The sequence below is a fragment of the Niveispirillum sp. GW835-FHT14G11 genome, from assembly GCF_058793615.1.
The window spans coordinates 1-57,671 of record NZ_JBXAFZ010000028.1 but is presented as its reverse complement, the minus strand read 5'-3'; the positions used below and the strand labels follow the sequence as shown (position 1 = coordinate 57,671).

Below are 57,671 nucleotides of genomic sequence, written 5' to 3'. Positions count from 1 at the left end.
CAGAACCGGTACCGGGGTGTCATCGCCATGGAGACGATCAGCCGCCAGAACATGGGATCTTATCGCCGCCACCAACGGGACCAGGGTTGCCGCCGCTGCGCCGACCCAGTCGGCCAGGGTGGAGACGTTCAGGTCGATCCCTTCACGGGCATGGGCGGCACTCTGCCGGTGGAGCGGCAGATGCTGGGCATATTTCCCAGCCAGCACCATGGCCAGGAGGTTGAGTCCGGCCCGCCCCCGCCGGATCGGATGGCAGCGCGGCGCCCGCTGTCCACCTCGGACTTCTTGACCCAATCGTTCAGGGGCAGCGCTGAACAGCCGATTTTTGCCGCGATCGACAGGATGGCCTGCCAACGCGAGCCGTGCTGGCCCTCATTGACCAACACTAGCCGCACCGCGCGCTCGCGCACCTCAGGCGAAAACTTGTTCGTTGTCTTGCTCATGATGCTCCATCCTAATCAAGAGGTGGAGCCTCCGGCAAACCCGGCGCGGTTCATCCCTCAACTGAGCCCACGCCGACCTGAGAAGGAGGCCAACCGCACTAAAAGCAAGGTGCCGGATACTCGATCTGTTAGCCAGGCGCTAACCAGCGCGACCTGTTTGCGCCCCAAGCACGAACCCGCTTCGCGGGATAGGTGCCGAACTGCGCTGTCGCGAGGAGCAGGGAGGCGTTGAGACAGGCCGAGCCGCGGTCTGACCATAGAGGTTCCTTCAATGCGAGAGGAACCTTGTGATGGTCAATGTTTCGCCTTCCACGCCAGTCAGCCCGCTCCGCCAGCGCATGCTCGACGACATGCTCATCCGGGGGCTGGGAGAGCATACAAGGCAGGATTACGTGCGCCATGTCCGCACCTTCGCGGCTTTCCTCGGACGCTCGCCCGACACCGCGACCAGCGAGGAACTACGCCGTTTTCAACTTCATCAGCACGAGAATGGCGTCGGTGTGGCGTCCATCAATGGCGCCGTCTCGGCGCTGCGTTTCCTGTTCGGCGTGACCCTGGGTCGCCCCGATCTGGCCCGGAGCCTGGTCGTCACCCGCTACAATCGCAAGCTGCCGGATGTGCTCAGCGTCGAGGCGGCCGCCCGATTGCTGGAGGCCGCACCGGGGACCAAATACAAGGCCGCGCTCGGCGTCGCCTATGGCGCGGGTCTGCGGGTCTCGGAGGTGGCCTATCTCAAGGTCGACGATATCGACAGCACGCGCATGCTGATCCGCGTCGAGTAGGGCACCCCCGTCAGCATCCTCACCCCCGCCGCCCTGACCCTCCGGCATACGCCGGCAGCCGATTGCGGGCGGTATGACAGCCTGCGGAGAACGGTCAATGGAGCGTCATGAAATCCTGGAGATCATGGGCACGCTGAAACTCACCGGCATGCGCGCCGCCTTTGACGAGGTGATCGCCGACGGGCTCAAGCTGCAATATCCCATGCCCCGTATCTACAAGCAGACCGGCAACCTGTGGGCCGTGCAGATCCTGCTGGGTTACACCAAGATCGGGACGACGGTCCGCTACCTGGGCGTCGACTTGGAAGACGCCCTGCAACTGGCGGAGACGACGGAGATATAGCGGGTGTGGAGAAGGTGACGGCGGCGGGGCGGGCGGGAATGTCCGCAATCCATATTCCGAGCGCGAAAACCCGCCCATCCGCTTCCGGCCCCATCTCACTCGCTCACCTCACCGCCCACGGCTCCCGCCCCACGGGATCCATAGGCCAGCGCGGGCGCAGGACGAAGCGATAGGGGTAGGCGACGAGGTCGGTCTGCAGGCTGCCGGGCCCGTCCAGATACAGGACCCGGCGGGCCAGCGGGGCGAAGCCGGCGTGGAAATGCTGGCTGGACTTGACGATGGTCAGGTCCTTGTCGGCCAGCGTCACGCCCAGGCGCGTAAACAGGTCGGGGCCACGCGCCTGATCGCGTTCGCTGACCAGGACGATGTCGATGCCCCGGCCGCGTACGGCCACCGCCGCACCCAGGGGGAAGGCCTCGCCCGCGAAATCCTGGGTGGCGGCCGGGTCCAGCCCCAGCACCTGCACCATCAGGTCCACGGGCATGCCCGACAGCGGCCCCGTCTTGCCGCCGATGCGCAGGGCCAGGTGGGCGCCGATGCCGGCTTCCACGGCGATGGCGACGGCTTGCGGGTCCCAGATCGGACCGATGCAGGCCCTTTCCACCCCGCGCGCCAGCAGGTCGGCCAGCACGAAGGTGCTGTCACCGGCCGCCCCGCCGCCGGGATTGTCGGCGCTGTCGGCCAGCACATAGGGGCCGGCGCCGGGATCGTCGGCGCGCAGGGCCAGCGCCTGGTCCAGCGTGACCGCGCCGGTCACCGTTTGCAGGGCGAGGGTTCGGGCCTGGGTCGCCAGCGCCTGCGCCAACCGGGCCGCCGCCGCGCGGTCGCCGTCGCAGGTCACCAGGGCGCGGGTGCCGAAATCGACCCCGTCGCCCCAGGGGAAGCTGTGGATCAGCGAGACGCTGAGCGCGCGCCCATCCTGCTCCATGGCCCGCATTTCATCCACCAAGGCCCGGACTTCCGGCCGGGAGGTGTGGAAAATGCCGATGGTGCCGCTGTCCCACAGGGCGGTGACGGGGCGGATGGTGTCGGCATGCGTGGCCAGCAGCAGGTCCCACACCTCCTCCGCCCGCTCCCGGAAATCGGTATGGGGATATTCCTTGTAGGCGACCAGGATGTCGGCCGCCCGCACCATGGCGGGGGAGACATGCGCGTGCGGATCGATCATGGCGCCGATGGCGCAATCCGGCCCCGCCAACTCCCGGATACGGACCAGCAAATCGCCTTCGCAATCATCACAGCCGTCGGCCATCATCGCCCCGTGCAGATGCACGGCGACGATATCCACGGGCAGTGCGGCCGACAGGGCGGACAGGATGGCGTCGCGTAACGCCTCATACGCCACACGGGTGACCAGCCCGCCCGGATGCGCCCCGGCCGTCGGTCCCTCCACCAGCTCCACTAGGCCGTCAACCGCCCGCTTTCGTCCGCCCAGCAGCAGCGATTCCGGGAAGGGCGGGGCGGTGTCGTCGCTGCGCCCCTGCACTGAAAACCGCCCGGTGAAACTGCGCAGCCCCGTGGGCAGTGGCCCGAACACGTTGGTTTCCTGGGCCAGGCCGGTGACGAAAGCCCTGGGTGCCATGATTGTTCCCCTTGTCAATTTATAAAAATGAGATCAGTCTCATTTATGGTAGGGGCCGTGACGAGAAATGTCAAAGCGGCACCCCTGTATGAATGATCGAAGCCAAGGGAACAGGGATATGAGGCGATGGGCGTCACCGGCAGGCTGCGGCGCGGTAAGATGGCGGCGGGTCGTGGGGGGCATGGCGCTGACGGCGGCGTTGCTGACCGCGACAGCGATGGTACCGGCACGAGCGGACGGGCCCGTGGCGGCTGAACGGCCGGCCGGCCTGTCCGACCGTGCCTATTATCTGGCCATGCCGGACGGGGTGGAACTGGCCGTGGGCCTGTGGTTCCCCAAGGCGATGGCCGCCGGCAGCCGTCATCCAGTGGTGCTGATCCAGACCCGCTATGGCCGCGCCGGCCTGTTCATCTATGGCGAGGGCGGGCGCTATGCGCGGCTGTTGGAGGAGGGCTATGTGGTGGCCGTCGTCGATACGCGCGGCTCCACCGCCTCCTTCGGTGATCGTCTGGTCGAGCTGGGGCCCGACGAGGTGCGCGACATGGACAGCCTGATCGCGCATCTGCGGGCCCAGCCATGGTCGGACGGGCAGGTCTTCGCCACGGGTGTTTCCTATATGGCTGACACGGCCGATCTGGCGACGGCGTCGCCCGCCGGCCTGAACGGGGCCGTCATCCGGCAAAGCGATTTCGATGCCTATCTCAACCTGTTCATGCCGGGCGGAGTGTCCAACGATTTCATGATGGAATTGTGGGGCGGCGACACGCTGCTGCGCGATTATGGCAAGTCGCTGGACCCCAAGGCGCCGCTGGACTGTATGGCGCGGGCGGGGGATTGCGCCAAACTGTGGCCCCGCCTGCAGCCCACCGACGATGACAAGGATTTCAGCCGCATGCGCGCGGCCATGGCGGCGCGGCGCCACTGGAAGCCCGATGATTACCGTCAGGCGGAGTTCCGCGATGACAAGGGGGCCAACGGCTATTCCATGTTCGCCAGCAGCCCCGCGTCGCGCCTGTCCGCCATCGCGCGGCAGAAGGTGCCCGTGCAATATTGGGCCAGCTGGATGGATGCCGGCACGGCCGAGGGGACGCTGGCCCGCTATCGCTCCCTGCCCGATGTGCCCATGCAGGTCTGGATCAGCGCCAACAGCCATACTGGCGACCGGCTGAGCGACCCGTTCCGGCCCGATGATGCCGTACCGCGCCCCGGCGCCGATGCGCAATGGCAGATGATGACCGGCTTTCTGGCCGATGTGCGGGCAGGTCTGCCGGTGGCGCGCGCGATCCATTATTATGTGCTGGGGGCAGGCACCTATCGCACCACGGCCGACTGGCCGCCCGCCGGCGTGAAGCGCGTCCCTTTCCATTTCGCCCCCGGCAATGCCCTGACCCCGGCCGCGCCGGACGCCGCCGGCAGCGATACCTACACGGTCGATGAAACGGCCACGACGGGGCAGACCACGCGCTGGACAACGCAGATCGGGGCGCCCGCCGCCTATGGCGACCGCGCGGCGGCGGATGCCAAACTGCTGACCTATACCAGCGCCCCGTTCGAGGCGGACATGGAACTGGTCGGCACGCCGTCCGTCCGCCTGTTCGTGGCCAGCCGCACGGGTGACCCGGCCTTCTTCGCCTATCTCAGCGACGTGGCCCCGAACGGGCGCGTCACCTATCTGACGGAGGGGCTGTTCCGCGCCCTGCATCGCAAGCCAGCCCCCACGGGCGGTCTGCCTTATGCCCAGGCAGAGCCGGCCGTGACCTATAACCGGGCGGACGCGACGCCGCTGCCGCCGGGGCAGGTGGTGGAGGTGGCCTTCCCCACGTTTCCCGTGGCGGCCCTGATCGCCAAGGGCCACCGGCTGCGGATCAGCCTGGCCGGCGCCGATGTCGGCACCTTCCGCCAATATGGCAAGGGCGATGTCTGGACCATCGCCCGTTCGCCGGCCCAGCCCAGCAGCCTGTCCGTCGACCTGCGCCCCTGGAGTGAGCGTTGATGAGTGCCGTGACCGCAAACGACCGGGCGCCGGATAGCCCCTGGCCGTCCCCGCTGCTGGCCTGGTGGAGCCTTCTGGTCTTCTTCATCGTGGCTGTGCTGTCCTATTCCGACCGGCTGGTGCTGTCGCTGCTGGTCGATCCCATCCGGGCCGATCTGAAGCTGCTGGATACGCAGGTGGCGCTGGTCCAGGGGCTGGCCTTCGCCCTGATCTATTCCGTGGCGGGCCTGCCCTTCGGCCGGCTGGCCGATATGATGGCGCGGCGGCTGGTGATCGTGGCGGGCGTGGTGATGTGGAGTCTGTGCACGGCCGCCTGCGCCTATGCCGACGAGTTTGCCACCCTGTTCGCCGCGCGCATCGGCGTGGGCATCGGGGAGGCGGCCTTCGCGCCCGCCGCCGTTTCCATGATCGCCGACCTGTTTCCGCCACACCGGCGCGGGCTGGCCATCGGCTGCCTGCTGACGGGCATGGCCGTGGGCAGCGGGGCCGCCATCGTCATCGGCGGGGGCCTGCTGGAATATGCCAATGGTGGCGGGTTGGCGGCGCTGCCGCTAGTCGGCCCGCTGCTGGACGGGCTGGCGCCGTGGCGGTCGGTGCTGCTGGTGCTGGGCATGGCGGGCGTGGTGCCGGTGATCCTGCTGCTGTTGCTGCGCGAACCCGAACGCCGCGTGCATGCGGACGAGCCCGCCCATATCCCGGACCTGAGGTCGGTGCTGGGGGAATTCCGCCGCCGGGCCGGCGTGCTGCTGCCCCTCTATCTGGCCGTGTCGCTGATCTCGGCGGGGGATTTCGCCATCCAGAACTGGCTTCCGGCCCTGCTGAGCCGCCGGTTCGGCTATTCGCCGGGGGACATCGCGGGGTCGCTGGGGGTGGCGTCGATCATCATCGGCGGGGCGGGCACGATCGCCGGCGGCTTGCTGAGCGACAGGTCCGCGGGACGGGGCGGCGACAGGGGGCGCATGAGGGTGGCCATGCTGGCCGTGGCCGTCGGGCTGATCGGCGGCTGCACCGGGCTGGCCGGCAGCGGCGGGATCGCCATTGCGCTGTTCGGTCTGTGGATATTCAACTCCTCGATCAGCGGCACGGTCGGCATCACGGTGCTGCAGAATGTCGTGCCGAACCAGATGCGCGGCGTCGGTACGGCGCTGGTTTCCTTCTGCAATGTCATCATGGGGCTGGCCGTGGGCACGGCGATGACGGCATTGCTGACGGATTATCTGTTCCGTGACCCGCAGAAGGTGGGCTGGTCCATGTCCATCGTGGCCTTGTCGTCGGGCATTGCCGCCCTGCTGATGCTTCGCCGGGTCCGGGCTGCGATGCTGCGGGAGGGGCGCTGACGACATCGCCCAAGCCACCTGCTGCCGGATCAGCAGGTCGCGGGGAAAGGGGCTGTCCATACCATCTGCTCTCAGGCTGCCCGCCATGGCCGCCTGACCAGGCCAGAACCCTCCAGTCTGGCGGTGCCTTTGCCGGCAACCAGCCCGAATTCGTCCCCCTTAAGGATCTCGGAGATTCGCGCGGCCACGCTCCTGACCGGCAGCGAGCACACCCGTCGGATCGCTATCTTCTGGGCTCGGTTCCGTATTGGTTGATTTGGGATTACCCTCAGGGGGCGTGAGCTTCTGTTTTCCCACTGGGTGCCACACCGGATCGGCGGACCGTTGAGCCGCCTTCCGTCCATTCAAACTGACTGACGGTCGGAATCAATAGACGCTTGCTCCACTCCCGGCAGATGGAATTTTGTCTCGAAACCCGGCAAGCAGGTTATCGCTGGCCTTTACCAGCAGGCCGACATCGCTACCCACCGCAACGAAGGAAAACCCCATCTCGATATAGCGGGTTGCCAGGGTCTGATCGGCCATCAAGATGCCGGCTGCCTTGCGCGCTGCCCGGATGGTGGTCAGGCTCTCCGCGATCACCGCCTGCACCTCTGGATGGCCGGGCCTGCCGCGATGCCCCAAGGCCGCCGACAGGTCGGCGGGGCCGATGAAGACCCCGTCCACGCCCGGCGTGCCGGCGATGGCTTTCAGATTCTCCACGCCCAGAGCCGTTTCCACCTGCACCAGCAGGCAGATCTGTGCATCCGCATCGGCCAGATAGGCGGCGGTGCGGTTATAGGCCGAGGCCCGGACGATGCCGCTTCCCACGCCGCGCATGCCGTCGGGCGGATAGCGGCAGGCGCGGACCAGCGCAGCCGCCTGTTCGGCTGTTTCCACCATGGGCACCAGCAGGGTCTGAAAGCCGATATCCAGATATTGCTTGATGATCCGCGTCTCTCCCGCGGGCACGCGGCCGACCGGGTGCGTAGCCGGAAAGGCGGCGACGGCCTGCAATTGCGCCAGCAGCGACGGGATATCGTTGGGTCCGTGTTCGCCGTCCAGCAGCAGCCAGTCGAACCCGGCCCCGGCGCAAAGCTCCGCCGTCACCGGGCTGGCCAGCGCCTGCCACAAGCCCAGCTGCAGGCGGCTTTCGGCCAGGGCCTGCTTGAATCGGTTGGATGCCACGCCGCCCATCACACGAACCTTATTGCGACATTGCCCAGCGGGCCGTAATCGATATGGAATGTGTCGCCGGCCCGGGCCGGGATGGGGGTGGTGAAGGAACCGCCCAGGATCACCTGGCCCGGTTCCAGCGCCACGCCATGGGCGTGCAGCTTGTTCGCCAGCCAGGCCGGGCCGTTCAGCGGGTTGTTCAGCACGGCCACCGCCACGCCCGACTCCTCCACCACCCCGTTGCGGTAAAGCGCGGCCGACACGCGCGACAGGTCCACATCCATGGGCCGCACGGCGCGCCCGCCCAGAACCACCCCGGCATTGGCGGCATTGTCGGAAATGGTGTCGAACACCTTGCGCGTGACCTTGGTGTCCGGGTCCACCTGCTGGATACGGGCATCGATGATCTCGATCGCCGGCACGACATAATCGGTGGCGGCGATCACGTCGAAGATGGTGCAGTCAGGGCCTTGCAGCTGGTCCTTCAGGATGAAGGCCAGTTCCACCTCCACCCTGGGCACGATGAAACGCGACAGGGGAATATCGGTGCCGTCGCCAAAGAACATATCATCCAGCAGCACGCCGTAATCCGGTTCCGTGATGTTGGACGACCGTTGCATCGCCTTGGATGTCAGGCCGATCTTGTGTCCCCTGACCTTGCGGCCCGACGCCAGTTTCTGGTCCACCCAGGCTTTCTGGATGGCGTAGGCGTCGTCGATCGTGATGCCGGGATGATCCAGCGAGAATTGCCGGACCTGTACGCCGGTACGTTCCGCGACGTCCAGGCGGGCGGCCAGTTCCTTGATCAGGTGCTTGTCGAGCATGGTGTGCATCACCCCAGTCCGCCGATGCAGACATATTTGATGGATTGATAGTCATCCAGCCCGTGGGACGACCCCTCGCGGCCGTACCCGGACTGCTTGATGCCGCCAAACGGGGCGGATTCGGTGGAGATGCTGCCATCATTGATGCCGACCATGCCGACATCCAGGTGGCTGGCCAGACGCCAGATGCGTTTATGGTCCGATGTGCAGGCATAGGCGGCGAGCCCGTAGGGTGTGGCGTTGGCCCGCGCGATGGCCTCATCCTCCGTCGCGAAGCGCTGTATGGCGACGACCGGGCCGAAAATCTCCTCGCAGGACAGGGCCATGCCGTCGGCCACGCCGGTCAGCAGCGTTGGCTGGAAAAAGAAACCCGCACGGTCGATGCGGGCGCCGCCGGCCAGAACCGTGGCCCCCTTGGCCACGGCATCGGCGACCAGCCGTTCCACCTTGTCCAGCGCCCGGTCATTGATCAGGGGGCCGATATCGGCATGACCATCGGTCGCAGCACCGACTGTCTGGGCCTTTACTGCGGCTTGCAGGCGGGCGACGAAGGCATCGTGGATGCCGGCCTGCACCATGACCCGGTTGGCAGCGATACAGGCCTGGCCGCCATTGCGGAACTTGGCCTGCATCAGCGCCCTGATCGCGATATCCATGTCGGCATCGTCAAACACGATGAAGGGCGCATCGCCGCCCAGTTCCATGGAAACCCGCTTCAGCGTCTGCGCCGATCCGCGCGCCAGCAGGCGGCCCACGGGGGTGGAGCCGGTGAAGGACAGCTTCCGCACCCGGTCATCGGCCAGCCAGGCATCGGACACTTCCGGCGTGCGGGCGCGCGACGCGGGGACCAGGTTGAGCGCACCTGCGGGCAGCCCCGCCTCCTCCGCCAGCACGGCCAGCGCCAGCGCCGACAGAGGCGTGTCCTCTGCCGGTTTGCCCACGATGGTGCAGCCGGCGGCCAGCGCCGGAGCCATCTTGCGGGTGATCATGGCCATGGGGAAATTCCAGGGCGTGATGACCGCAACCACGCCCACCGGCTCCTTCACCGTCAGCATGCGGCGGTCACCCATGGGCGGGGCCAGCACTTCGCCCTCGGCCCGCTTGATCTCCTCCGCGAACCACTCGACATAAGAGGCGCCGTAACCGATCTCGCCGCGGGCTTCGACCAGCGGCTTGCCCATCTCCCAGGACAGGATTTTCGCCAGATCGTCGCGGTGCTTCACGATCAGGTCGAACCAGCGGCGCAGGATGGCGGAACGCTGACGCACCGTCGTGAAGCGCCAGGTGTCGAAACAGCGGGCGGCGGCGTCCACGGCCTGGCGTGCCAGATCGGCGCTGCCTTCCGCCACCGTGGCGATGACCTCACCACTGGCGGGATCGATCACGTCGAAGGTCCCGGCACCGTCCAGCCAGCGCCCATCGATATAGGCCCCCCTGCGCAGCAGGTCGGGGCGGTCCAGGGCCAGCAGGCCCATGGGCAATCCGGTCATGGTCAATCCCTTTTGAAACGGGCATGGATATTGTTCTTCTTGAAGGAGCCGGCTTCGTCCGCCTCCTCCACATACAGCGCCAGGGCCAGATAACGGCGGGCATAGAGATCAGCGAAATGATCCTCCACCAGCCTGAAAACCGCGCAGAAGAAACTCTTCTTGAAGTCCTCCGGCCGGCCGGGCCCGATCTTGACCGTCAGGTTGACGAAGGCGTCGTCTTCGCGTCCGTCGGCCACGACATATTCGCTGAGCCGGATGGCGCGCACCCGCACGCCGCCGGGGGGGAATACCCCGCCGCTGTCACACAGTTTTGCCGCAACCTTGCGCAACAGGCCCGGAATGTCGCCTTCAGCCACCAGATTGTCGGTATATTCGACGATGCAGTGGGGCATGTCAGATGTCCTGGATGTCCATGATGCCCACGGTGCAGCCCACGGCGAATTGCGGGATGGGGGCGTAGAACTGCACATCGCCCTTTCCGCCGGTACAGGCGGCCAGGGCGATGAAGGTCCGGATCTCGAACCCGCCCTGGCCGCCGTCGCGATAGGTTTCGGCGTCGGTATAGCGGGTCAGCGCCGCACGGTCGTTGCGTGACCAGCGGTCCAGGAACTCCCGGTCCCAAGCTTCATTGATCTTGCCGCTGTCCGGCGTGGCCGGCCAGTGGGAGATGCCGCCCGTGCCGATGACGGCGATGCGTTCCGGCACCGCATCGCAGGCCCGGCGCAGCGCTTCACCGAAAGCCCAGGTCCGGTGCAGCGGCGTTAGCGGCGGCCCCTGGCAATTGATGTTGGCCGGAATGATCTTCAGATCATAGCGCGGGGTGAGGAAATGCAGTGGCACGGAAATGCCGTGGTCGAATTTCCATTCCTCCGCGAAGGCCACGTCCACATCCTGCATCACGCGGGTGATGATGCGGCGCGACAGGTCGGCGTCGCCGGGAATGCGGCTGTTGCGCTGGATGCGCAGCCATTTCTCATCCTCGATCGGGCCTTCGTAATGGTCGGCCATGCCGATGGCATAGGCCGGCATGTTGTTCATGAAGAAATTGGCGAAATGTTCCGCCGCGACGACGACCAGCGCGTCGGGCTTCGCCGCCTCCAGCTGTTCGCGCATCCGGTCCAGCGCGGCGAAGAAGGCTTCGCGCTTCACGGGATCGGCGGTTTCCGGCCGGGCGGTGATGCCTGGTCCATGACTGGTCACGCCTGCGAAGACAAGGCTCATAATCCGGCCACCTTCTCGTCAACGGATGTGGTCATGGCATAGACGCCGGCCCGCACGGGGCCGTATCGCCGCGTCCCCTCGCGCATCGCTTCCAGATAGTCGGCCCAGGGCAGGCCGCAGAAGGCGGCGAAATGCATGAGGATCTGTCCGTTGACGCCCAGCACATAGAGCAGGCCGATATCGCGTGACAGCATGGCCCCGCGTTCCTCCGCATCCAGATCGAAACGGTCCAGGATGGGGACGGGTTCGGCCTGGAACGCGCCCTGCAATGCCGGCTCACGGTTCAGGGTATAGAGCAGTTTCTGCAATGCGTAGAGGCTCAATGGTTCCTCCCTGTTTATGCGCGGCGCCGCCGTCACACGCCCCATTTCGGGATGTGGTGCGAGCCCATGGAGATGCAGACATTCTTGACCTCGCAGAAGGTTTCGAAGCTGTATTCGCCGCCTTCGCGGGCCACGCCCGAATCCTTGACGCCGCCAAAGGGCTGACGCAGGTCGCGGACATTCTGGCTGTTGATGAAGACCATGCCCGACTGGATGCCGTTCGCCAGCCGGTGCGCCTTGCCGATATCCTGGGTCCAGATGTAGGAGGCTAGGCCATAGCGCACGTCATTGGCCAGCCGCAGCCCCTCTGCCTCGTCCTTGAACGGGATCAGGCAGACGGCGGGGCCGAAAATCTCCTCCTGCGCGATGCGCATATTGTTGTCGACATTAGCAAAAACGGTTGGCTGGATGAAATTGCCGCTCCGCACGCGGTCGGGCAGGCCGTCAGGACGGCCCGTGCCGCCGGCCACGATCGTCGCCCCCTCACGTTCGGCCAGATCGATATAGCCCGTGACCTTCTCCCAATGCTGGCGGGTGATCATGGCACCGACCTGGGTCGTCTCGTCGCGCGGGTCGCCGACGCGGATGCGCTTGGCGCGCGCGGCAAACTCGGCCACGAATTTGTCGTAGATCGTTTCCTGGATGAAGATGCGCGACCCCGCCGTGCAACGCTCGCCGTTCAGCGAGAAGATGGTGAACAGGGCGGCATCCAGGGCCCGGCCGACATCGGCATCGTCGAAGATCAGCACCGGCGACTTGCCGCCCAGTTCCAGCGACAGCTTCTTCATCCCCGCGATCTGGGCGATGTGATAGCCGGTGGTGGTTCCGCCCGTGAAGGAGATGGTGCGCACGTCCTTGTGCCTCACCAGCGCCTCGCCGGCGGTACGGCCATAGCCGTGGACAAGGTTGAACACGCCCTTGGGCACGCCGGCTTCCAGCAGGATCTGGCCCAGCCGGTCGGCGGTGAGCGGCGACAGCTCGCTCATCTTCATCACCGCCGTGTTGCCCAGTGCCAGACAGGGCGCCGTCTTCCAGGTCGCCGTCATGAACGGCACGTTCCAGGGGGAGATCAGGCCACAGACACCCACAGGCTGATACAGGGTATAATTCAGCATCTGGTCGTCGACGGGATAGCAGCGCCCGTCCATCCGGGTCGCCACCTCGGCGAAGAAATGGAAATTGTCGGCGGCGCGCGGGATCAGCTGATGACCCGTCTGGTGGATCGGCAGGCCGGTATCGTCGGTCTCCAATGCCGCCAGCTCGGCGACGTTGGCACTGATCAGGTCGCCGACGCGGCGCATGATGTGGGCGCGTTCCTTGGCGGGCGTGCCGGCCCATTTCGGGAAAGCCGCCTTGGCAGCTTCCACGGCCCGGGCGATTTCGGCCTCGCCGCCGGCCGCAACCTCGGCCAGAACTTCCTGGGATGCCGGGCTGACGGTTTCGAAACGGTCGGCGCTGTCGACGGACATGCCGTCGATCAGGTGCTTGATGATGGTCATGGGGCGTTGTTCCCGTTGGCAGGGATATTGAAGGCCACGTCATCGGCCAGGATGTTGGTGAGCGCGCCAATCCCGTCGATCTCCGTCGAAACGGTGTCGCCGGGGTTCAGATAGACCACGCCGTGCGGCGTGCCCGTCAGGATCAGGTCGCCGGGGCTGAGCGTCATGAAGGCGCTGAGATATTCGATGAGGCAGGGAATATCGAACACCATGTCGGCGGTCGTGCCCTTCTGCACCTCCCGGCCATTGACCAGGGTGCGCAAGGTCAGGTTCATCGGGTCCGCGATATCGTCGCGATCGACCATCCAGGGGCCCAGCGGCGTGCAGCCGTCGCGATTTTTCACCCGCAGGTTCGGACGATAGTAATTTTCCAGATATTCGCGGATCGCGTAGTCGTTGGCGATCGTGTAGCCGGCGATGTGCTCATAGGCGTCGGCGCGGCTGACCTTGCGCGCCGTGCGGCCGATCACGACGGCCAGTTCGCATTCATAGTGCATCTGGCTGGCGTCGGCGGGGCGGCGGGTGGTGCCCTTGTGACCCAGCAGACTGTTCGGTCCCTTCAGGAAGACCAGCGGTTCGTCGGGCGCCTTGAAGGCCAGTTCCGCCGCATGGTCGGCATAGTTCAGGCCCAGGGCGAAGATGGTGCCGGGGATGACGGGTGGCAGCCAGACGACCTCGGCCTCCGCCACGCGGCGGCCATCGGCCAGGGTCAGGGTCTGGCCATCGTTGCAAACGGTTGCCCGGTGGATGCCGCCGGACCAGGCGATGCGCGCGTGCCGCATCAGATGTCTCCTTCCAGCGTGACGGTCAGGGCGCCGATGCCATCGATGCGGGCCGTCACACGGTCCCCGGCACCGGCCCGCGCCGGGGCAGGGTCCAGCCCGACCAGCAGCAGGTCGCCTTCCGCCAGGGTCATGAATTCCGTGATATCGGCGATCAGGGTGGCCAGCGGCCGCACCAGATCGACCGTGGACCAGCGCGCGGCCGGCGCGCCATTCACGGATACGGTGATGTCCAGGGCATCCGGGTCCGTGATGGCGGCCGCCGGCACCACAAGCGGCCCGACAGGCAGGAACCCGTCGCGGCAGCGCTGGCGGATGGCAGGGCGATAGTAGCTCTCATGGGGCTCACAGATGTCGATGGCCACCGCATAGCCGGCGACATGGTCCAATGCCCGCGCGGCGGGCACGCGGGTCGCGGCGGCGCCGATCAGGACGGCCAGGGTCGCGTTGACCTCCAGCGCCGGTACACCGGCCGGCACGCAAACGCGGCCGCCGTCGCGGTTCAGCGTGTTGCGCGGCTTGATATAGAGCACGGGTGCGCTGGGCGGCGCCTTGTAGGGGGGCGCGGACAGGCTTGCGCCCAGCCGCGCCAGTTCCGTGCGCGTGTTCAGCACCAGCCCGTAGACCGTGCCGCCGTGCGGCAGGGGGAACGGTTCGTTGGTCACCTGTCATTCTCCCGACATGCTTATGTCTGGATCATTTATTTAACATGTGAAATAAGTCAACTCCTTATCATGCTAAATATCTGCGCGACATTCCTGCCCGGCGCGGGCAGAATGGGGCGCAAGGAAAAAAGGGGAGGGAAAACATGGGGTTGGACCCGGAGACGCCGGCGGCGGCGACGGAGGATGGACCGCCGGCCGTGATGCGGCCCTATACGCAGTCCTTGCCGCTGGCCCTGCTGCGGGCGCGGGAAAGCGTCATGGCGCGGCTGCGCCCGGTTCTGCGCGACCATGATGTCACCGAACAGCAATGGCGTGCCCTGCGCACGCTGGCCGAGGTGGGGGAGGTGGAGGTGACGGTGCTGGCCGGCCTGATCTGCCTGCTGCCTTCCTCCCTGTCCCGCATCCTGCGCGATCTGGCGGCGCGCGGCCTGATCCGGCGCCGGACATCGGAAGAGGATATGCGCCGTGGCCTGGTCAGCATCCTGCCGGCGGGGCTGGACCTGATCCGGCATGTTTCGCCCAAGGCGGCCAGCGCCAACATCGCCATCGAGGTGCAGTTCGGCGCGGCGCGTCTGGCGGCGCTGAAGACGGAACTGAACGCGCTCTGCGATATCCTGGGCGGAGGAGAGATAGGGGAGGAGTGAGCAGGCTTTCCCGTGCGACGGGGGGACGGAAGGCGACAATCCCACCGGTGCTCAATCCACCGAATCTGGTCGCAACACCGCCAGCAGGCTTTCCAGCCGGGCGTTCAGTTCACGCACCTGATCGCGGTCCAGCCGACGGTCCAGGTCGGCATAGATCGGGTCGAAGCAGGGCAGGACCTTGTCGATCTGGGCCTGCCCGGCTGCCGTCAGGCTGTGGAAGGCGCGCCGCGCGTCCTTGGGATCGGGGTGCCGTTCGATCAGGCCCCGCTCCGTCAGGTCGCGCAGGATGCGCGACAGGCTGGGGCCCAGCAGGAACGAACGCCGCGAGAGCTCCGAAATATCCATTTCAGGATGTTTCTGGATCAGCTGAAGGATGCGCCATTGCGGGTCCGTCAGGTCATTCTCCAGGAAGACGGACCGGAAATGGGCGGAGAATGCCTCACGCGTGCGGTGAAGAAGCACGGGCAGGCGGCGCAGTTCGGCATTCACATAGTCGGGCTGTTGCGGCACGGGTGCTTCCACCTGCATGTATGGCGATCCTGATCGAGACTATGGCCTGACATGCCGTCCGGCAATGCCGGCGTGGATGACATGGGGCCGTGATGAAAATGATATTAACCGAAAAAACCAGCTTGCGGGAGGAAATTTAACACGTTAAGTTATTTCCGTGAGCCGATGACCATGGCGCCGGCGCTGTCCGGGCGCCAACCGGCCCCCTAATCCCCCGAACATGATGGATGTCCCCGGAAATGGAACTTCTCATCCGGTCGATCACCTGGGAGGCCGAAGGCATCTGTTCCTTCGAACTGGTCGCCCCCCAGGGTGTGACGCTGCCGGAACATGCGGCGGGTGCGTATGTCGACCTGCACCTGCCGGGCGGCCTGATCCGGCAATATTCGCTGACCAGCGCCTGGGACGGCCGCCGCCTGGTGGTGGCCGTGGGGCGCGACCGGACCAGCCGTGGCGGTTCCCGCTGGCTGCACGATGTGGCGCGGCCCGGTATGCGTGTGCAGGTGTCAGCCCCGCGCAACAGCTTCCCGCTCCATGAGGACGCGCCCTTCACCGCTTTGTTCGCCGGCGGTATCGGCATCACGCCCATCCTGGCGATGGCGCGTCGGCTGACCCTGCTGGGCCGGCGCTGGTCACTGTTCTATGCGGTGCGCGACCGGTCCGTGGCCGCCTTCGCCGATGAGTTACGGGCGATGGGCGGGGAGGTCCGGCTGCATGTGGACGCGGAAGCGGGCGGCCCGCCCGACATCGCCGCCGCCGTCGCCGCCGTGCCGTCCGGCGCGCATCTTTATTGCTGCGGCCCGGAGCCGATGATCCGGGCGTTCCAGGACGCCACGGCGGACAGGCCGGCGGACCATGTGCATGTCGAACATTTCGGCGCCGTGGCACCGCGCGCCGATGACGGGGCGCTGATGGTGGAGCTTTCGCGGACCGGCCGCAGCATCAGGGTCGGCGCGGATGAGACGATCCTGGACGCCGTGCTGGCGGCCGGGATCAGCGTGCCGGCCTCCTGTCGCAATGGTGTCTGCGGCACCTGCGAGACAAGGGTGCTGGCTGGCGAGCCCGACCATCGCGACCTGATCCTCAGCGATGCGGAGAAGGCGGCCGGCCGGACCATGATGATCTGCTGCTCCCGTGCCAGGGGACAGCGCCTGACGCTCGATCTTTGAAGGCAGAAAAATGACGCAACGAACAGGGGAAACAAAAACGGCCTATGGCCGGCCAGCCCCCACCTTCTTCGAGGAACTGACCCGTGTCGGGCCCGGCACCCCCATGGGTGAATTGCTGCGCCGTTATTGGCATCCGGTCGGACTGGCCAGTGATGCGAACGAGACGCCGCGCCAGATACGGGTGCTGGGCGAGGATCTGATCCTGTTCCGCGACGGGGCGGGGCGGCCGGGCCTGGTACATCCGCGCTGCGCCCATCGCGGTGCCTCGCTCTATTACGGGCGGGTGGAACGGGAAGGCATCCGCTGCTGCTATCATGGCTGGCTGTTCGCGGTTGACGGGACCTGTGTGGAGCAGCCATGCGAGCCGGACCAGGGTGCCGCTACCTGTGGCAAGGTTCGCCAGCCGCATTACCCGTTACAGGAACGCTATGGCCTGATCTTCGCCTATATGGGTCCGCCGGATAAGCAGCCGATGCTGCCGCGCTACGACGTGCTGGAGAATATGGAGGAGGGCGAATTCATCGAGGCCGACGCCAATTCCATCGGCAGCGGCGGCCCGGTCATCGTGCCCTGCAACTGGCTGCAGCATTTCGAGAATGTGATGGACCCGTTCCACGTGCCCATCCTGCACGGGTCGTTCAGCGGCAACCAGTTCATCGCAAAAATGGCCCTGATGCCGCGCGTGACGTTCGAATATACCGAACGCGGTGTGCGGTCGGTGCAGCTGCGCGACCTGGAGAACGGCACCCATCGCCGCATCACCGAGGCTGTGCTCCCGACGGTGCGCGCCGTGGCCAGCCCGCGCGCAGAAAAGGATGGTCCGGCCACGCTGCTCGGCTGGGTCCTGCCCATTGATGACACGCATTTCCGCATCTATTCCGCCGGCCGGGTGACGGAGGCGGGCGCGCTTTCCAAGATACGCTCCCATTTCAACGGCAAGCTCTGGCATGAGCTGACCGAGGAGGAACACCAGAAGTTCCCCGGCGATTATGAGGCGCATGTCAGCCAGGGTGACATCACCTTCCATTCGGAGGAGAACCTCACCTCCACCGACCAGGGCATTGCCATGCTGCGCCGCGTCTATCGCCGGCAACTGGCGGCGATGGCAGCCGGCGGCGACCCGATGGGCGTCGCTTTCGACCCTGACAAGGAATTGGTGCGGCTGGATGCCGGCAGCGCCGTGATCGCAAAGGCGGACTGACCATGGTGACGATGAAAGACAAGGATACGACGGCGCTGGCCCATGTCGCGGCAATCCCGCCCTATCCGCCGGGCCGGCCCATTTCGGCCGTGGCACGGGAATTCGGCCTGGACCCGGCCCGCATCGTGAAGCTGGCGTCGAACGAAAACCCGATGGGCTGTTCGCCCAAGGCGCTGGAAGCCATTCTGGAAACGGCGAGGCTGACCCATCAGTATCCGGATTTCGATTGTCATGAACTGCGCGAGCTGCTGGCGGTTGAAAATGGGGTGGAGACGGGGTGGGTGCTGCCGGGTGCCGGTTCCAGCGACCTGATCCTGCAGGCCGCGCGCGGCTGGTTGGGGGCGGGGCGCAATGCCGTCATCCCGCAATATTCCTTCGCTTCCTATGAAAGCGGGGCGGCGGCGCAAGGGGCATCGGTGATCACGGTTCCGGCCAGGGGCTGGGATCATGATATGGACGCGTTGGTGGATGCGGTGACACCGGAAACGGGCGTGCTGTTCCTGGCCACGCCCAACAATCCCATCGGCACGGCGGTGGCGCCAGCGGCGCTGGAAGCCTTCCTGGCCGCCGTGCCGGACCATGTGCTGGTTGTGCTGGACGAGGCCTACCGGGAGTTCCTGCCGGCCGCCGACCGGCCGGACCTGGGGCGGCTGATCGCCATCCGCCGCAACCTGTTGGTCCTGCGTACCTTCTCCAAAATCCACGGTCTGGCGGCCCTGCGCGTCGGCTACGGCATCGCGCATCCGTCCATCATCTCCATCCTGAAGCGATTGCAGCTGCCGTTCGCCGTATCGACGGCGGGGCAGATGGCGGCCATGGCCTCCTTGCGCGACCGGCGTTTCACGCAGAGCTATGAAGAGCTGAACCGGGCCGAGAATGCGCGCCTGTCCAAGGCGTTCGCGGATGGCGGCTTCGACCATGTGCCGTCCAGGGCTAATTTCATCCTGTTCCATGTCGGTGACGGGCCGGGGACGGCGCAGGCGCTGATGCGCCGCGGCATCATCACCCGTCCGGTGGCCAATTACGGGCTGAAAACCTGGCTGCGCGTGTCCATCGGTCTGGTGGAAGAGAACGATATCTTCCTAGCCCACTTGCGCGAACTGCTGCCGGAGGGTTCCCGCGCGCCGTGATGGTGCTGCCCCACCTTCGTATGTGAAGGGTGGGACGACCGTGTGGAACCTTAACCAATAAAACAATTCCGCCCTGTTACAAATTGGAGCTGGCGCGGAAGATATTTAACGAGTTAAATTCTATCAAAAGCGCCCCGGCACGACCGGCGCGCCGAAACAGGAGTGACGGGTATGTCTATCACCGGGGGCCAGGCTCTCGTGGGGCAGTTGCGCCGTGAAGGGGTCGATACCGTTTTCGGGATACCGGGGGTGCAGCTCGACTGGGCGGTGGACGCCCTGTGCGAGGCGGCCGACCATATCCGCTTCATTGTGCCGCGTCATGAGCAGGCGACATCCTATATGGCCGACGGCTATGCGCGGACCACGGGCCGCGAGGGTGTGTGCATGATGGTGCCGGGGCCGGGCATGCTGAATGCGCTGGCCGGTCTGTCCACGGCCTGGGCCTGCAATTCGCGGGTCCTGTTCATTTCTGGCCAGATCCCGTTGCCGACCATCGGCAAGGGCTATGGCATGCTGCATGAGATCGCCGACCAGTCCGGCATCCTGAAGTCGCTGACCAAGTGGCATGGGATCGCCCGCCGGCCGGAAGATATTCCGGCCCTGGTCCATCAGGCATTCGTGGAGTTGCGGTCGGGTCGGCCCCGTCCGGTGGCATTGGAATTTCCGCCCGACGTGCTGCAGGCCAAGGTCGACAAGGTTGAGTTTTTCGACGCCGCGCCTTTTGCGCCGACGCCAGTCGATGCCGGTCTGGCGGCCCAGGCGGCGGATCTTCTGGCGGGCGCCCGCTTCCCCGTTATCCATGCCGGCGGTGGCGCCACGGCCGGCGATGCTGCAGAAGCGCTGCGGGCGCTGGCGGAGAAGCTGCAGGCCCCCGTCGTGATGACGGAGGGCGGGCGTGGCGTCCTGCCGGCCAAACATCCACTGGCCCTGTCCACGCTGGGCGGGCGCTGCGTGTTTGCACATGCCGATGTGGTGCTGGTGGCGGGCAGCCGCTTCCTGGATGCGATGGCCCGGCCCACCCATGCCGCCCCCGGATGCCGCTTCATCTATCTGAATGTGGACCCCGCCGACATGGGGGCGCCGCGCCAGCCGGGCCTGGCCATTGAGGGCGACATCCGCCTGGGGCTGGAAGCCATCGGCGCGGCGCTGGTTGATCTCCAGCGCCCGTCGCGCGGCGGCGACATCGCCAAGGTCAAATCCTGGGAAGCCGGACAGACGCAGGCCATCAAGCCGCAATCCGACTATGCCGACGTGCTGCGCACCCATATTGCCGATGACGCCACCCTGGTCAGCGAGCTGACCCAGGTCGGCTATTTCTCCTCCATCGCCTATCCAGTGTACAAGCCGCGCACCTTCGTGACACCGGGTTACCAGGGCACACTGGGTTACGGCTTCCCCACCGCGCTGGGCGTCGCGGTGGGTGCGCCCGACAAGCGCACCTTGTCGATCACGGGCGATGGCGGCTTCGGCTGGGGGCTCAACGATCTGGCGACGGCGGCCAAGTATAATCTGAACCTGACCATTGTGGTGTTCGCCGATAACCGGTTCGGCAATGTCCAGCGTATCCAGCGCCGTACCTTCGGCCGGGAATTCGCGGTGGAACTGACCAATCCGGACTATCAGCTGCTGGGCAAGGCCTTCGGTATCCGCACCGCCCAGGTGCGCAGCCCGGCCGAACTGGCCGGCGCCCTGGAAGCCGCCAGCAAGGCCGGCGGTCCTGCCCTGATCGAGGTGCAGGTGGGCGAAATGCCCAGCCCCTGGGCCCTGATCCATTCGTTTGTGCCGCCGGTGACACCGCCGCCGCCAAACCCCCTGGCCGCGCCGAAGGAGGGCTGACGCATGGGTGTGAATGCCGACCCGACCACCGGCAGCAGCAACAGCAGCAGGAGCTGGTATCCCTGGTACGTCACCGGGGTGCTGATGGTAGCCTATGTCCTGTCCTTTCTGGACCGGCAGATCCTGTACCTAATGGTCGAGCCCATCAAGGCGGACCTGGCGATCAGCGATTTCCAGTTCGCGCTGCTGACCGGCGGTGCGTTCGGCATCTTCTATACGCTGATGGGCCTGCCCATCGGCTGGATGGCCGATCGGTACAGCCGCAAGAACCTGATCGCGGTCGGCATCACGCTGTGGAGCCTGATGACGGCGCTGTGCGGTCTGGCCAATTCCTATGCCCATTTGTTCCTGGCCCGCATCGGGGTGGGGGTGGGGGAGGCGACCCTGTCGCCGTCGGCCTATTCCATGCTGTCGGACAGTTTCGACAAGAAACGCCTGCCGCGTGCCATGAGCATCTATACGTTCGGCCTGTTCATCGGCGCCGGGCTGGCCATGATCATCGGTGGGGAGGTGATCGCCGCCGTGAAGGCCCATCCGGACCTGGAACTGCCGCTGATCGGCGCCATGCGGTCCTGGCACATGGTGTTCATCGTCGTGGGCCTGCCGGGCCTCATGGTTGCGCTCTGGGTATCCACGCTGAAGGAGCCGGCGCGTACCGGCATGGTGAGGCAGGCGCCCCGGGTCGCCGGCCGTTTCCCTTTTGCCGATGTCTTCGCCTTCATCGGTGCCAACAGGCTGATGTCGTTGTCGCTGTTCATCGGTCCGGCCTTCTTCTCCGTCCTGGCCTATTCCGACAGCTGGTATCCGGAGCTGTTCATCCGCGTCTGGGGCTGGAATGTGGAGGAGTCGGGTCGCATCAATGGTGCCTCTTCCCTGATCGCTGGGCCGCTGGGCCTGCTGTTCGCGGGCTGGATGTCCAGCCGCATGCTGGCGGCGGGCCGTGCCGATGCCTGTCTGCGGCTGACGGCCTATGGTGCGCTGGGCATCATGATCCCGGCTATCGCCATGCCGCTGATGCCGACAGCGGCGTCCATGGCCTTCATGCTGTTTCCATTCAAATTCTTCATCGGCTTCACGCCGGTGCTGATCCCGTCCGCCATCCAGATGGTGGCGCCTAATCATCTGCGTGCCCAGCTGGGTGCCGTGTTCCTGTTCGCCGTGGGCATCATCGGCGTCAGCATGGGGCCGATCCTGCCGGCCTTCCTGTCGGATTTCGTCTTCTCCGGCGACCGGGCATTGCCGCATGCCCTGGCCACGGCGGCGGCCGTGATCGGCCCGGTGACCTTCGTCCTGCTATGGCTGGGCATGAAGCAGTATCGCCAACGTTATCAGGAAATGACCCTGGCGGAGAGCCGCCAATGACCCCCGTTCTTCAGCCAAGGGATATTGCCATGCGTTTGAAAGCCGCCACCTTCTGCGCCACCCTGAGCCTGACGACCATGCTGGCCGTTTCACCCGTCCTGGCACAGAAACCGGCGGAGCCGTCGGCCGCGGAGGCCATGACCGGCCGCGCCACGGCGGAGGAACGGGCTGTCGTCACCGCGCACAGGACGGACCTGAACGGCAAGACCATCGCCTATAAGGCGACAGCCGGCACGTTGACCATCCTCAGCCATGAGGGCGACCCCAAAGGCAGCATGTTCTATGTCGCCTACACGGTCGACCAGCCCAAGGGCGCCGCGCCGCGCCCCGTTACCTTCCTGTTCAACGGCGGTCCGGGATCGGCCAGCCATTGGCTGAATATCGGCGGCATCGGCCCCGTGCAGGCCGTGACCCGCGCGCCGGAAGCCACGGGCCCCGCGCCCTATATCATGCGCAACAGCCCCGGCAGCATCCTGGACAAGACCGACCTGGTCTTCATCGATGCTGTCGGCACCGGCTATTCCCGCTCCATCGGCAACACCCCCGACACTTATTTCTGGGGCACCGAACAGGATATGGACAGTTTCGCCCGTTTTATCACCCGCTATGTCACGGTGAATGAACGGTGGGGATCGCCCAAATATCTGTTCGGCGAAAGCTATGGCACGACGCGGGCCGCCGGTCTGGTCTATCGCCTGCAGAACCAGGGCATGCAGTTCAACGGCGTCATCCTGCTGTCGCTGGTCGTGAATGGCGATGGCGGGGCGGACAATGACTATGCCGTGCTGGTGCCGACCTATGCCGCGACGGCCTGGTACCACAACCGTCTTCAGAACCGCCCCGCCAGCCTTGAAACCTTCATGAAGGAGGTGCGGGAATTCGCGCGCGGTCCCTATACGCTGGCGCTGGGTCGCGGCCACAATATCGATCCGGCCGAAAAGCAGGCGGTGGCCGAGCAGTTGAGCCGGTATATCGGCCTGCCGGTCGATTATCTGCTGAGCCGCAACCTGCGTGTCGAGCTTGAGGCCTATCGCCGCGAGCTGTTGCGCGACGATGCGAAGATCACCGGCCGCTTCGACAGCCGCTTCACCGCACCCCATGCCTATGGTGCCATGAGCGGAACCTTCGATCCCGCCACCGACGATCCGGCCACCGCCGGTGTGTCCTCCGCCTATCTGTCGACCTATCGCGATCATCTCAGCCGTGACCTGGGCTACAGGACGCCCATGAATTTCCGTTCGCTGAACAACATGGAGGTGGCGGGGGCGTGGGACCACAAGCACCGCGCGCCGGGCAACCGCCTGCGCACCTCTCCCAACGTGGCGCTGGATCTGGCGGCGGCCATGCGGTCCAACCCGCAGCTGAAGGTTCTGGCCATGAGTGGCTATTACGATATGAGCACGCCGTTCTTCTCCGGAGAGTACGGGCTGGATCATATGCTGCTTGAACCGCAACTGGTGCCGAACGTGTCGTATAAATTGTATGAATCCGGTCACATGGCATTTAATGATCAGAAGGTACTGTTAAAAATGAAGAGTGATCTTGATAATTTTTATGATCATACCTTGAGTGATCGCCCCTGATCGTTAAAATACATTATTATTTTCCCCATGGTGTGCCGGATTATTGACCGGCACGCCTTTTTTTATTCACCGTCCAAAACAAATTAACTTGACAAGTATCTCGCTCATCGAAAATATATAACATGTGAAATAACGCACGGCCCCACCGGGGACGCGCGGGGAGACAGGGAAATAAGGAGGGGTAAGATGTCCCGTATATGTTTCAGGAGCGGTCTGCTGGTGTCGGCGGTCGCGGCCACCGCCTTCTCGGGCGCGGTGTCGGCCCAGGACACGGTGACCACCAGCGATGGCGAGCGCGTGGTGCTGGAGGAGATCATCGTCACGGCCACGCGCCAAGCGGTGTCAATCAACCGCACACCCCTGTCCATCATGGCCATGACCCAGGAAAGCCTGGACCGCCAGGGCGTGCAGGATGCCGCCGATCTGGCCCGCATGGTGCCCGGTCTGTCGGTCAGCAACCTGGGCTCCAATACCGGCGTGCAATCCATCGCCATCCGTGGCGTCTCGCCGTCGACGGGTGCCGCGACCACGGGCGTCTATCTGGACGACAGCCCGATGACCAAGCGCGGCGGTCCGGCCGGTAGCGGCACGCCGATTCCGCTGCTGTTCGATCTGGAACGCGTGGAGGTGCTGCGCGGGCCCCAGGGCACGCTCTATGGCGGCGGTTCCCAGGGCGGCACGGTCCGTTTCATCACGCCGGAACCCAGCCTGAACGAATATAGCGGTCATTCGAAGGTCGGCCTGTCCCACACCAAGGAGGGTGACTGGTCCTATGAAGGGGGTGCCGCCGTCGGTGGTCCGATCGTGGAAGACAAGATCGGCTTCCGCGCCAGCGCCATGGCCCGTCACACCGGCGGCTATATCGACTATGTTGATCGGCATTCCGCCAAGACCATCGACAAGGATGCCAACTCGTCCGACGCCTATTCGGCGCGTCTGGCCGTGGCCGTCGCAGTGACGGAAGACACGCTGATCACCCCGTCCGTCTACTGGTCCCGGCAGGAGACGAAGCAGGAAGATTATTACTGGCGCAATGTGGAGCAGTTCACGGCGCCGGCCCGCCCGAACAATCCGGCCCGTACTTATGGCCCCTACAATTTCTATGGCAAGTACCGCTCCGGCGACACCTGCAATATCGGTGACAATTACGCCAGCACCATCCCCGCCTGCATGCCCAATGTCGGGGTGAAGAACGAACTGTTCATGCCGTCGATCAAGGCCGAGACCTCTTTTGATGAGGTCAAGGTGATGGGCATCGTCAGCTATATTGATGACCGCAGCAAGGGCAACCTGAACTTCTCCTATCAGGAGCCGCAGAACCACCAGGCCGGTGCCCCCTTCGTGGCGACCATGCCGCTCTATGAAAGCTATCCATCCTACAACAACAACCGCACCGGATACACGGCGGAACTGCGTTTCTCGTCCGACTATGACAGTGACAGCCGCTGGAACTGGGTGGGTGGCATCTATTATTCCAACATGACCATCAAGGCGCTGACCGAATACCGGGCCAACGTGGCGGACCTGACCCAGGCCATCTACGGTCTGCCGCCGCAGGCGATCTTCGGTATTCCGCTGCTGCCCGGCAATCTGGAATATTACCGCGATCATGACATGACGGATAACGAGATCGCCGCCTATGGCGAGGTCACTTTCAGTGTGACCGACAGCCTGAAGCTGATCAGCGGTCTTCGCCTGTCGCGCACGCATCTGGACTATTTCCAGGAAACCGCCGGCCCCATTTCCGGCATCGCGGTGCCCACCGCCGCCAATGGCGGCCTGATCACCGGTCAGATCATCGAGACTCCGGTGTCGCCCAAGGTTGGGTTCCAGTACCTGATCGATGACGTCAATTCCGTCTTCGGTACCGTTTCCAGCGGTTATCGCGTGGGCGGCGTCAACCAGATCCCGCCGGCCCGCTGCGCCACCGACCTGACCACGCTGGGCATCACCGGCACCCCGGCCACGTATGATTCTGACAAGGTCTGGAACTACGAACTGGGCGCCAAGGTCAATTTCTTCGGCGTACAGGTGAATTCCAGCGTCTATCGCCTGGAATGGAATGACACGCAGACCAATTACGGCCTGCCGACCTGTGGCTTCACCTACACGATCAATGCGGGCAAGGCCGTCAGCCAGGGGCTTGACCTGGATGCACGCGCCAATCTGGGCGGCGGCTTCACCGCTAATTTGGCGCTGGGCTATGCCGATGCTGAATACAAGAAGGGTGTCGTCGGCCCGGCCCCGGTCAATGCTGTTTACCTGAAGGCGGGCGATCCGCTGCCGATCCCGGACTGGAAGGTCAGCCTGGGCCTGCAGTACGAGTTCGACCTGGCCGGCAACGAGGGTTATGTCCGCGCCGATTACCAGTATGCGTCCAGCTACTGGGCCGGCGTGAAGTACGGTTCCGTCGGCTATTCACCGGACGTGGCGGGCGAGATGGAAGCCACCAACTTCGTCTCCATCCGCGGCGGCTACAGCCTGACGGAAAGCCTGGAACTGGGCTTCTTCGTCGACAATCTGCTGAACTCCGACGATGTGCTGGCCGTCCACAATTCCAACGGCCGGTCCGGCTGCGTTGCGGCGTCGGGTCCGTCCTGTTCCCAGTACCGGCAGTACAACCCCATCTATCGTGAGGTGACCTTCCGTCCCCGCACGATGGGCGTCACCGCTGCCTACCGGTTCTGATCGGGTAAAGCGACAGCCCGGCGTCACCCGACGCCGGGCTGTTTTCTTTCCATCGATAACAGCCGGGAGGTCCCCCCATGAAGGCAAGGACGCTGTCACTGGCCGGCACGATGCTGGCCGGTTTCCTGCTGGTTGCCGCCGCCTCTGTCCAGGTCCAGGCGGAAGCGCCGCAGCACCGCTTCACCGCGATGGATATCTTCAACCTGGAAGCCGCGCGCGACCCGCGGATTTCCCCGGACGGCAGGCGCGTCGTCTATGTCCGCCGTGCGGCCGACATCAAGACCGACCGCTACCGCTCCTCCCTGTGGATCATCGACCTCGCCACGGGGGTGCAACGGGCTCTGGTGACGGGGGATGCCTCGGCCGCCGATCCGGTCTGGTCGCCCGATGGCCGCCGTCTGCTGTATTCGAGCAATGGCGAGCTGCGGGTCAGGTCCCTGGCCGACGGGGCGGACTGGCCGTTGGGCAAGCTCTCCGGCGGTGCCAGCGGGTCCGTCTGGTCACCCGATGGCGGGCAGGTTGCCTTTCTGTCTTTCGTGGAGGACAAGGGGCCACGTTTCGCCACCCCGCCATCGCCCCCACCGGGTGCCGATTGGGGACCACCCGCCAAGGTCTATGACAGTCTGAACGTCCATCTGGACGGCATGGGTTTCGTGAAGCCCGGTGCCATGCAGGTCTTCGTCGTGCCGGCCGAGGGCGGCACGCCGCGCGCCGTGACCCGGGGCAATGTCAGCTATGGCGGGCTGGAATGGCTGGATGCCGGCCATGTGCTGGTCACCGGCAACGCGGCGGCCAATGCCGACATGGACCCGCGCGAGAGCGAGATTTACCGCGTGGATATCGCTACCGGTAAAATCATTGCCATGACCGACCGGCGGGGACCGGATGCGGAACCTTCCGTGTCGCCCGATGGCAAGCTGATCGCCTTTACCGGCTATGATGATCGCAAACTCTCCTGGCAGACCAGCCAGCTCTATGTGATGAACCGCGATGGCAGCGGTCGCCGGTCGCTGACCACCGATCTGGACCGCTCCGTTTCCAGCCCCGCCTGGGCGCCGGACGGCTGCTGCCTGTTCGCCACCATCATGAACGAGGGGCGGGTGGAACTGGTGCGTGTCGGACTGGACGGCAAGGTTGCCACCATCGTCACCGATATGAATGACGGGGCAGGGGGGCGACCCTATATCGGCGGCAGTTTCAGCCTGTCGCGCGAAGGGCGTTTGCAGATCGCCTACAGCCAGGGGCGGCCCGACCGCCCGTCCGACATCGCTCTGGTTACACCCGGCGCCCGGCCGAAGCGGCTGACCGATGTGAATGCAGATGCGCTGGACCCGGTGTCCATGGCGCGGGTGGAGAGGCTGCCGGTCAGCAGCAGTGCCGATGGCCGCGCCATCGATGCCTGGGTGGCGCTGCCGCCCGGCCATGATCCGTCCAAACCCTATCCGCTGATCCTGGAGATCCATGGCGGTCCGGCCATCATGTATGGGCCCGGCTTTGCCAGCGAGATTCAGCGTTTCGCAGCCGAGGGTTTTGTCGTTGCCTGGGCCAACCAGCGCGGATCGCTGGGTTACGGCGAGGCGTTCGCCCTGACCATCGACAGGACATATCCCGGCAAGGATGATCTGGCCGACCTGATGGGCGTGGTCGATACGGCCATCGCCAAGGGTCTGGCCGACCCCGCACGGCTGTTCGTGACCGGCGGGTCGGCCGGTGGGGCGATGACAGCCTGGATCGTCGGCAACAGCGACCGGTTCGCCGCCGCCGTCGCCGTCAATCCTGTCATCAACTGGACCAGCGTGATGCTGGCCGGCGACACGGCGGCACATGTGGCCCGTCATCAGGTTCGCGCCCTACCCTGGGAAGACTGGGAGATTTTCTGGCGCCTGTCACCGCTGTCGCGGGTGGGGCACGTGAAGACGCCGACCATGCTGATGGTGGGTGACGATGACTGGCGTACCCCGCCGGCAGAGGCCGAGCAGTTCTATACTGCGCTGAAGCTCCGCGGTGTGGAGACGGCCCTGGTCCGCATCCCGGGCAGCGGCCACAATATCGGCGCCCGCCCGACCCAGCAGATCGCCAAGACCGACAACATCATCGGCTGGTTCCAGGCGCATGATCCCGCGCTGCGTTCCGCCGACGTGGAGAAATCGCAATGAAGAAACATCGTCTGGCGCTGGTCTGCGCTTCCGCCATCGCCCTGCTGCTGTCGGCCGCCGTCCAGGTGCCGGCCGCCGACGCGCCTCCCGCGGCGGCGGTCCAGCCGGCGGATAAGGCCGTGTCGCGCGGCAGCGTCACCATCGCTGGCAAGAAGGTGGACTATAAGGCCACGGCCGGCCGCCTGACCCTGACCGATGCCGACAACCAGCCGACGGCGCACATGTTCTATGTCGCCTATGTGGCCGACCGGCCTAAGGGGGCGCCGGAGCGGCCGGTGACGTTCGTTTACAATGGGGGTCCTGGGTCGTCGAGCATCTGGCTGCATATGGGCGGGCTGTCGCCGGTCTATGCCCGCACCACGAGCCCCGATCCGACCCCGCCACCGCCGCACGACCTGATTGCCAACGACCAGAGCATCCTGGATCGCACCGATCTGGTGTTTCTGGACGCGGTGGGGACGGGCTATTCCCGGCTGGTGAAGCCGGATTTCGCCTCGCAATATTATGGTATCGACAAGGATGGCGACGCCTTCGCCCAGGCCATCCGCCGCTATGTCAGCGAGAATGACCGTTGGAACGCGCCGAAATTCCTGCTGGGCGAAAGCTACGGTGCGCCGCGCTCCGCCGTCCTGGTGCAGAAGCTGCAATCCGGCGGCATGGCCTTCAACGGCGTCGTCCTGGTCTCCTCCATCCTGAATTTCGGCCAGCATGCGTCCGGTCTGGACCGGGAGCCGGTGAACCTGATCCCCACCTATGCCGCCACCGCCTGGTACCACAATAAGGTGCAGCGGACGGCCGGCAGCCTGCAGGCTCATGTGCTGGCCGCACGGGAATTCGCCATCAGCGACTATGCTGACGCCCTGGCCAAGGGCCATCACATTTCACCGGCGGAGAAGATGGCCGTGGCGGCAAGGCTGGAAAGCCTGACCGGACTGTCGGCGGATTACTGGATCAAGGCCAATCTGCGCGTCCTGGCGCCGCGCTACACGGCCGAATTGCTGCGCGACCAGCGCCGCATCATCGGCAGCTCCGATGCCCGTGCCGTGGGCATGGCCATGGATGCAGGGGGGGAGAAGGCCGGTGCCGACCCCTCGAACGAGATGTCGCCCGCCTATGTCGCCGGCTTCCGCCGTCATCTGGCGGAAACGCTGGGTTATCGCAGCGATCTTGAATATATCACCGTCGACGCGGCCATGATGGGCCGCTGGACCTGGAGCCACCAGCCGCCGGGCGGCGCACCATTCCAATATTCCGGAGCCAATACGACCGTCGATCTGGGTGTGGCCATGCGCGCCAACCCGCATCTGAAGGTGCTGTCGCTCAGCGGCTATTACGATCTGGTGACACCGTTCTTTGCCACCGAATGGGATCTGGCCCACATGAACCTGGAGCCTGAACTGGTGGCCAACATCACCGAGCGTTACCTGGAGGGGGGCCACATGCCCTATCTGGATCGCCCCGGTCTGGAAGCCTTCCGCGGGGAGATCGCTTCCTTCTACGACAAGACGCTCGGTCGGTAACGACGGCGGTCAGCGCGTCTTGATCGAATAACCCGCCGCTGGCTGTGGGGCGGCCATGGTGGCCGGGTCCATACCAGGAGGCTGTGACCTCGATCGGCTGATCAAGCGTGCATGCCGCCGAGGTTACATCTGCGGGGCTTGCCAATGCCAGGAGCAGGGAGACGACCCCGAGGAATTGGGGCCGCAAGGCTAACGCCTTGCGAGAACCTTCAGCAATCAATTACCGGGTTTCTACAGGGTTTGGCGAATAAAAATCTGCTTATGTTTGATAGAATAGAGGATATATTATAATAATAAGAGAATTTTGACGTATTTTCATGGTAATAAGCATGGAATATTGAGGTCTTCCGGGAAGATATTCCGTCGGGTCCCGTGGTTGCCGAGCGGCGCCCCGCGGCTGTGCGAAATATCCGGAACGACATCATGTCCATCACGAAAAGGTGGCGATCATCGCTGGCCCGGCTTTGCCGGCCCTTGCTGCTGTCACGCATGCGGTCCTTGCTGGACCCGAACTGGCGTGTTCTGACGACGGGCTGGAACAGCCGGCTGGAAATCAATGTCACCTGTGGCCAGTTGCTGGTCTGCGGGTCGGATTATGCCGAGGTCCGGCCGATTTCGGATTTGCGCGAAGTGACTGCCTGCGAGCATCGTAACCGTCATGGCCGCAGGCGGGCCGATATCCGGCTGCGACTGGGCGACAATGCCGGTGATGTTGCCATCATTGGCTGCTCCGGCATGGCGGAGGCCAGCCATATCGCTGCCTTGCTGGGCACTGCCATGCTGCGACGATTACACGCTGACGCGGTGGGGCCGCATGTCTGGTCGGCGGAAGCCGCCCTCTACAGCCGCCTGTCGGGCACTCCCTGAAATTGCGGCGGGGCCACTCGCCCCCCCAATCCGGCCGGTACCCTAAGCCGGCGGGTCAATCTCCAACACCTGAGAACACTCCATCATGAAAAAGAATATCGTCGCCTGTACGCTGCTGCTGTCATTGGCGGCTGCACCTGCCGCGCTGGCTGCCGAGCTGGCCGGAGGAACACTGACAGGCAGCGTGGCCGCCGCCAGCGACTATGTCTTCCGTGGCGTCACGCAGACCGACGGTGACGCGGCCGTGCAGGCCGGCCTGACCTGGAGCCATGAAAGCGGCGTTTATGTCTCTGCCTGGGGATCGAACGTGGATTTCAACGATGACGAGTCCAACCTGGAGGCTGATTTCACTCTGGGCTGGTCAGGCAGCGCCGACAATATTTCATACGGCGCCAGCGTCATTTACTATGCCTATCCCGGCGTGCCGGGTGGGTTCGACTATGATTATGTCGAGGCGTCGGCCAACGTCGCCATCGACCTGGGGGTGGTGAAGCCGGTGGCCGCGATCTACTACTCCCCCGATTTCTTCGGGACGGAGGATGACGCGCTGTATTTGACCGCCGGCTTCACTGCCCCCGTCACCGACAGCCTGCGCCTGTTCGCCAATCTCGGGTATCAGGATTACAACAGTGCGACCAAGGACGTGACCGACTGGAATGCCGGTTTCGTCTGGAGCCTGGGCGGCTTCGATATCGACCTGCGTTATGTCGATACCAATGCCGGCTATCTCGGTCGTCTGGCCGACGAGCGCGTAGTCGCCACCCTCAGCCGTTCCTTCTGACCCCGCTGGAACGGCAATGGCGGCGGGACTCCCAACGAGGGGACCCCTTCGTCGGGGTCCCGCCGCTTTCTTTCCATGGAGATGACGATGTCCGACATTTCTGATGCGGAGAAGGCCGACCTGTCGCCCCGTGCCGATGGCCTTGCCCGGCAAATGTTCCTCACGGTGCAGCAGGCGGCGGGACGACCGGCGCGCGTGGCGCTGGTGCGACAGGCAGCGCTGGTCAGGGCCGTGGCCCGTCGCCTTGCCTGGTACGGCATTCGAACGACTGTGTGCACGACCCGTCAGCCGGAAATGCTGTGCCTGACGATCCAGGGGCCGGCCTGATCCAGGACGACATAAACGAATTTTTACTTTTTGCGATCCGAATACCCATCGAACCCTTACGCATCTACGGGTTCTAATCCACCATCCTCCGTGCGCCTGCACGGGTAATCGATGTGGGGTACCATGACAGACATCATCATGATCGCGCTGATCCTGGGGCTGTTCGCCCTTGGGATCGGCTATGCCTATGCCTGCGAGGGGCTGTGACACGATGCTGGATTTGATCCTTGGTGTCGGCACGGCCGTGGGCCTTGCCCTTTACTTGATCCATGTCCTGTGCCGGCCCGAGCGCTACTGAGCGACGCCGGCCTTCGGAGTTTCGGATTTGACCCTGATCGGTTGGATGCAGATCGCGCTTTATTGCGCCATCATCATCGCCGTCACGCGGCCGCTGGGCGGCTTCATGACGCGCATTTTCACGGGGGAGCGCACATGGCTATCCCCCATCCTGGGGCCTGTCGAGACGGGTTGCTACAAGCTTGCGGGCGTGGACGCCAAGGCGGGTCAGCATTGGTTGACCTACGCGGTCTCCATGCTGCTGTTCAACCTGGCCGGTACCGCGCTGCTCTATGCCATCCTGCGCGTGCAGGATGTGCTGCCGCTGAACCCACAGGGCCTGCCCGGCCTGCCGGCGGAACTGGCCTTCAACACCGCCATCAGCTTCACCACCAACACCAACTGGCAGTCCTATGGTGGTGAAACCACCATGAGCTACCTGTCCCAGATGGTCGGGCTGACGGTGCAGAATTTCCTGTCGGCGGCCACGGGCATTGCCCTGGCTGTGGCCCTGGTGCGCGGCTTCGCGGGAAGGTCGGTGAAGACCATCGGCAATTTCTGGGTCGACGTGACCCGCGCCACGCTCTACCTGTTGCTGCCCATCTCCATTCTGGCGGCGATCTTCTTTATCTGGCAGGGCGTGCCCCAGAGTTTCGATGCCTATACGGTGGCCACCACTGTGGAGGGTGCACAGCAGACCATCGCCCAAGGCCCCGTCGCCAGCCAGCTGGCGATCAAGATGCTGGGCACCAATGGCGGCGGCTTCTTCAACGCCAATTCGGCGCACCCGTTCGAGAATCCCACGGCCCTGTCGAACTTCGTGCAGATGCTGCTGATCTTCGCCATCGGCGCCGGTCTGACCAACGTTTTCGGCCGCATGGTCGGCAACGAGAAGCAGGGTTGGGCCATCCTGGGTGCCATGGGTGTGCTGTTCATCGCCGGTGTGGCGGTGGCGTACTGGGCCGAGGCGGGGGGCAATCCGCTGTTCGCCGGGTTCCATGTCGATCAGACGCTGGGCAATATGGAGGGCAAGGAGGTGCGGTTCGGCACGGCCATGTCCGCCCTGTTCGCCGTCATCACGACCGCTGCGTCCTGCGGGGCCGTCAACGCCATGCATGACAGCTTCATGCCGCTGGGCGGCATGATCCCGATGATCAACATGCTGCTGGGCGAGATCATTATCGGCGGCGTCGGTGCCGGCCTCTACGGCATGCTGCTGATGGCCATCATCGCCCTGTTCGTGGCCGGCCTGATGGTGGGCCGCACGCCCGAATATGTCGGCAAGAAGCTGGAGGCGCGGGAGATCAAGATGACCGTGCTGTCCATCCTGGCCATGCCCGCCATGATCCTGGGCTTCACGGCTGTGGCGGTCGTCCTGCCGGCCGGCCTGTCGGGCATACAGGATGCGGGGCCACACGGCTTCTCGGAAGTCCTCTATGCCTACACCTCGGCGGCGGCCAACAATGGCAGTGCCTTCGCCGGACTGACGGCCAGCAATGTCTGGTACAGTGTGACACTGGGTATCGCCATGTTCGTCGGCCGCTTCTTCATCATCGTGCCGATGCTGGCGGCGGCCGGGTCGCTGGCATCGAAGAAGCTGGTGCCGCCATCGGCAGGCACCTTCCCCACCACCGGGCCGCTGTTCATCGGTCTGCTGGTGGCGGTCGTCCTGATCGTGGGCGGGCTGACCTATTTTCCCGCCTTGTCGCTGGGGCCGGTGGTTGAGCATCTGATGCTGACCGCCGCCGTGGCCCCGTGAGCGACCGGAGAGAGACAATGAGAAACGCGGATATCGTCACGGGCCATGGCAACAAACGGCTGGCCCGGGCATCCTTCCTGGACAGCGCCATCCTGTGGCCGGCAGTGCGGGCCAGCTATGTCAAGCTGCACCCGGCGATCCTGGTGCGCAACCCTGTGATGTTCCTGGTGGCTGTGGTTGCGACCTTGAGCAGCGTGCTGCTGCTGCGTGACCTGGCCGCCGGAAACGGAGGGACCGGCTTTTCCATCCAGATCGTGTTGTGGCTATGGTTCACGGTGCTGTTCGCCAATTTCGCCGAGGCCGTCGCTGAGGGGCGCGGCAAGGCCCAGGCCGCCAGCCTGCGCCAGGCCCGCACCCAGACCATGGCCAATCGCCTGATCGGGGCGTCGCTGCCCGACGGTACCCGGTCCGTCCCCGCCGCCGATCTGGCCGTGGGCGATCTGGTGGTGGTAACGGCGGGCGAACTGATCCCCAGCGACGGGGAGATCATGGAGGGCATCGCCACCGTCGATGAAAGCGCCATCACGGGTGAAAGCGCACCGGTGATCCGCGAAAGCGGCGGTGACCGGTCGGCCGTGACGGGTGGCACGCGCGTCCTGTCGGATCAGATCATCGTCCGCATCACGGCGGCACAGGGATCGACTTTCCTGGACCGGATGATCGCGCTGGTCGAGGGGGCGGAGCGTCAGAAGACGCCCAACGAGATCGCGCTGAACCTGCTGCTGGTGGGGTTGAGCCTGATCTTCCTCCTGGCCGTCGTCTCCATCCCCGGCTTTGCCGCCTATGCCGGCGGTTCTGTGTCCGTCATCGTGCTGGTGGCCTTGTTCGTCACCCTGATCCCCACCACCATCGGCGCGCTTCTGTCGGCCATCGGTATCGCCGGCATGGACCGTCTGGTGCGCTTCAATGTGCTGGCCACGTCGGGCCGCGCGGTGGAGGCGGCCGGCGACGTCGATACGCTGCTGCTGGACAAGACGGGTACGATCACCCTTGGCAACCGCCATGCGACTGAATTCCTGCCCCTGCCCGGCGTGACGGAGCGCGAGCTGGCGGAGGCGGCGCAATTGTCCAGCCTGTCGGACGAGACCCCTGAGGGAAGGTCTATCGTCGTCCTGGCCAAGGACAAGTATGGCCTGCGCCTGCCCGACGTCGCCAATCAGGACGCCCGCTTCGTACCGTTCGCCGCCCAGACGCGGATGAGCGGGGTGGATATCGGTGGCGTGCAAATCCGCAAGGGTGCCGTGGACGCCGTACTGCGCCATGTTGCGGTCCTGCGCGGCACCGGGTCGGTGAGGATGCCGGAGCTGGAGGCCCTGTCCGAACGCATCGCCAAGGCGGGTGGTACGCCGTTGGCCGTGACGCGGGGCGACCGCGTGCTGGGCATCGTGCATCTGAAGGACATCATCAAGGGCGGCATTCGCGAACGTTTCGCCGAACTGCGCCGCATGGGCATCCGTACCGTGATGATCACGGGCGACAATCCCCTGACGGCGGCGGCCATCGCGGCCGAAGCCGGCGTCGATGATTTCCTGGCCCAGGCCACGCCGGAGGACAAGCTGAACCTGATCCGCAAGGAACAGGCGGATGGCCGGCTGGTCGCCATGTGCGGGGACGGCACCAACGACGCCCCGGCGCTCGCGCAGGCCGATGTCGGCGTGGCCATGAATACCGGCACGCAGGCTGCGCGCGAGGCCGGCAACATGGTCGATCTGGACAGCGATCCGACCAAGCTGATCGAAGTCGTCTCGATCGGCAAGCAACTGCTGATGACGCGCGGGGCCTTGACCACCTTCTCCATCGCCAATGATGTGGCTAAGTATTTTGCCATCATCCCGGCCATGTTCGCGGGTCTCTACCCGGCGCTGGGGGCCTTGAACATCATGGGCCTGTCGACGCCGCAATCGGCCATCCTGTCGGCCATCATCTTCAATGCCCTGATCATCATCGCCCTGATCCCGCTGGCGCTGAAGGGTGTCGCCTATCGTGCCCGCTCTGCTGCCAGCCAGTTGTCCCGCAACCTGCTGGTCTATGGCGTGGGTGGTCTGGTCGTGCCGTTCGCCGGCATCAAGCTGATCGACATGGCCGTCACGGCCATCGGTCTGGCCTAAGGAGTTCATGCCATGTTGAAGGAAATACGTCCGGCCCTGGTCCTGCTGGCCCTGTTCACGTTCCTGTGCGGGCTGGGCTATCCGCTGCTGGTGACCGGCGTCGGCAAGACCCTGTTCCCCCGACAGGCTGAAGGCAGCCTGATCCGGAGCGAGGATGGCACAATCATCGGATCGGAACTGATCGGCCAGACCTTCACCGGTGACCGCTATTTCTGGTCGCGCCCGTCGGCGGCCGGCAGCGGCTATGATGCCGGTGCCTCCAGCGGTTCCAACCTGGGGCCGACCAGTGCACCGCTGCTGGATCGGGTGAAGCAGGAGGCGGAACGTCTGGGTGCCGGCGAGCCCAACAAGGTCCCCGTCGATCTGGTCACGGCCTCGGGTAGCGGGCTTGATCCACACATCTCCCCGGCCGCAGCCTATTACCAGATCGCCCGCGTCGCCAACGCCCGCGGCCTGGACCAGGCAGAGGTGAAGCGGATCGTCGATGCCCATGTCGAACAACCGCTGCTGGACTTGATCGGAGAGCCGCGGGTCAATGTGCTGAAGCTCAATCTGGCCCTCGACGCCAAGGCCAAATAAGCCTTCCGGATCGGCTTGCACGAGGATCGTCATGTCATGGTGGCCCGACCGGGGATCCTGACATGACGATCCTGTATTCGTTTCATGTCTCCCCGTTCGACAGGCCCCCATGCCGCCCAGTAACGATACCGCCCGTGACGATCGCCGCCCATCCCCCGACGCCCTGTTGCAGACAGCGGCAGCCGAACGGCGGGGCAAGCTGAAGATTTTCCTGGGTGCCGCCCCGGGCGTTGGCAAGACCTATGAGATGCTGCGCACGGCCCATGCCATTAAGGCCGAAGGCGTGGACGTCGTGGTCGGTGTGGTCGAAACGCATGGAAGGGTGGAAACCCAGGCCATGCTGTCAGGGCTGGAGGTCTTCCCGCGCAAGCCGGTGGCCTATCGCGGCCAGGACCTTCTGGAGATGGATCTTGACGGGCTGCTGGCCCGCCGGCCGCAAATGGTGCTGGTGGATGAACTGGCTCACACCAATGCCCCGGGCAGCCGGCACGGCAAGCGCTATTCGGATGTGGAGGAGCTTCGGGACGCCGGCATCGACGTGCTGACCACGCTCAACATCCAGCATGTCGAAAGCCTGAACGACATTGTCGCGCGCATCACCCGCATCCGTGTGCGCGAGACGGTGCCCGATCAGGTGATCGACAGCGCGGACGAGGTGGAGATCATCGACGTGACCCCGGCCGACCTGATCAAGCGGCTGGGCGAAGGCAAGGTCTATGTCCGCGACCAGGCGCAGCGGGCGCTGAAGCATTATTTCTCCCCCGGCAACCTGACGGCCCTGCGCGAACTGGCGCTGCGGCGGACGGCGCAGCGTGTGGATGACCAGATGGTCAACTACATGCGCAGCCACGCTATCGCCGGCCCCTGGGCGGCGGGAGAGCGGATTCTGGTCTGCATCTCCGACGATCTGGCCACGGGCGGGCTGGTCCGCTATGCCAAGCGCATGGCCGACCGGCTGAAGGCCCCGTTCACGGCCGTCTATGTGGAAACGGCCCGCCACCAGCGCCTGGACGAGGCAGGGCGCGACCGGGTGGCCGATGCCCTCCGGCTTGCCGAACAATTGGGGGCGGAGTCATTGACGCTGCCGGGCCGGACGGTGACGGAGGCTATTGTCACCTTCGCACACGCCAACAACATTACCCAGATCGTCATCGGCAAGTCTCAGCGGTCCCGCTGGTTCGAAATGCTGCATGGATCGGTCGTGCATGATCTGCTGCGTCATGCGGAGGGGATTTCCGTCCATGTCATCGCCGGTGAACAGGCCGATCCCGACAGCAATGCCGCCCGCCGCCCGCCGACGCTGAAGTCGACGCAAGGCGGACTGCAATGGCAACCCTATCTGATGTCCACCCTGTTCACGGCGGCGGCGCTGGCGGCCGGCGTGCTGGTGGATGACTGGTTGGGTGTGCAGAATATCAGTCTGGTCTTCCTGATGGCCGTGCTGGGGAGTGCCGTGCTCTACGGGTTCTCGGCCTCCCTGTTCACGGCCTTCGCGTCGGTGGCCGCCTATAATTTCTTTTTCCTGCCGCCCCTCTATACCTTCACCATCCGCGACCCGTCCAATATCTGGTCCCTGGGCTTCTTCCTGGCCGTGGCGCTGCTGACCAGCCGTCTGACGGCGCGGGTGCGCGAACAGGCGGACATCGCGCGGGCGCGTGCCCGCACCACGGCGCAATTATCCTCCTTCGCCAGTAAACTGGCCGGTATCGGCGACCTGGATGATCTGTCCTGGGCCGCCTGCCACCAGATCGCCCTGATGCTGAAGCTGCGTGTCGTGCTGCTGCTGCCGGACGATCACGGACTTGGGCTTGCATCTGCCTACCCGCCTGATGACCTCCTGTCCGAAGCGGACCATGCGGCTGCCCTGTGGGCATTTGAAAACAGCCGGCCCGCAGGTCGTGGCGCGGCCACCCTGCCGGGGTCGCCCCGGCTCTACCTGCCGCTGCGCACCGACCGGTCGGTTGTCGCGGTGGTGGGGATCACCAATGAAGATCCGACGGGCGGGCCGCTGCTGGCACCCGATGATCGGCGGCTGCTGGATGCCCTGCTGGATCAGGCCGCGGTGGCCATCGAGCGGGTGAGGCTGGTTCGTGCCATCGATCAGGCAAAACTGGAGAGCGAGACGGAACGCCTGCGATCGGCCATGCTGACCTCGCTGTCGCACGACCTGCGCACGCCCTTGGCGGCCATCATTGCCGCTGTTACCAGCCTCAAGGCTGGCGGCGGGGGCACTGACGCGCAAGCGCGGGAGGCGACGCTGGACACAATGCATGCGGAGGCGGAACGCATGAGCCGGTTTGTCCGCAATCTGCTGGACATGACCCGGCTGGAGGCTGGCGCCCTGGAACAGAAACGGGAACCCACCGATCTGGCCGATGTGGTATCCGGGGCCGTTCGGCGGGCCGGCCCGATCCTTCACCGCCACGTCATAGACATGGCGGTTCCGATCGATCTACCCCTGGTGCGCGGCGATCATCTGCTGCTGGAACAGGCTGTGTTCAATCTGCTGGACAATGCCGCGAAATACGCCCCTCCGGACAGCACCATCCGTATCGTGGCGCGGCGGCAGGCGGCCCATGTGTGCCTGTCGGTGATGGACCGTGGACCTGGCATCCCGCCTGAACTGCGGGAGCAGATATTCGACAAGTTCTTCCGGGTACAGGCGCGCGACTATCAGCAGGCCGGCACCGGCCTGGGTCTTGCGATCTGCCGGGGGTTTGTTGAGGCCATGGGTGGAACCGTCAAGGTGGGAGACCGTGATGACGGCCAATCTGGTGCCTGTTTCGAAATTACGTTGCCGGTGGATCCGCGTGGAGATTTACCGTTCGGGGAAACGACAGCATGAGTAAGTTGCAGCGTTTGCTTGTCGTCGAAGACGAGATTGCCATCCGACGTCTTCTGCGCACCATCCTTACCCCACATGGCTGGGCAGTGGTGGAGGCGGAGACCGGTGCCGCCGCCCTTGATCAGTTGCATCAGGCCATGCCGGAGCTGATCCTGCTGGATCTCGGCCTTCCGGACATGGATGGCCTGGACCTGATCCCGTTGCTGAAGCGGGAACGATCGGCGCCCATCATCGTCCTGTCCAGCCGTGACCGCGAGCAGGACAAGGTCCTGGCGCTGGATCTCGGTGCCGATGACTATGTCACCAAGCCTTTCAGTGAAAAGGAGTTGCTCGCCCGCATCCGCACGGCCTTGCGGCACTCCATCCAGCAGGTCGGCGGGCGTCCCCATCTCCAGGTCGGCGACCTGGAGATCGATCTGGTCATGCGGCAGGTCCGCCGGTCCGGCGAGCGCCTGCACCTGTCGCCCCGGGAATTCGATCTGTTGCATCTGCTGGTGCGGCATGGCGGGCGCATCCTGACCCACCGCCAGATATTGGAACAGGTCTGGGGACCGGCCCAGGCAACCGAGGTTCACTACCTGCGCGTCTATATCCGGCAACTGCGCCAGAAGATCGAAACCGACCCCAACAACCCAATCCTGATCCTGACGGAACCCGGGATCGGATACCGGTTCAGCGAACCGTGAGCCGGGAATGCCACTTCATCGCATCGAAGTCATGATCCTGACACCGCGGCAAGAAGACTGAACAAGCAGAAGACCATCGCCTCGCCCCAATGGTTGAAGCCGACGCCCAGCAGTTGTTCCCGGCGCCGGATGGCGATGATGACGGCGGCGAGCGCACAGGCGGCGCAGACGCACTGGATCGCCATCATCGCCTGGCCAGCCGACCAGCGCATCAGCCCGGTCATCATGAACAGATAGCCCGCCAAGGTGCCCAGCTTGACGGCCAGGACGCACAGGGAACGACATGACTGGCGGCTCAACCGGATCATCCCGCCGCCCGATCAGGCGGAAGCCCTCCGTCATATAGAGCGCGATGGCGGCCGCATTGTCCTCCCTGACCTCCAGGCGCAGGCAGTGCTTGCCCAGCCGGCGGGCGGCAGGTTCCACGGCCAGCGAATAGATCCGTGCCACCCCATGGCTCCGGCTCAACAGCAGGAACAGCGCCGCCGCCGCCTCATGCTGGTATTCGGCCACCAGGATCTGGTTGGGATATTCGGCCAGCCTCGCCCAAGAACACCTTCTCGAAACCATCCTTCCGTGCCGGCACGATGATGGTGTCGGGTTTGGCCCTGTTGACTTGCGGCAGAAAGGCGGGGTCGAGGGCCCGTGGTTCCGCAATGGATCGATGAATACAACAATAACCACCCGCATTCCGGCCTCAAAATGCGCTCGCTCCGCGCGTTCATAAGTGCCTGCCGCCACCGCCTGACTGTCCGGCCGAACAGGGGCCAGTTTATCCTCCGATATCACGACGAGGATCATATGCCTAAAAATTCAGATAGACGATTGTTATGCTATAAAAACGACAAAAACGAGAAAATAGACTATTGCCATCATGCGTGTTTGGCCCATGATTGACCCAACGCTCTTCTCGTCATGCGGTGTGGAGGTGGGGGATGATGTTGCGAAAATTGCTTTGGGGGGCCGCGCTCTCGCTCGCCCTGGTGGTAACCGGGGGATGCGGCAAGAAAGAACCCAAGCCGGGGGAGGTCCTTGACGAAGCCATGAAGGTGGGGCGCACGGAAGCCTCCTTCCCGGCGGCCGACGAGGATTACTTCAAGGACATGGATGGCGGCTGGAAGGGGAACCAGTTGACCGTCGATGAGGTGAAGGGACGCAACAACTGGATTGTCTGGACAGCCGGCAATGATCGGCTTTGGGACATCCTGACCGTCAGTTCGTTCGGCAGCTTCGACCTGCTGAAGACCATCTCCAGCGCGCCGGGCCTGAAGGCCAGCCGTGACAATCGCTGGGGCTATCTGGGTCTGGTCAACGAGCCCTGCTTCACCAAGCCCACCGGCCCCGATCCCAAGCGTTTCGGCCTGTGGCTGGACCAGCGTGACCCCGGGTGTCCCGCCGATCCGTTTGCCAATGCCGAGAAGTACAAGGGGGTGGAGATCGGTGCGCGGGGCCAGGTGATCGACCCGGCCACGGGTGAACGGCTGCCCGTCGGTTCCTATTATGGCGAACCCACCGGCATCGTCGGCCTGCGCCTGTTCCCCAATCCCGCCTTCGATGAGAAGGCGCGCAAGGAATGGGATCCGGAACGGTATTATAACGATCCCACCTACTATAACCGCAAGGATCTGGTCCGACCCTATCGTGTGGGCATGGGCTGCGGCTTCTGCCATGTCGGCCCCGATCCCACCAACTCGCCGGCCGATCCTGAGAACCCGAAATGGGAGAACCTGTCCTCGCTCGTGGGGGCGCAGTTCTTCTGGATTGATCGCATCTTCTCCTGGGATGCCAACCAGAAGAATTTCATCTTCCAGCTGGTCCACACGGCCAAGCCAGGAACCCTGGATACGTCGCTGGTTTCCACCGACTATATCAACAATCCGCGCACCATGAATGCGGTCTACCAGACCAAGGAGCGTGTGGAGCTGGGCCTGTGGCTGGGTCGCGAGAAACTGGCCGGCGGCGGACTGAACAACAAGCAGTTCAAGGATTTCCCCGGCTATGAAGCCTATGACAAGACCTTCAAGGCGCCGGACACGGTGTGGACGCCCCACGTCCTGAAGGATGGTGCCGACAGCGTGGGCGTGCTGGGCGCATTGAACCGCGTCTATATCAATATCGGCCTGTTCAGCGAGGAATGGTTGCTACATTTCAATCCGCTGGTTGGCGGCAAGGATGTGTCACCCATCACGATCGCCGATGGCCGCAAGAATTCCACCTACTGGCAGGCGACCGAGGCGCAGACGCCGTTCGTGGCGCAGTTCTTCCTGAACCCCGGTATCGGCAAGCCGCACAAGCTGGCCGATACGCCGGAAGGGGCCACCTATCTCGCCGATGATGCCACCACCCTGAAGCGGGGCAAGGAGGTGTTTGCCGAGAATTGTGCCGCCTGCCATTCCGCCAAACAGCCGAAATTGCCGGCAAATGTCGATCCGCGTGACAGTGCCGGACCGGACTATCTGAAGCGCTTCTATACCTACTGGGCCTATGTCCAGACGCCGGAATATAAGGCGGCCATGAAGGAACTGGCGCTGCGGGACGATTTCCTGGACGGCAATTATCTGTCCACGGAAATGCGTATCCCCGTGACGCTGCTGCAGACCAATGCCTGTTCGCCGCTGGCGACCAATGGTATCCGCAACAATATCTGGGATAATTTCACCTCCGACAGCTACAAGGATCTGCCGTCGGTTGGCGAACTTCCGGTCAGGGACCCGTTCACCGGGGAAGTGACGACGATCACCCTGCCCGCCGGCGGCCGTGGCTATACGCGCCCGGCGAACCTGGCCAGTCTCTGGTCCACCGCACCCTATCTGCTGAACAATACGGTGGGGCCGGACTTCCCCGAATACAGCCCGAACCCGTCCGTTTCCTGGCGCGTGGCGACGTTCGACGCCTCTATCCGCCAGATGCTGTGGCCGGATCTGCGCAAGAAGGACAGCCTGCTTGGCGGCAACGGGGTTGGTGAGATTTATCGCACCACCGTTCCCTCCTATCTGGAAATCCCCACCGGATATCTGCCGGAGGTGCTTCAGTCCCATGTCGGCTGGCTGCACCGCTGGTTCCCCTGGCTGTTCGGGGAGGGCGGGCTGGAGATCGGGGTGATCCCCAAGGGGACGCCGGTCAATATTCTGTCCAATCTGGAACTGCGCCTGGACGATGCCAGCCTGGGCGACCGGCTGAAGCATGACGCCAAGCTTGCCGAGGTGGTCTTGAAGATCAAGAAGGACCTGAAGGCACTGGCGGCGGATGACACGGACGAGAACGCCATCAGGGTCTTCCAAAACCTGAAGGCGCCCTTGCTGGAACTCAGCAAATGCCGTGATTTCGAGGTGAACCGCGGCCACTATTTCGGCACGGGCCGTGTGCCGACTGTTGGCGGCATATCGGGTCCGGCGGCCCTGTCGGATACCGACAAGGAAGCGCTGATCGCCTTCCTGAAGACCTTCTGATCAAACCTGGGGCGGGGGAGACATCCCCCGCCCTGATTTTTTTGGGCCATTGTCCAAGCGGGGGATTGGGTCATGAGCGTCAGCGCCGTTGGCAACGCATCCTATGAGTATATCGTGGTGGGCTCTGGCGCCGGTGGTGGCACGCTGGCCGCCCGTCTGGCCGAAAGCGGGGCGAAGGTTCTGTTGATCGAGGCGGGCGGGGACCCGCGCACCCTGAAAGGCAGCGATCCGGCCTATCCTGACCAGAACCGGTTGCCGGAAGATTATGATGTACCCGTGTTCCATCCGTTCGCATCGGAGAACACGGCCATGCGCTGGGATTTTTTCGTCCGCCATTACAACAATAATGCGCAGCAGGAACGGGACCCGAAATTCACCCCGTCGGAGAATGGCGTCTTATACCCACGCGCCGGCACCTTGGGGGGCTGTACCGCCCATAACGCCCAGATCTTTGTCTATCCGCATAATGCCGACTGGGACAATATCGCCGAACTGACGGGCGACGACAGTTGGAACCACCAGAACATGCGCAAGATTTTCCAGCGCATGGAAAATTGCCATTACCGGTTCTTCCTCTATCGCTGGCTGGCCAAGCTGGGCTTCAATCCCACCAAGCATGGCTGGGCCGGCTGGCTGTCCACACAGAAGGCCATTCCGCTGCAGGCCCTGGGCGACAAGGAACTGGTCACCACCATCATCGAGTCCGCGGCCAAGGCCATCAAGGCCCAGCCGCACAAGGAGCAAGGGCTGGACTGGCTGCTGGAAAGCCAGGGCGACCCCAATGACTGGCGCCTGGTGGAGGGCAATGCCACCGGCTTGCGCTACCCGCCTCTGTCCAATCAGAACCATCAGCGCCTGGGGGCCCGCGAACGCGTGCTGGAGGTGATGGCCAAACATCCCGACCGGCTGACCTTGATGATGAACACGCTGGTCACCCGCGTGCTGTTCGATGACAGCAACCGCGCCATCGGTGTGGAGGTGATGCAGGGTGAACGGCTGTACCGTGCGGCCTGGGAACCCGCGCCCGAGGATGCGCCGCGCCGCGAAATCCGCTGCACGCGGGAGGTGATCCTGTCGGGCGGGGCCTTCAACACGCCGCAGATGCTGATGCTGTCGGGCATCGGCCCGCGCGATGAACTGGAACGCCACGGCATTCCCGTGCGCGTCGATCTGCCCGGTGTCGGCCGCAACATGCAGGACCGGTACGAGGTGGGTGTCGTCAATGAAATGAACAAGCAATGGGAGGTGCTGGAAGGTGCTAAATTCGCCCCCGGCGATCCGCAATACAAGCAATGGAAGGAGCGCCGCACCGGCGTCTACACCACCAACGGTGCGGTCCTGGCGGTGATCAAACGTTCCTTCCAGGAACGGCCATTGCCGGATCTCTTCTGCTTTGGTCTTCTGGGCTATTTCAAGGGCTATTTCCCCGGTTATTCCCGGCTGTTCCCCGAACATCTCAACGTCCTGACCTGGGCCATCCTGAAGGCGCATACGGTCAATACGGCCGGCCGCGTCACCCTGCGGTCGGCCGATCCGCGCGACCCGCCGCAGATCGACTTCCATTATTTCGAGGAAGGGAATGACGAGAATGGTGCCGACCTGAACTCCGTCGTAGCCGGCATCAAGTTCGTGCGGACCATGACGGCGCCGTTGAAGAAACAGGGCCTGATCGTCAAGGAGCACCTGCCCGGCGAGGGGGTGCAGACCGACGAGGAGCTGAAGCAGTTCGTGCGCGACAATGCCTGGGGCCATCACGCCTCCTGCACCTGCCCCATCGGGCCGAAGGACAAGTTCGGGGTGCTGTCCAGCGATTTCAGGGTGCATGGCACCAAAGGCCTGCGCGTGGTGGATGCCAGCATCTTCCCGCGCATTCCCGGCTTCTTCATCGTCTCCGCCGTCTACATGGTGGGCGAAAAGGCCGCCGATGTGATTCTGGCCGACCGCAACCGCACGGCCTGATCCGATCCGGGACCTGAACGGGAGATGGGTTGACAGCCGATAGGGGGCATATCATGACGATTGCGGTTGAAGGCACGGACCCGCAGCGGATTTTCGACACGGCCGATATCCTGCTGGAGGAAGTGCGGGTCATGCGGGGCCACAGTCTGGACCTGTCCGGCACGCAAAGCGACGCACGCGCAGCCGCGGAGAATCTTCAGGACGCCAAGTCGCAGGACGAGACATTTCTGGCGCGCTTGAAACGTACGCTGGCCCGCCATTTTATCCTGGGGGAGCCGCCTGAGGAGCGCGAGAAGGAGGCCGCACAACAGGAGGCGCATGTCGCCCTGCATGAGGCCGATCGCGAGCGTGACCGTGCCCTGAACACGGCCCTTTACCAACTGCATCGCAAGGCGCTGTGCATTTCCGGCGGTGGCATCCGCTCCGCCACCTTCGCCCTGGGCGTAGTCCAGTCGCTGGCGGCCCACCCCCGCAAGGCGAACACGCTGCCGCCACCGGAGGATTCTGCGCTGGCCGGCATGGATTATCTGTCCACGGTGTCCGGTGGCGGCTATATCGGCAGCTGGCTGTCCGCCTGGCTGCACCGGTTCTCGCTGCCCGCGGTGGTGGAGAACCTGCGCAGCCGGCCCCTGGGCCCGGAGGTGGAGCCGCCGCAGATCGAGGAACTGCGCCAGAACAGCAATTATCTGACGCCGAAGACCGGGCTTGCATCCGCCGATTTCTGGGCGGCCGGCGCCTTGCTGGTCCGCAACCTGTTCATCAACTGGCTGCTGATCATTTCCATCCTGTCCATCGGCTTGCTGGGGCTGAAGCTCCTGCTCACCTTGCTGTCGTCCCCGGCCGTGGCGCTGCTGCTGTCGCTTGGCAACAGCGCCACCATTGTCAGCCTGATTGGTCTGGGGCTGATCGTGCTGGCGCAGCGATACACGCTGTTGAATTACGCCTCACGCGAGCAGCGGCGCGGACAGGGAACTTTTCTGCGCATGGATTTGTTTGTGGCGATCGTGGGCGGCCTGCTGGTGTCGCTGTGCGTCATCTATTCTTATGGCTGGGAACTCGCGGAATTTCCGCCGGCCGGCATCATTCCGGCATCGCTCGGCACCTTTGCCATCAGCGGCTTTCTCGGCTGGCTGCAAAGGTTCGGTGAAAAGCCGCAGGATATCGAGAACAGCGGCAAGGTGGTCGGCTTCTGGGCCTTCATCATCAGCGTGTTGCGGGCGAAGCCCGCACCGGAACTGAGCATGAGTTTCCAGGCCCGCCGCGCCTGGCGCGCCTTGGCCTGGATCTTTGGGGCCGGCTTGACGCACGGGCTCATCCTCTATGCCGGGCTGCTGATCGCGGACTGTATCGGCTATCAGCCGGCGCGGATGCTGGTGCTGGCGCTGCTGGCCCCGGTATGGATCATCGTCGCGCATCTGACATCGGAATCGATCTTCGTCCTGCTGACCAATTACGAGACCGGTTCCGACATGCAACGAGAATGGCTGGCCCGGTCGGCGGGCTGGTTCGCGGCTTTGATCGTGCTGTGGCTGGCTATATCGGTGCTGGGCCTGCTGGGGTCACGGCTGACCGACCTTGCCTATACCTCCGGCGAATCGATGTATCAGGCGCTTATCGCCGGTGCCGGCGGTGCCGGCGGATTGACGGCGGCCATTCTCGGGTCGGGGGCGAAGACCAAGGCCAAGCCGACCGGCAAAGGCCTGTCCTGGCGCGATGTGCTGACCAAGGCCGGCGGGTTCATCTTCTTCACGGCCCTGCTGCTTTTGCTGTCTTTTGCCATCGACGCGCTGGTGCTGGGCGGATCGCTGCTGGATATCCTGTTCGCCGACATTGCCCGGCCCGACGCCACGCAGCTTGCCCTGCATGACCTGATCTTCAATGGCACGGCACCGGCGGTGAACACGGGCGGATGCGAGTTGCTGACCTGCCCGTGGGGCGATGGCGTGCCCACGACATGGCCGATCCTGACGCTGGTCGTGGCCCTGGCGGTGGCAGCCCTGCTGATGCTGATCTTGTCCCGGCTGGTCAATATCAACCGTTTCTCCCTGCATGACCTGTACCGCAACCGTTTGATCCGGGCCTATCTGGGGGCCAGTCACCATAACCGGTCCCCCAACGGTTTCACCGGTTTCGACACCAAGGACAATATCAAGATGCACCGGCTATTGCCGGAACAGGGCAACGGATCAGCCCTCTATCACATCGTGAACTGCACCTTGAATCTGGTTGCCACACGCAACAAGGCCTGGCAGCAGCGCAAGGCCATGTCCTTTGTCGTCTCTCCCCTGTTCAGCGGGGCGGCCGATCTGCGACCGCAGAGCAACCGGCCCGGACGGCCCCTGCGCTATGCCGGTGCCTACCGGTCCAGCCGGGACTATGGGGGCGCGGACGGCATCTCGCTAGGGACGGCCATGGCCATTTCCGGTGCCGCCGCGAACCCCAACATGGGCTATAATTCCTCACCCTCCATCACCTTGCTGTTCGCCCTGTTCAATGTGCGGCTGGGCTGGTGGCTGGGCAATACGGCCGAGGCGGGCAGTAAGACCTACGGGCTGTCGGGCCCGAACCGGTCGGCGGGACTGTGGCTGGCAGAGGCGTTCGGGCTGACCAATGCCGACCATCCCTATATCAACCTCTCCGATGGCGGCCATTTCGAGAATCTGGGCCTTTATGAAATGGTGCGGCGGCGTTGCCGGGCCGTCGTCCTGTCGGATGCCGGCTGCGACCCGGATTTCAAGTTCGAGGATCTGGGCAATGCCGTGCGCAAGATCAGCATCGATCTGGGCGTGACCATCGAGTTTCCGCATATGGACACGCTGCGCGCCCGCATTGCCGCCGGCGAGCCGCCACGGCCCGGCCCCTATTGCACCGTAGGCCGCATCAATTATGACGATGCCGACGGTGCCAACAGCGGCAAGGGCTATATCCTCTATATCAAGCCCAGCTATCACGGGACGGAAGGGGCCGGGATCGTGGCCTATGCCAACAGCAACCCCGCCTTCCCCCATGACAGCACGGCCAACCAATGGTTCGATGAAACCCTGTTCGAGAGCTACCGGTCGCTGGGCCAGGAAATCACCGATCAGATCCTGGCAGAATGGCCGAGCGACATGGACCTGTGGGAATGGCTGGCGCGGAAATATGAGGGACCGGATATGGAGAATACCGTGTGACCGTCACCCGATGATCCGTTCCACCGTCCAGTAGAGCCCGGTCAGGGCGATAATGGCGCAGGTGGGACGGATCACCCGGCTTCGATACCAGGGCCGGTCCTTGCACCAATGCAGGACCAGCCCATAAGCCAGGGCAATGACGGCAAGCTGCCCGCCCTCGATCCCGATATTGAAGGCGACCAGGGCCACGCCCAGATTCTGGTCGGGAAGGCCCAGTTCCGTCAGCACACCGGCAAAGCCCAGCCCGTGCAGAAGGCCGAAGGCGAAGACCAGCACCGGGCGCCACGGGGTGAGAGTGCGGGCGACCATGTTTTCCACCGCGACATAAGCGATGGACAGGGCGATCAGCGGCTCGACAATGGTCGGGGACAGGGCGATGACCCCATGCAGCGCCAGGCCCAGGGTAAGGCAATGGGCCAGAGTGAAGGACGTCACCTGGATCAGCAGCGGGCGGATGCGGGTCGTCAGCAGCAGCAGACCCAGGACGAACAGCACATGGTCCGGCCCATGGGGCACGATATGGATGAAGCCCAGATGCAGATATTGTCCGGCGATTTGCCAGACCGTCGGCGGCGGGCCGGGATGGAGCGGCAGCGGCGGGCTTTGCTGATCCCCCTCGATCCAGTGGATACGGCCATCCAGCAGCAGCGCATGCTGGCTTTTCACCAGATCGAAGCGCCAGGTCAGCGCGCTGGCCCCCGTCGGCAAAGGCCCGGTGGCCAGCAGGACGACGAAGGAGGGAAGCGACGGGTCATCCGTCATCCGCACCTGTTCGACCCCCAGGGTCGCCGGCACCGGCACCCCATCAAAGGCCACCGTCAAATGCCCCGGCAGCCCGCCGGCCAGCATGGCCAGCCGTTGCGACGCCATGGCCGGGGTCAGCTCTTGTGTCGGTGGCTGGCCCGCGGCCAGTTCCAGCCGATTGATCAGGGGCGTCGGTGCGGTGACGATACGCGCCACCCAGCTGTCCTGCGCGGTCTCAAAGGTGATCTGGGTATCGCCGATCTCATGCGCCGATACCGGCGGGGCCCAGAAGACCAGGATCGACAGCAGGGACAGGCCCAGAAGTGCAATGAGGAAGCGGATCATTTAGACTCCGGTCGCAGAAAGGTCAGGGATGTCCAATGGCTGTGCCAATCCTGGGCATCGAACCAGCCACCCCGCACCATCCAGACACCCATGATCAGCCAGACGCCGCCGCGATCCAGGGGCAGGGTAATCTGCCCCTGATCGTCACTGCGCACCGACAGGACGCGACCTGGATCGGCGCGGTTGCGCGCCTGCACCAGCAATCCCGGCAAGGGTGCCTCCTGCCACAGCACCTGCGCCGTGAACGGACCCGCCCCCGGCCGGGTGGGATCGGTCATGGGCACGATCTCCAGCAACAGTCCGGCGGATTGCGTGGCCACGGGATCGGCGTCATCGCCGGTCAGCAGGGCCTTGGCATGGCGGTGGAACGCCTCCCGCCCCTTCTCCCCGCTCTCCCCACGCCGTTCCCGCTCGGCGATAATGCTCTCCAGCCCGTGCTGGCGCAGATAGGCGGTGAACCGATCGGCTGGCATCTCCACCTGGCCGCCGCCGCCGGCATAGGCGATCAGGGCAGTATGCCGCCCGTCGCCCAGGACAAAGCCGGCAGGCGACATTCCGTCGGTACCGGTGATGGGGGTCGGCGGTCCGCCACCGCCGGGATAGAGCGTGAATTGCGCAATGCCGTTGGACCGGCGGGGCACGGCATCGCCCACAAATTCTTCCCCCACCCGCAAGCCGATCCCTACCGCCGCGCCCTGGGTGGGGAGAAAGCGGGTCGGTTCGATCCAGAAATCATGGGCCGCGGTCCTGCCGACCAGCAACATCGTCAGCAGGACCACCAGTATTCGTCCGACAGGCCGGTCAGGCATAATATCGCCGCCGCAACCGATCCCAGATGAAGCCCCAGAGCCAGCGCAGCAACTGCATCAAGGCCCAGGACAACAGAATGAACAGAATGGAGAAGGCGATCAGATAGGGGGTCAGCGACCGCTGCGGCCCCGGCGGTTCCGCCTTGGACGGCCAGGGTTCGGCCAGATAGGGGAACGTGTCCAGGAAGGGCTTGTCATTGACCGTGGACCGCGGAAAATCCCCCTCGATGAAGGAGATATCCTGCAGCAGGCAGTCACCGAAGGCGCAGGTCTGGGCGACGACATCATCGGTCAGCAGGCGACCGTTGGGATAGCCGACGGGGAATTTCTCACTATAGATCATCACGTCGGGCTGAATGTCATATTTGCGGATCAGGAAGGTCGTCTCCATCAGTTCCGCGATGGCGCCGGACCACCATTCCTTGTTGCCCTTCAAGAAGTTGTAGATATCATTTGTCTTTTTCGACTGCTCCATCAGGGCCGGCACATGCTGGCTGGGCGGCAGGGTGTTCAGGAAGCCGAAGCGGGGCAGCTGCGTGCGGATGGACCGGCCGACATGGTCGATCTGCATGCCGTCGCGCGCGGTGGTGCCCCACAGGATGAAATTCTGCTGGCCCTCCGGAAAGGCGCTGCGCGGCAGGCTCATGACCATGGTGATGGCATTGCGCTTGTAGAAGCGCGGGAAATTGAACGGATCGTCGCGCACACCGAAGGAGGTCTGGATCTGATCGGTGTCCTTCAGGCCGGTATATTCGATGGATTTCAGGCTGGTATCATCGTTCAGACGGATGCGCACCATCGCATCGGCATGCAGCTTGGCCGGTTCGACCACGGTGCCGCCATACCGCGCCTTGTCGGATGCGTCGTCAAAGCTCACCGCCGTCGTCAGGTCGATATTCACGTCATAGGTGTAGGGCGCCAGATTGTAGGGCGGCGGATTGGTCAAGGCCCGGCGAACGTTGAAGATCAATATCAACCGATCATCCTTCGGGAAGAAGAACAGATCGGTGATATTCGTCTCAGGTCCCATCAGATTGGTGGGGTCGGCATGGTCTGACGCCATTGCCCTCGTCACCCCAAAGGCCAGCATGGCCGTGATGGCAAGAGCCGCCATGCCGCGCCAGAGTCGGTTGGATGCAAGCGATATGATCCCTATTCGTCCATGGTGAGCTGTCGTGCGCATATTTCCCCCATTCGGAATAAAGATCATATGACTTCTGGTTCGTTCGCACGCTACCATCCGTATGGAGATAAATGAAGAGGGATTGTCCGCATGGGCCGGGAGATGCAGGCGAACGCTCACGCAGGCAGAAGAGGGTCACGACATGGAAGGGGGCGAAAAACCACGCCGCCATTATCAACCAAGGACAGCCACGCTTGATCTGACGTTGATGCCGCCGGCTGTTGTCCGCCGGATATGCTGTCCGACGCCATGATGAAGACAGCTGGCAACCGGCGTGCAGGCGGCGCGGGTGCTGGGCCTGTCGACCCGGTCATTGCAGCGCCAGCTGGTGGAGCGGGAAACGCGCTTCGAAGCGATCCGTGACGGGGTGCGGGCCGACCTGGCTGCGAAATATCGGTGCCAGACCGGCATGCCGGTGGCGCAGATGCGGCGGTGTTGGGCTATTCGCAATCCAGCCCCTTTACCCGCTTCTTCCGCTGGTACCATGGCGTGGCGCCGCTGGAATGCTGCGTCGGCTGTGCTTCCGGTGCCTGTCCGTCCGACCACAGCACCCGCGCCAGGATGCCGACGCCCTGGGAGCGCAAAAAAACTTCGCCGACCTGATCCGCGCTGCCGTCCCCTTTCGTCATTCTGGAGCCAACCTGCCCCACACCCTGCAGGTAACATATTGGTAAGAGAAGAGAGCGAATTTGGGCGTAGGTCGCGGGCGCCAGACGCTCGTGAACGAGGTGCTGGAACATTGGGTGTTGTGGCTGTCAGGGTAAACCGGAGGGCGGGGCTTGACCGGCGCTGGCCCGTCGGCATTATCCGGTCATCCAATAGGGGCGGGGCAAGGGGCAACATGCCGAGGCGCAAGGACATCTGGCGGTGCGGGCTGCTGCCGCTACCGGTCGGGGAGGTGCTGGCCGGCGGGTTGTCGCACGCGCCGGTGCACTGGCTGCCGGAGGAACCGCGCTTCGGCTTTCTGGCCGATCCCTTTCCCTGGCGGGGCCGGGACCATCTGCATATCTTCGCGGAACGCTATGATTATGCCACGCGGCACGGGACCATCGACCTGCTGACCCTGGATGAGGGGTTTCGGGTGGCCGACCGTCGCCCCTGCCTGCGGGAGGAGTGGCACCTCTCCTATCCGCAGGTCTTCGACGCCGACGGGGCCACCTGGATGCTGCCGGAGGCGTACCGGTCCGGCGGTCTGCATCTTTACCGCATGGGGGAGGGGCCGGCGGATTGGGGGCGTGAGGCGGAAATCAGGCTTGATTGCGTGCCCGTGGATGCCACCCCGCTCTGGCATGACGGGCGCTGGTGGCTGTTCTATTCCCCTGCTGACAGCAAGGCGACCAAGCTGGGCCATCTGCATGTCGCCTGGGCGGAACGGCTGACGGGGCCCTGGCATCCGCATCCGGGCAATCCCGTGCGGATCGACCCCACCTCTGCCCGCCCCGGCGGTACCGCCCTTGTCATGGGCGGGCGGATCATGCTGCCGGTTCAGGACTGTACCCGCACCTATGGCGGGGCCATCCGGCCGCTCTGGATCGACCGGCTGGACGAGACGGGGTTCACCGCCAGTGCCGGGGAGGCGCTGGGGCTGCCGGCATCCGCCGGTATCTATCGTGAGGGCATGCACACGCTGAGTACCGGCGGCGGTGTCACCCTGATTGATGTGAAATATGTCGACCGGTCCCTGGCGGGCCTGTGGCTGGATGTCAAACGGACCCTGGGGCGATCCTTCGCATGATGGCAAGCCCCGCCTCCCGGAACCGGTCCGGGGAGAAGCGGTCCAATATGCGTTGCCGCGCCGCCATCCCCATCGCCTGCAACCCGGCGGGATCAGACAGAAGGAAGGCCAATCTGCGGGCCAGCGCATCGGCATCGCCCGGTGCCACGGTATGACCGGTGATCCCTTCCCGGATGGAATGCGGGATTTCACCGACGGCAGAGGCCAGCACGGGCAGGCCCGCCGCCATGGCCTCATGCGCGGCGATGCAGAAGCCTTCCGACCGGGAGGGCTGGAGATAGAGATGCAGCCCCGCCAGAAAGTCGCCGGGGCGCTCCACATATCCCGGCAGCAGAATCTCCACGATCCCGGCTTGCCGTGCCATGGCCTCCAGCCGGGCGCGTTCCTCCCCCTCTCCGGCCAGGGTCAGGCGGACGGGGTAGGGTGGGTGAAAGCCCTGGGCCTGCAATCGGATCAGCGCCGCGATCAGGACGTCGTAGCCCTTCACGGGGTGCAGCCGGCCCAGACTGCCCAGATGCAGCACCTGTCCCGGCTGCCAGGCGGCGGCGGCCGGCTGCTGCGGGTTCGCGGCGAAGATGGGCCAGGTCATCAGCCGGTCTGCATCCACGCCCAGCCTTGCCTGGGTCAATGCCGACACCGATGCGGAATCCCCCACCCAGATTTGGGCGCGCGATTGCAGCAGCCGCATCAGCCGCCGGTTCCAGGGTTTCAGGAAGGCGGCATGCTGCCAGCAGATGACGGGCAGGCCGAGGTGCTGCCCCACCAGCAGGCCCAGGATGGTGGCGCGGGTCAGCGAGGTCCAGAGATGGGTGGCGCCCCAGGCGCGCACCTGCGCATCCAGCCAGCAGGCCGCCTGCCAATGGTCGTCGGTGCCGCCGTCGCGCACCAGCGGGTCCAGTCCGGCTTCCTGCATCGGGGGCAGGGCGCGCCCGTCACGGCGGGTCAGGGCGAAGACGCGAACCTCGGCCCCTGCATCGCGCATGACCCGCGTGACGGACGGGACGGGCAGGGCCGCCCCGCCGCCCTCCACGGAATTGATGACATAGGCGATGCGCGTCGCGGTCACGGTGTGCCACTCCTTCGCCAGGCCAGGACCAGCAACAGCAGGCTGGCCGCCAATGACTGGGCCACGGCCTGCATGCCGGCACCCGTCAGGCCGAACAGATGAAGCAACGGTGGCAGTGCCGGCAGGAACAGCAGGCTGACCACAAGGTTCGCCCCCATGGACCAGCCGGGCTTGCCCAGCGCCGTCAGGGCGGCGGTGCAGGGTGGGCCGGCCATGGCCAGGGCGCGGGCGATCACCAGCACCACCATCAATCTGGCGGCATCGGCGAAGGCCGGCCCCGCAATCAACCCGACAAGCCGGTCCGCGAATAGCCAGACGATCAGGATCACGGGCAGACAGGCGCCGACCGCAACGGCGACGACCCGGCCCAGGGTACGGCGCAGACCCGGCCCGCCATGGCCGCTGGCCACCATCCGGGCCAACTCGGAATAGGCGGTGTTGCCCAATATCTGCGCCGGCTGTGCGATCAGGACCGTGGCGCGCTGGGCAACAGAGAACAGGCCGGCGGCGGCGGGCCCCAGCATCCAGCCCACAACCAGCGGTGCCACCCGTCCGGCCAGCTCCGTCAGGGTGACGTCGGCATTGCTGGCCATCAGGAAGCGCCAGATGCCGGGATTGTCGGCGACGGCGTCACCCTTTTCGGGCCGGCGCAGGTCTGGCCCCAGATGGCGCAGCACCTGCCAGAGGCCCAGCGCCCACAGGGCCGCGAATTCGCACAGGGCCGCCAGCAGCCAGGTCGCCAGGAACCCTTCCAGGCCCCAGCCCGCCAGGGCGGCGATGCCGGCCCCGACCAGCCGCACACAGGGCGCCACCAGATTATGCAGGCCCAGCAGGTCGAACCGGTTCACCAGCTGCAGGTACCCCGCCGGTGTGGAGCGGATGGAGCCCAGCACGGCCAGACTGTAGGGCAGGGTCAGCACGATCGCAGTTTCCGGCCAGCCCAGGTGGGGCCCGACCAGCGGCGCGCACGCCGCGGCAACCAGGATGGCCGCCAGCCCGCCCAGCAGTTCCACCCGTGCCCCGAACCGCAGCAGCCGCGACAGGCGGTGGCGATCCCGCGCCCGCTGTGCCTCTGCGCCATAGCGGACGATGGCCTGCCAGGACGGGAACTCCACGATGCCGCAGACCGTCGTGATGTAGGTGTGGATCAGCACCAGCACGCCGTAATCATGCGGACCCAGGGCCCGGGTGGCGACGACCAGATAGGCCAGGCTGATCAGCCCGGCCCCCGCCTTGCCGCCCAGCACCATGCCCAGGCCACTGAAGATACGGCGCAGCGCGCCGGACGGGTGCACAGCCTGGCTCACGTCCAATCTGAAGAAGGGCAGCAGGATGGTGAGCAGGGTGGTCATGCTGAAAGACTGGACCGCTGTGCAGGGCTTTGCAGAGTGCGGCCCGTAAGACCGGCCAGGACCTCCGCCGCGCGCTCCGACGAGGGCCGGTCCCTCAGATCGAAACTGCGTGCGAACATCGCTACCTGGGTGGCGCGATACCGGTCCTCATGGCTGTCCAGGGCATGTTTGAGACCCTGCCCCAATTCTGCCGGCGACCCGATAACGGGTCCCGCCTGCCAATGGGCGTAGTTGGGGTCGCTCTGCCAGTCGGTCCCATGGCTGTTCAGGAACAGACAGGGGCGCGGATGCCACAGGAACTCGTAAATCTGGCTGCTGACGTCGCCCAGATACAGGTCAGCCATCATCGTATAGCTCATATCGGTGGAGGCGCGGCTGCCCAGGTCGATATGGATGTTGGGCGCGCGCAGATAGCGCTCATCGATATGGCCGGGCCGGTCGATGCGCAGCTTGTCGATGGTCAGCACGAACTTCCGTTCGAACAGCATCACGTGCGGGGCGAAGATCAACTGATAGTCCGGATTGTCGACGAAGAAATCCAGCACCTGTCGCCCATGCTTGAACCAGGAGGAAAGGTGGGTCGAACAATGGGGATTGTAGAGGACGACCGGTGCCCGCGACCGCACCGGGAAGATCGTCACGGACGGGTCCACCGTGTCGAACTTGGGATAGCCCACCATGCTGATCTTCTCTGCCGGCAGGCCCGCCTCCGCGATCAGCCGCTCCCGGATTTTCGGACCTGAACAGAATACATGGTCGAAGCCGGCCGATGCCTTGTCGAAGCCGATGGCACGGTCCCCGGCCCCATGGCGCGTATGGATGATCTTCAGGTTGTGCAGCCCGTAAAGCGACTTCAGAACCAGTGACGTCTTCTCCGCGACGACGAGCACATCCAGACTTCTGAAGAAGTCCAGATTATCGCCATAGACCAGCAGTTTACGGGACGGCACCAGGCTTTCCAGAACGCCTGACAGAAGTTGTGATCGCCTGCGCAGGCCAAGATCGACATGGGTGATGCGCCGGCCGATCTCGTCACCGCCCAGGCGCTTCACCTCGCGGCGGATACGCTCGTTCGTCGTGGCCACCAGAATTTCGCCATCAAAGCCGCCTCTGGCCAAGGCCAGGGCGATGGGCAGGCTGTGTGCGACCTGATGGATTTGGTCATGGTTGAAAAGAAAACCGACGCGCATGGCCGCATCTCCGCTGCCACAAGATTTGTGACAGTTCTGTGTAGAAAGGTTCACGATGGCTTGTTCATCGAGAGCCAATCTAACAATCGAGCCTGTCGCGAAACTTGCAGCGCATATATTTCCAGGGTAAGCATCCGGCGTAGGCCCATTCAGGGTTTTGCCTTCCAATTCCATGGCAAGAGTTCGGCGATTGCCTTTGC

The 57,671-nt window shown here is 64.7% G+C and carries 46 protein-coding genes and 2 pseudogenes (1 of these 48 running past the window's edge); 27 read left to right on the top strand and 21 right to left on the bottom strand.

Features of this window, described 5'->3' with window-relative positions:
• Together AC1Q7F_RS30780 and AC1Q7F_RS30775 are read right to left on the bottom strand one after the other, a co-directional pair.
• Positions 1–252, bottom strand: a pseudogene (locus AC1Q7F_RS30780) (IS66 family transposase); its annotated part reaches 192 nt to the left of the window's first position; the annotation flags it as partial.
• Positions 249–443: pseudogene (locus AC1Q7F_RS30775) on the bottom strand (transposase); the annotation flags it as partial. The pseudogenes AC1Q7F_RS30775 and AC1Q7F_RS30780, both read right to left, overlap by 4 nt.
• Before the next feature lie 290 nt (positions 444–733).
• On the opposite strand from AC1Q7F_RS30775, the gene AC1Q7F_RS30770 reads away from it, so the two are divergent.
• Together AC1Q7F_RS30770 and AC1Q7F_RS30765 are read left to right on the top strand one after the other, a co-directional pair.
• Entirely contained in the window at positions 734–1,225 is a 492-nt protein-coding gene (locus tag AC1Q7F_RS30770; protein WP_492512368.1) for a tyrosine-type recombinase/integrase, read from the top strand.
• A 97-nt stretch (positions 1,226–1,322) separates the two neighbouring features.
• A complete protein-coding gene (locus AC1Q7F_RS30765) occupies positions 1,323–1,568 on the top strand; it encodes a hypothetical protein (RefSeq protein WP_492512367.1) in 246 nt (81 codons plus the stop codon).
• 103 nt (positions 1,569–1,671) lie between these two features.
• On the opposite strand, the gene AC1Q7F_RS30760 is transcribed toward AC1Q7F_RS30765, so the two are convergent.
• Entirely contained in the window at positions 1,672–3,150 is a 1,479-nt protein-coding gene (locus AC1Q7F_RS30760; protein ID WP_492512366.1) for a M81 family metallopeptidase, read from the bottom strand.
• A 181-nt stretch (positions 3,151–3,331) separates the two neighbouring features.
• Between AC1Q7F_RS30760 and AC1Q7F_RS30755 the strand changes: the two genes are divergently transcribed.
• The gene (locus tag AC1Q7F_RS30755; protein ID WP_492512365.1) at positions 3,332–5,143 is read left to right on the top strand and encodes a CocE/NonD family hydrolase; all 1,812 of its coding nucleotides are present in this window, start codon (positions 3,332–3,334) and stop codon (positions 5,141–5,143) included.
• Positions 5,143–6,480: an MFS transporter gene (locus AC1Q7F_RS30750; RefSeq protein ID WP_492512364.1), complete on the top strand. Its 1,338-nt coding sequence runs from the start codon at positions 5,143–5,145 to the stop codon at positions 6,478–6,480. Before AC1Q7F_RS30755 ends, AC1Q7F_RS30750 begins: the two co-directional genes overlap by 1 nt.
• Before the next feature lie 366 nt (positions 6,481–6,846).
• Here AC1Q7F_RS30750 and AC1Q7F_RS30745 read toward each other — a convergent pair whose 3' ends face one another.
• From AC1Q7F_RS30745 to AC1Q7F_RS30705, 9 genes are read right to left on the bottom strand one after another with little or no spacing between them, the layout of a single operon-like run.
• A complete protein-coding gene (locus AC1Q7F_RS30745) occupies positions 6,847–7,647 on the bottom strand; it encodes an aldolase/citrate lyase family protein (protein ID WP_492512363.1) in 801 nt (266 codons plus the stop codon).
• Positions 7,648–7,655: 8 nt separating this feature from the next.
• Positions 7,656–8,468 (bottom strand): 2-oxo-hept-4-ene-1,7-dioate hydratase, encoded by an 813-nt coding sequence (hpaH, locus tag AC1Q7F_RS30740; RefSeq protein WP_492512362.1) that lies wholly within the window; start codon positions 8,466–8,468, stop codon positions 7,656–7,658.
• A complete protein-coding gene (locus AC1Q7F_RS30735; RefSeq protein ID WP_492512361.1) occupies positions 8,468–9,949 on the bottom strand; it encodes an NAD-dependent succinate-semialdehyde dehydrogenase in 1,482 nt (493 codons plus the stop codon). Before AC1Q7F_RS30735 ends, hpaH begins: the two co-directional genes overlap by 1 nt.
• A 2-nt stretch (positions 9,950–9,951) precedes the next feature.
• The gene (locus AC1Q7F_RS30730) at positions 9,952–10,341 is read right to left on the bottom strand and encodes a 5-carboxymethyl-2-hydroxymuconate Delta-isomerase (protein WP_492512360.1); all 390 of its coding nucleotides are present in this window, start codon (positions 10,339–10,341) and stop codon (positions 9,952–9,954) included.
• A 1-nt stretch (position 10,342) separates the two neighbouring features.
• Complete coding sequence (locus AC1Q7F_RS30725) at positions 10,343–11,170, bottom strand: DODA-type extradiol aromatic ring-opening family dioxygenase (RefSeq protein WP_492512359.1); 828 nt, start codon at positions 11,168–11,170, stop codon at positions 10,343–10,345.
• Complete coding sequence (locus AC1Q7F_RS30720) at positions 11,167–11,493, bottom strand: hypothetical protein (RefSeq protein WP_492512358.1); 327 nt, start codon at positions 11,491–11,493, stop codon at positions 11,167–11,169. Before AC1Q7F_RS30720 ends, AC1Q7F_RS30725 begins: the two co-directional genes overlap by 4 nt.
• 32 nt (positions 11,494–11,525) lie before the next feature.
• Positions 11,526–12,992, bottom strand: coding sequence for a 5-carboxymethyl-2-hydroxymuconate semialdehyde dehydrogenase (gene hpaE / locus AC1Q7F_RS30715; protein ID WP_492512357.1), 1,467 nt, complete (start codon positions 12,990–12,992; stop codon positions 11,526–11,528).
• Positions 12,989–13,774: a fumarylacetoacetate hydrolase family protein gene (locus tag AC1Q7F_RS30710; RefSeq protein WP_492512356.1), complete on the bottom strand. Its 786-nt coding sequence runs from the start codon at positions 13,772–13,774 to the stop codon at positions 12,989–12,991. The genes hpaE and AC1Q7F_RS30710 overlap by 4 nt, the downstream gene beginning before the upstream one ends.
• On the bottom strand, positions 13,774–14,439 hold the full coding sequence (locus AC1Q7F_RS30705; RefSeq protein ID WP_492512355.1) for a fumarylacetoacetate hydrolase family protein: 666 nt from the start codon (positions 14,437–14,439) through the stop codon (positions 13,774–13,776). Before AC1Q7F_RS30705 ends, AC1Q7F_RS30710 begins: the two co-directional genes overlap by 1 nt.
• 143 nt (positions 14,440–14,582) lie before the next feature.
• Between AC1Q7F_RS30705 and hpaR the strand changes: the two genes are divergently transcribed.
• The gene (hpaR, locus tag AC1Q7F_RS30700) at positions 14,583–15,083 is read left to right on the top strand and encodes a homoprotocatechuate degradation operon regulator HpaR (RefSeq protein WP_492512354.1); all 501 of its coding nucleotides are present in this window, start codon (positions 14,583–14,585) and stop codon (positions 15,081–15,083) included.
• 51 nt (positions 15,084–15,134) lie between these two features.
• Here hpaR and AC1Q7F_RS30695 read toward each other — a convergent pair whose 3' ends face one another.
• Positions 15,135–15,611, bottom strand: a complete 477-nt coding sequence (locus AC1Q7F_RS30695) for a MarR family transcriptional regulator (protein ID WP_492512353.1) — start codon at positions 15,609–15,611, stop codon at positions 15,135–15,137.
• 221 nt (positions 15,612–15,832) lie between these two features.
• Between AC1Q7F_RS30695 and AC1Q7F_RS30690 the strand changes: the two genes are divergently transcribed.
• The 18 genes from AC1Q7F_RS30690 to AC1Q7F_RS30605 all read left to right on the top strand — a co-directional run bounded on the left by AC1Q7F_RS30690 (position 15,833) and on the right by AC1Q7F_RS30605 (position 40,466).
• Complete coding sequence (locus AC1Q7F_RS30690; protein ID WP_492512352.1) at positions 15,833–16,762, top strand: PDR/VanB family oxidoreductase; 930 nt, start codon at positions 15,833–15,835, stop codon at positions 16,760–16,762.
• Between the two features lie 10 nt (positions 16,763–16,772).
• Positions 16,773–17,963: a Rieske 2Fe-2S domain-containing protein gene (locus AC1Q7F_RS30685; RefSeq protein ID WP_492512351.1), complete on the top strand. Its 1,191-nt coding sequence runs from the start codon at positions 16,773–16,775 to the stop codon at positions 17,961–17,963.
• Positions 17,964–17,965: 2 nt separating this feature from the next.
• The gene (gene hisC, locus AC1Q7F_RS30680) at positions 17,966–19,093 is read left to right on the top strand and encodes a histidinol-phosphate transaminase (RefSeq protein WP_492512350.1); all 1,128 of its coding nucleotides are present in this window, start codon (positions 17,966–17,968) and stop codon (positions 19,091–19,093) included.
• Positions 19,094–19,264: 171 nt separating this feature from the next.
• Positions 19,265–20,929: a thiamine pyrophosphate-dependent enzyme gene (locus AC1Q7F_RS30675; protein WP_492512349.1), complete on the top strand. Its 1,665-nt coding sequence runs from the start codon at positions 19,265–19,267 to the stop codon at positions 20,927–20,929.
• Positions 20,930–20,932: 3 nt separating this feature from the next.
• Positions 20,933–22,291: an MFS transporter gene (locus AC1Q7F_RS30670; protein ID WP_492512348.1), complete on the top strand. Its 1,359-nt coding sequence runs from the start codon at positions 20,933–20,935 to the stop codon at positions 22,289–22,291.
• Between the two features lie 29 nt (positions 22,292–22,320).
• On the top strand, positions 22,321–23,874 hold the full coding sequence (locus AC1Q7F_RS30665; protein ID WP_492512347.1) for a S10 family peptidase: 1,554 nt from the start codon (positions 22,321–22,323) through the stop codon (positions 23,872–23,874).
• A 186-nt stretch (positions 23,875–24,060) separates the two neighbouring features.
• Complete coding sequence (locus AC1Q7F_RS30660; RefSeq protein ID WP_492512346.1) at positions 24,061–26,562, top strand: TonB-dependent receptor; 2,502 nt, start codon at positions 24,061–24,063, stop codon at positions 26,560–26,562.
• A 77-nt stretch (positions 26,563–26,639) separates the two neighbouring features.
• The gene (locus AC1Q7F_RS30655; RefSeq protein ID WP_492512345.1) at positions 26,640–28,718 is read left to right on the top strand and encodes a S9 family peptidase; all 2,079 of its coding nucleotides are present in this window, start codon (positions 26,640–26,642) and stop codon (positions 28,716–28,718) included.
• Complete coding sequence (locus AC1Q7F_RS30650) at positions 28,715–30,238, top strand: S10 family peptidase (RefSeq protein ID WP_492512344.1); 1,524 nt, start codon at positions 28,715–28,717, stop codon at positions 30,236–30,238. The genes AC1Q7F_RS30655 and AC1Q7F_RS30650 overlap by 4 nt, the downstream gene beginning before the upstream one ends.
• A 423-nt stretch (positions 30,239–30,661) precedes the next feature.
• A complete protein-coding gene (locus tag AC1Q7F_RS30645; protein WP_492512343.1) occupies positions 30,662–31,105 on the top strand; it encodes a hypothetical protein in 444 nt (147 codons plus the stop codon).
• Between the two features lie 85 nt (positions 31,106–31,190).
• Complete coding sequence (locus tag AC1Q7F_RS30640) at positions 31,191–31,886, top strand: TorF family putative porin (protein WP_492512342.1); 696 nt, start codon at positions 31,191–31,193, stop codon at positions 31,884–31,886.
• Between the two features lie 87 nt (positions 31,887–31,973).
• Complete coding sequence (locus AC1Q7F_RS30635; protein WP_492512341.1) at positions 31,974–32,213, top strand: hypothetical protein; 240 nt, start codon at positions 31,974–31,976, stop codon at positions 32,211–32,213.
• Positions 32,214–32,394: 181 nt separating this feature from the next.
• Positions 32,395–32,511 carry a potassium-transporting ATPase subunit F gene (locus AC1Q7F_RS30630; protein ID WP_492512340.1) on the top strand — a complete coding sequence of 39 codons (117 nt, stop codon included), beginning with the start codon at positions 32,395–32,397 and terminating at the stop codon, positions 32,509–32,511.
• 45 nt (positions 32,512–32,556) lie between these two features.
• Entirely contained in the window at positions 32,557–34,248 is a 1,692-nt protein-coding gene (gene kdpA, locus AC1Q7F_RS30625) for a potassium-transporting ATPase subunit KdpA (RefSeq protein ID WP_492512370.1), read from the top strand.
• A 17-nt stretch (positions 34,249–34,265) separates the two neighbouring features.
• A complete protein-coding gene (kdpB, locus tag AC1Q7F_RS30620; protein ID WP_492512339.1) occupies positions 34,266–36,356 on the top strand; it encodes a potassium-transporting ATPase subunit KdpB in 2,091 nt (696 codons plus the stop codon).
• Between the two features lie 12 nt (positions 36,357–36,368).
• Entirely contained in the window at positions 36,369–36,935 is a 567-nt protein-coding gene (gene kdpC, locus AC1Q7F_RS30615) for a potassium-transporting ATPase subunit KdpC (RefSeq protein ID WP_492512338.1), read from the top strand.
• A gap of 109 nt (positions 36,936–37,044) precedes the next feature.
• A complete protein-coding gene (locus AC1Q7F_RS30610; protein ID WP_492512337.1) occupies positions 37,045–39,780 on the top strand; it encodes a DUF4118 domain-containing protein in 2,736 nt (911 codons plus the stop codon).
• Entirely contained in the window at positions 39,777–40,466 is a 690-nt protein-coding gene (locus AC1Q7F_RS30605; protein ID WP_492512336.1) for a response regulator, read from the top strand. Before AC1Q7F_RS30610 ends, AC1Q7F_RS30605 begins: the two co-directional genes overlap by 4 nt.
• A 29-nt stretch (positions 40,467–40,495) precedes the next feature.
• Here AC1Q7F_RS30605 and AC1Q7F_RS30600 read toward each other — a convergent pair whose 3' ends face one another.
• Positions 40,496–40,765, bottom strand: a complete 270-nt coding sequence (locus tag AC1Q7F_RS30600) for a hypothetical protein (protein WP_492512335.1) — start codon at positions 40,763–40,765, stop codon at positions 40,496–40,498.
• Positions 40,766–41,401: 636 nt separating this feature from the next.
• On the opposite strand from AC1Q7F_RS30600, the gene AC1Q7F_RS30595 reads away from it, so the two are divergent.
• From AC1Q7F_RS30595 to AC1Q7F_RS30585, 3 genes are all read left to right on the top strand, one after another.
• Positions 41,402–43,915, top strand: coding sequence for a hypothetical protein (locus AC1Q7F_RS30595; protein WP_492512334.1), 2,514 nt, complete (start codon positions 41,402–41,404; stop codon positions 43,913–43,915).
• Positions 43,916–43,987: 72 nt separating this feature from the next.
• A complete protein-coding gene (locus AC1Q7F_RS30590; protein ID WP_492512333.1) occupies positions 43,988–45,874 on the top strand; it encodes a GMC family oxidoreductase in 1,887 nt (628 codons plus the stop codon).
• 53 nt (positions 45,875–45,927) lie between these two features.
• Positions 45,928–49,047, top strand: a complete 3,120-nt coding sequence (locus AC1Q7F_RS30585; protein ID WP_492512332.1) for a hypothetical protein — start codon at positions 45,928–45,930, stop codon at positions 49,045–49,047.
• Between the two features lie 3 nt (positions 49,048–49,050).
• Here the strand turns inward: AC1Q7F_RS30585 and AC1Q7F_RS30580 are convergent, their stop codons facing one another.
• From AC1Q7F_RS30580 to AC1Q7F_RS30565, 4 genes are all read right to left on the bottom strand, one after another.
• A complete protein-coding gene (locus AC1Q7F_RS30580) occupies positions 49,051–50,136 on the bottom strand; it encodes a HupE/UreJ family protein (RefSeq protein WP_492512331.1) in 1,086 nt (361 codons plus the stop codon).
• Positions 50,133–50,915: a DUF4198 domain-containing protein gene (locus AC1Q7F_RS30575; RefSeq protein ID WP_492512330.1), complete on the bottom strand. Its 783-nt coding sequence runs from the start codon at positions 50,913–50,915 to the stop codon at positions 50,133–50,135. The genes AC1Q7F_RS30580 and AC1Q7F_RS30575 overlap by 4 nt, the downstream gene beginning before the upstream one ends.
• Positions 50,916–50,937: 22 nt before the next feature.
• Complete coding sequence (locus AC1Q7F_RS30570) at positions 50,938–52,008, bottom strand: hypothetical protein (RefSeq protein WP_492512329.1); 1,071 nt, start codon at positions 52,006–52,008, stop codon at positions 50,938–50,940.
• 560 nt (positions 52,009–52,568) lie between these two features.
• On the bottom strand, positions 52,569–52,757 hold the full coding sequence (locus AC1Q7F_RS30565) for a hypothetical protein (RefSeq protein WP_492512328.1): 189 nt from the start codon (positions 52,755–52,757) through the stop codon (positions 52,569–52,571).
• Between the two features lie 212 nt (positions 52,758–52,969).
• On the opposite strand from AC1Q7F_RS30565, the gene AC1Q7F_RS30560 reads away from it, so the two are divergent.
• Entirely contained in the window at positions 52,970–53,863 is an 894-nt protein-coding gene (locus AC1Q7F_RS30560; RefSeq protein ID WP_492512327.1) for a glucosamine inositolphosphorylceramide transferase family protein, read from the top strand.
• Here AC1Q7F_RS30560 and AC1Q7F_RS30555 read toward each other — a convergent pair.
• The 3 genes from AC1Q7F_RS30555 to AC1Q7F_RS30545 are packed head-to-tail and all read right to left on the bottom strand — an operon-like array spanning position 53,832 to position 57,471.
• Positions 53,832–54,929, bottom strand: a complete 1,098-nt coding sequence (locus AC1Q7F_RS30555) for a glycosyltransferase family 4 protein (protein ID WP_492512326.1) — start codon at positions 54,927–54,929, stop codon at positions 53,832–53,834. The two genes, AC1Q7F_RS30560 and AC1Q7F_RS30555, sit on opposite strands and share 32 nt — an antisense overlap.
• Positions 54,926–56,281: a lipopolysaccharide biosynthesis protein gene (locus tag AC1Q7F_RS30550; protein WP_492512325.1), complete on the bottom strand. Its 1,356-nt coding sequence runs from the start codon at positions 56,279–56,281 to the stop codon at positions 54,926–54,928. Before AC1Q7F_RS30550 ends, AC1Q7F_RS30555 begins: the two co-directional genes overlap by 4 nt.
• Positions 56,278–57,471 carry a CDP-glycerol glycerophosphotransferase family protein gene (locus AC1Q7F_RS30545; protein ID WP_492512324.1) on the bottom strand — a complete coding sequence of 398 codons (1,194 nt, stop codon included), beginning with the start codon at positions 57,469–57,471 and terminating at the stop codon, positions 56,278–56,280. The genes AC1Q7F_RS30550 and AC1Q7F_RS30545 overlap by 4 nt, the downstream gene beginning before the upstream one ends.
• Between the last annotated feature and the right edge of the window lie 200 nt (positions 57,472–57,671).

Bases quoted from the DNA above. Each gene is read 5' to 3' on its own strand.
- AC1Q7F_RS30760 (WP_492512366.1), bottom strand. From the start codon at position 3,150: ATGGCACCCAGGGCTTTCGTCACCGGCCTGGCCCAGGAAACCAACGTG.
- AC1Q7F_RS30645 (WP_492512343.1), top strand. From the start codon at position 30,662: ATGTCCATCACGAAAAGGTGGCGATCATCGCTGGCCCGGCTTTGCCGG.
- AC1Q7F_RS30640 (WP_492512342.1), top strand. From the start codon at position 31,191: ATGAAAAAGAATATCGTCGCCTGTACGCTGCTGCTGTCATTGGCGGCT.
- AC1Q7F_RS30565 (WP_492512328.1), bottom strand. From the start codon at position 52,757: ATGACGAAAGGGGACGGCAGCGCGGATCAGGTCGGCGAAGTTTTTTTG.
- AC1Q7F_RS30725 (WP_492512359.1), bottom strand. From the start codon at position 11,170: ATGAGCCTTGTCTTCGCAGGCGTGACCAGTCATGGACCAGGCATCACC.
- kdpB (WP_492512339.1), top strand. From the start codon at position 34,266: ATGAGAAACGCGGATATCGTCACGGGCCATGGCAACAAACGGCTGGCC.
- AC1Q7F_RS30590 (WP_492512333.1), top strand. From the start codon at position 43,988: ATGAGCGTCAGCGCCGTTGGCAACGCATCCTATGAGTATATCGTGGTG.
- AC1Q7F_RS30635 (WP_492512341.1), top strand. From the start codon at position 31,974: ATGTCCGACATTTCTGATGCGGAGAAGGCCGACCTGTCGCCCCGTGCC.
- AC1Q7F_RS30545 (WP_492512324.1), bottom strand. From the start codon at position 57,471: ATGCGCGTCGGTTTTCTTTTCAACCATGACCAAATCCATCAGGTCGCA.
- AC1Q7F_RS30685 (WP_492512351.1), top strand. From the start codon at position 16,773: ATGACGCAACGAACAGGGGAAACAAAAACGGCCTATGGCCGGCCAGCC.
- AC1Q7F_RS30695 (WP_492512353.1), bottom strand. From the start codon at position 15,611: ATGCAGGTGGAAGCACCCGTGCCGCAACAGCCCGACTATGTGAATGCC.
- AC1Q7F_RS30655 (WP_492512345.1), top strand. From the start codon at position 26,640: ATGAAGGCAAGGACGCTGTCACTGGCCGGCACGATGCTGGCCGGTTTC.
- AC1Q7F_RS30580 (WP_492512331.1), bottom strand. From the start codon at position 50,136: ATGATCCGCTTCCTCATTGCACTTCTGGGCCTGTCCCTGCTGTCGATC.
- AC1Q7F_RS30690 (WP_492512352.1), top strand. From the start codon at position 15,833: ATGGAACTTCTCATCCGGTCGATCACCTGGGAGGCCGAAGGCATCTGT.
- AC1Q7F_RS30765 (WP_492512367.1), top strand. From the start codon at position 1,323: ATGGAGCGTCATGAAATCCTGGAGATCATGGGCACGCTGAAACTCACC.
- hisC (WP_492512350.1), top strand. From the start codon at position 17,966: ATGGTGACGATGAAAGACAAGGATACGACGGCGCTGGCCCATGTCGCG.
- AC1Q7F_RS30710 (WP_492512356.1), bottom strand. From the start codon at position 13,774: ATGCGGCACGCGCGCATCGCCTGGTCCGGCGGCATCCACCGGGCAACC.
- AC1Q7F_RS30675 (WP_492512349.1), top strand. From the start codon at position 19,265: ATGTCTATCACCGGGGGCCAGGCTCTCGTGGGGCAGTTGCGCCGTGAA.
- AC1Q7F_RS30585 (WP_492512332.1), top strand. From the start codon at position 45,928: ATGACGATTGCGGTTGAAGGCACGGACCCGCAGCGGATTTTCGACACG.
- AC1Q7F_RS30650 (WP_492512344.1), top strand. From the start codon at position 28,715: ATGAAGAAACATCGTCTGGCGCTGGTCTGCGCTTCCGCCATCGCCCTG.
- AC1Q7F_RS30560 (WP_492512327.1), top strand. From the start codon at position 52,970: ATGCCGAGGCGCAAGGACATCTGGCGGTGCGGGCTGCTGCCGCTACCG.
- hpaH (WP_492512362.1), bottom strand. From the start codon at position 8,468: ATGCACACCATGCTCGACAAGCACCTGATCAAGGAACTGGCCGCCCGC.
- hpaE (WP_492512357.1), bottom strand. From the start codon at position 12,992: ATGACCATCATCAAGCACCTGATCGACGGCATGTCCGTCGACAGCGCC.
- kdpA (WP_492512370.1), top strand. From the start codon at position 32,557: ATGCAGATCGCGCTTTATTGCGCCATCATCATCGCCGTCACGCGGCCG.
- AC1Q7F_RS30570 (WP_492512329.1), bottom strand. From the start codon at position 52,008: ATGGCGTCAGACCATGCCGACCCCACCAATCTGATGGGACCTGAGACG.
- AC1Q7F_RS30665 (WP_492512347.1), top strand. From the start codon at position 22,321: ATGCGTTTGAAAGCCGCCACCTTCTGCGCCACCCTGAGCCTGACGACC.
- AC1Q7F_RS30730 (WP_492512360.1), bottom strand. From the start codon at position 10,341: ATGCCCCACTGCATCGTCGAATATACCGACAATCTGGTGGCTGAAGGC.
- AC1Q7F_RS30660 (WP_492512346.1), top strand. From the start codon at position 24,061: ATGTCCCGTATATGTTTCAGGAGCGGTCTGCTGGTGTCGGCGGTCGCG.
- AC1Q7F_RS30595 (WP_492512334.1), top strand. From the start codon at position 41,402: ATGATGTTGCGAAAATTGCTTTGGGGGGCCGCGCTCTCGCTCGCCCTG.
- AC1Q7F_RS30605 (WP_492512336.1), top strand. From the start codon at position 39,777: ATGAGTAAGTTGCAGCGTTTGCTTGTCGTCGAAGACGAGATTGCCATC.
- AC1Q7F_RS30550 (WP_492512325.1), bottom strand. From the start codon at position 56,281: ATGACCACCCTGCTCACCATCCTGCTGCCCTTCTTCAGATTGGACGTG.
- AC1Q7F_RS30630 (WP_492512340.1), top strand. From the start codon at position 32,395: ATGCCTATGCCTGCGAGGGGCTGTGACACGATGCTGGATTTGATCCTT.
- hpaR (WP_492512354.1), top strand. From the start codon at position 14,583: ATGGGGTTGGACCCGGAGACGCCGGCGGCGGCGACGGAGGATGGACCG.
- AC1Q7F_RS30670 (WP_492512348.1), top strand. From the start codon at position 20,933: ATGGGTGTGAATGCCGACCCGACCACCGGCAGCAGCAACAGCAGCAGG.
- AC1Q7F_RS30770 (WP_492512368.1), top strand. From the start codon at position 734: ATGGTCAATGTTTCGCCTTCCACGCCAGTCAGCCCGCTCCGCCAGCGC.
- AC1Q7F_RS30750 (WP_492512364.1), top strand. From the start codon at position 5,143: ATGAGTGCCGTGACCGCAAACGACCGGGCGCCGGATAGCCCCTGGCCG.
- AC1Q7F_RS30735 (WP_492512361.1), bottom strand. From the start codon at position 9,949: ATGACCGGATTGCCCATGGGCCTGCTGGCCCTGGACCGCCCCGACCTG.
- AC1Q7F_RS30755 (WP_492512365.1), top strand. From the start codon at position 3,332: ATGGCGCTGACGGCGGCGTTGCTGACCGCGACAGCGATGGTACCGGCA.
- kdpC (WP_492512338.1), top strand. From the start codon at position 36,369: ATGTTGAAGGAAATACGTCCGGCCCTGGTCCTGCTGGCCCTGTTCACG.
- AC1Q7F_RS30610 (WP_492512337.1), top strand. From the start codon at position 37,045: ATGCCGCCCAGTAACGATACCGCCCGTGACGATCGCCGCCCATCCCCC.